The sequence below is a fragment of the Micromonospora echinospora genome (assembly GCF_014203425.1).
Taxonomy (GTDB): domain Bacteria; phylum Actinomycetota; class Actinomycetes; order Mycobacteriales; family Micromonosporaceae; genus Micromonospora; species Micromonospora echinospora_A.
Map to the genome: position 1 here is coordinate 6,614,218 of NZ_JACHJC010000001.1, position 57,146 is coordinate 6,671,363.

General features: G+C 73.2%; 50 protein-coding genes (2 of these 50 only partly in view). 18 read left to right on the forward strand and 32 right to left on the reverse strand.

Features of this window, described 5'->3' with window-relative positions; genetic code table 11:
* Together FHU28_RS29765 and FHU28_RS29770 are read right to left on the reverse strand one after the other, a co-directional pair.
* On the reverse strand, positions 1 to 1,458 hold the 5' portion of the coding sequence (locus tag FHU28_RS29765) for a UPF0182 family membrane protein (RefSeq protein WP_221453336.1). 1,539 nt of this gene lie to the left of the window's left edge; the window shows 1,458 of its 2,997 coding nt (coding positions 1-1,458); the start codon lies at positions 1,456 to 1,458; its stop codon lies beyond the left edge, outside the window.
* Between the two features lie 127 nt (positions 1,459 to 1,585).
* On the reverse strand, positions 1,586 to 2,599 hold the full coding sequence (locus FHU28_RS29770; RefSeq protein ID WP_184688281.1) for a YlbL family protein: 1,014 nt from the start codon (positions 2,597 to 2,599) through the stop codon (positions 1,586 to 1,588).
* A gap of 115 nt (positions 2,600 to 2,714) precedes the next feature.
* On the opposite strand from FHU28_RS29770, the gene FHU28_RS29775 reads away from it, so the two are divergent.
* A complete protein-coding gene (locus FHU28_RS29775; protein ID WP_184688283.1) occupies positions 2,715 to 3,986 on the forward strand; it encodes a zinc-dependent metalloprotease in 1,272 nt (423 codons plus the stop codon).
* 222 nt (positions 3,987 to 4,208) lie between these two features.
* Here the strand turns inward: FHU28_RS29775 and FHU28_RS29780 are convergent, their stop codons facing one another.
* Positions 4,209 to 4,829: a hypothetical protein gene (locus tag FHU28_RS29780; protein WP_184688285.1), complete on the reverse strand. Its 621-nt coding sequence runs from the start codon at positions 4,827 to 4,829 to the stop codon at positions 4,209 to 4,211.
* A 166-nt stretch (positions 4,830 to 4,995) separates the two neighbouring features.
* Positions 4,996 to 5,517, reverse strand: a complete 522-nt coding sequence (locus tag FHU28_RS29785) for a M48 metallopeptidase family protein (RefSeq protein ID WP_184688287.1) — start codon at positions 5,515 to 5,517, stop codon at positions 4,996 to 4,998.
* A gap of 471 nt (positions 5,518 to 5,988) precedes the next feature.
* Here FHU28_RS29785 and FHU28_RS29790 point away from each other — a divergent pair, with 471 nt between their 5' ends.
* From FHU28_RS29790 to FHU28_RS29800, 3 genes are all read left to right on the forward strand, one after another.
* On the forward strand, positions 5,989 to 6,156 hold the full coding sequence (locus FHU28_RS29790) for a DUF5679 domain-containing protein (protein ID WP_007464795.1): 168 nt from the start codon (positions 5,989 to 5,991) through the stop codon (positions 6,154 to 6,156).
* A gap of 176 nt (positions 6,157 to 6,332) precedes the next feature.
* Entirely contained in the window at positions 6,333 to 7,445 is a 1,113-nt protein-coding gene (locus FHU28_RS29795; RefSeq protein ID WP_184688289.1) for a TOMM precursor leader peptide-binding protein, read from the forward strand.
* A gap of 10 nt (positions 7,446 to 7,455) precedes the next feature.
* Entirely contained in the window at positions 7,456 to 8,802 is a 1,347-nt protein-coding gene (locus FHU28_RS29800) for an ABC1 kinase family protein (protein ID WP_184688291.1), read from the forward strand.
* 316 nt (positions 8,803 to 9,118) lie between these two features.
* Here FHU28_RS29800 and FHU28_RS29805 read toward each other — a convergent pair whose 3' ends face one another.
* From FHU28_RS29805 to FHU28_RS29815, 3 genes are all read right to left on the reverse strand, one after another.
* On the reverse strand, positions 9,119 to 9,484 hold the full coding sequence (locus FHU28_RS29805) for a WhiB family transcriptional regulator (RefSeq protein ID WP_148796457.1): 366 nt from the start codon (positions 9,482 to 9,484) through the stop codon (positions 9,119 to 9,121).
* 130 nt (positions 9,485 to 9,614) lie between these two features.
* Complete coding sequence (locus FHU28_RS29810) at positions 9,615 to 9,869, reverse strand: hypothetical protein (protein ID WP_184688293.1); 255 nt, start codon at positions 9,867 to 9,869, stop codon at positions 9,615 to 9,617.
* A gap of 129 nt (positions 9,870 to 9,998) precedes the next feature.
* Positions 9,999 to 12,122, reverse strand: a complete 2,124-nt coding sequence (locus FHU28_RS29815; protein ID WP_184688296.1) for an ATP-dependent DNA helicase UvrD2 — start codon at positions 12,120 to 12,122, stop codon at positions 9,999 to 10,001.
* Positions 12,123 to 12,213: 91 nt separating this feature from the next.
* On the opposite strand from FHU28_RS29815, the gene FHU28_RS29820 reads away from it, so the two are divergent.
* The gene (locus tag FHU28_RS29820) at positions 12,214 to 12,456 is read left to right on the forward strand and encodes a mycoredoxin (RefSeq protein WP_091422205.1); all 243 of its coding nucleotides are present in this window, start codon (positions 12,214 to 12,216) and stop codon (positions 12,454 to 12,456) included.
* A 57-nt stretch (positions 12,457 to 12,513) separates the two neighbouring features.
* Here FHU28_RS29820 and FHU28_RS29825 read toward each other — a convergent pair whose 3' ends face one another.
* Entirely contained in the window at positions 12,514 to 13,767 is a 1,254-nt protein-coding gene (locus FHU28_RS29825; protein WP_184688299.1) for an MFS transporter, read from the reverse strand.
* A 205-nt stretch (positions 13,768 to 13,972) separates the two neighbouring features.
* Between FHU28_RS29825 and FHU28_RS29830 the strand changes: the two genes are divergently transcribed.
* The 3 genes from FHU28_RS29830 (at position 13,973) to FHU28_RS29840 (ending at position 15,730) form a co-directional block, all read left to right on the forward strand.
* A complete protein-coding gene (locus FHU28_RS29830) occupies positions 13,973 to 14,953 on the forward strand; it encodes a helix-turn-helix domain-containing protein (protein WP_184688301.1) in 981 nt (326 codons plus the stop codon).
* Between the two features lie 70 nt (positions 14,954 to 15,023).
* Positions 15,024 to 15,263, forward strand: coding sequence for a DUF397 domain-containing protein (locus FHU28_RS29835; protein ID WP_184688303.1), 240 nt, complete (start codon positions 15,024 to 15,026; stop codon positions 15,261 to 15,263).
* 197 nt (positions 15,264 to 15,460) lie between these two features.
* Positions 15,461 to 15,730 carry a hypothetical protein gene (locus tag FHU28_RS29840; protein WP_184688306.1) on the forward strand — a complete coding sequence of 90 codons (270 nt, stop codon included), beginning with the start codon at positions 15,461 to 15,463 and terminating at the stop codon, positions 15,728 to 15,730.
* A gap of 316 nt (positions 15,731 to 16,046) precedes the next feature.
* Here the strand turns inward: FHU28_RS29840 and nudC are convergent, their stop codons facing one another.
* The 3 genes from nudC to FHU28_RS29855 are packed head-to-tail and all read right to left on the reverse strand — an operon-like array spanning position 16,047 to position 19,641.
* On the reverse strand, positions 16,047 to 16,994 hold the full coding sequence (nudC, locus tag FHU28_RS29845; protein WP_184688309.1) for an NAD(+) diphosphatase: 948 nt from the start codon (positions 16,992 to 16,994) through the stop codon (positions 16,047 to 16,049).
* The gene (locus FHU28_RS29850; RefSeq protein WP_184688311.1) at positions 16,991 to 18,334 is read right to left on the reverse strand and encodes a M16 family metallopeptidase; all 1,344 of its coding nucleotides are present in this window, start codon (positions 18,332 to 18,334) and stop codon (positions 16,991 to 16,993) included. The genes nudC and FHU28_RS29850 overlap by 4 nt, the downstream gene beginning before the upstream one ends.
* A complete protein-coding gene (locus FHU28_RS29855; RefSeq protein ID WP_184688313.1) occupies positions 18,331 to 19,641 on the reverse strand; it encodes a M16 family metallopeptidase in 1,311 nt (436 codons plus the stop codon). Before FHU28_RS29855 ends, FHU28_RS29850 begins: the two co-directional genes overlap by 4 nt.
* A 229-nt stretch (positions 19,642 to 19,870) precedes the next feature.
* On the opposite strand from FHU28_RS29855, the gene FHU28_RS29860 reads away from it, so the two are divergent.
* From FHU28_RS29860 to FHU28_RS29875, 4 genes are read left to right on the forward strand one after another with little or no spacing between them, the layout of a single operon-like run.
* Complete coding sequence (locus FHU28_RS29860; RefSeq protein WP_184688315.1) at positions 19,871 to 20,932, forward strand: ABC transporter substrate-binding protein; 1,062 nt, start codon at positions 19,871 to 19,873, stop codon at positions 20,930 to 20,932.
* The gene (locus FHU28_RS29865; protein ID WP_184688318.1) at positions 20,929 to 21,708 is read left to right on the forward strand and encodes an ABC transporter ATP-binding protein; all 780 of its coding nucleotides are present in this window, start codon (positions 20,929 to 20,931) and stop codon (positions 21,706 to 21,708) included. The genes FHU28_RS29860 and FHU28_RS29865 overlap by 4 nt, the downstream gene beginning before the upstream one ends.
* Entirely contained in the window at positions 21,698 to 22,582 is an 885-nt protein-coding gene (locus FHU28_RS29870; RefSeq protein WP_073828782.1) for an ABC transporter permease, read from the forward strand. Before FHU28_RS29865 ends, FHU28_RS29870 begins: the two co-directional genes overlap by 11 nt.
* A 4-nt stretch (positions 22,583 to 22,586) precedes the next feature.
* Positions 22,587 to 23,030 (forward strand): RrF2 family transcriptional regulator, encoded by a 444-nt coding sequence (locus tag FHU28_RS29875; RefSeq protein ID WP_184688320.1) that lies wholly within the window; start codon positions 22,587 to 22,589, stop codon positions 23,028 to 23,030.
* A gap of 157 nt (positions 23,031 to 23,187) precedes the next feature.
* Here FHU28_RS29875 and FHU28_RS29880 read toward each other — a convergent pair whose 3' ends face one another.
* From FHU28_RS29880 to FHU28_RS29910, 7 genes are all read right to left on the reverse strand, one after another.
* A complete protein-coding gene (locus tag FHU28_RS29880) occupies positions 23,188 to 23,373 on the reverse strand; it encodes a hypothetical protein (protein WP_184688322.1) in 186 nt (61 codons plus the stop codon).
* A 262-nt stretch (positions 23,374 to 23,635) separates the two neighbouring features.
* Positions 23,636 to 24,889, reverse strand: coding sequence for a DEAD/DEAH box helicase (locus tag FHU28_RS29885; protein WP_184688324.1), 1,254 nt, complete (start codon positions 24,887 to 24,889; stop codon positions 23,636 to 23,638).
* Between the two features lie 178 nt (positions 24,890 to 25,067).
* Positions 25,068 to 25,271 (reverse strand): transcription antiterminator/RNA stability regulator CspE, encoded by a 204-nt coding sequence (gene cspE, locus FHU28_RS29890; RefSeq protein ID WP_013288421.1) that lies wholly within the window; start codon positions 25,269 to 25,271, stop codon positions 25,068 to 25,070.
* A 204-nt stretch (positions 25,272 to 25,475) separates the two neighbouring features.
* Positions 25,476 to 28,880 carry an ATP-dependent helicase gene (locus tag FHU28_RS29895; RefSeq protein WP_184688326.1) on the reverse strand — a complete coding sequence of 1,135 codons (3,405 nt, stop codon included), beginning with the start codon at positions 28,878 to 28,880 and terminating at the stop codon, positions 25,476 to 25,478.
* Positions 28,881 to 28,935: 55 nt separating this feature from the next.
* Positions 28,936 to 32,214, reverse strand: coding sequence for an ATP-dependent helicase (locus tag FHU28_RS29900; protein WP_376700884.1), 3,279 nt, complete (start codon positions 32,212 to 32,214; stop codon positions 28,936 to 28,938).
* 647 nt (positions 32,215 to 32,861) lie between these two features.
* Positions 32,862 to 33,407, reverse strand: coding sequence for an LOG family protein (locus tag FHU28_RS29905; RefSeq protein WP_184688328.1), 546 nt, complete (start codon positions 33,405 to 33,407; stop codon positions 32,862 to 32,864).
* A 2-nt stretch (positions 33,408 to 33,409) separates the two neighbouring features.
* The gene (locus FHU28_RS29910; RefSeq protein WP_184688330.1) at positions 33,410 to 34,291 is read right to left on the reverse strand and encodes an LOG family protein; all 882 of its coding nucleotides are present in this window, start codon (positions 34,289 to 34,291) and stop codon (positions 33,410 to 33,412) included.
* Between the two features lie 154 nt (positions 34,292 to 34,445).
* On the opposite strand from FHU28_RS29910, the gene FHU28_RS29915 reads away from it, so the two are divergent.
* Positions 34,446 to 34,607, forward strand: coding sequence for a hypothetical protein (locus tag FHU28_RS29915; protein WP_166457212.1), 162 nt, complete (start codon positions 34,446 to 34,448; stop codon positions 34,605 to 34,607).
* A gap of 46 nt (positions 34,608 to 34,653) precedes the next feature.
* On the opposite strand, the gene dapE is transcribed toward FHU28_RS29915, so the two are convergent.
* Positions 34,654 to 35,727, reverse strand: coding sequence for a succinyl-diaminopimelate desuccinylase (gene dapE / locus FHU28_RS29920; RefSeq protein ID WP_184688332.1), 1,074 nt, complete (start codon positions 35,725 to 35,727; stop codon positions 34,654 to 34,656).
* Positions 35,728 to 35,831: 104 nt separating this feature from the next.
* Between dapE and dapD the strand changes: the two genes are divergently transcribed.
* On the forward strand, positions 35,832 to 36,791 hold the full coding sequence (gene dapD / locus FHU28_RS29925) for a 2,3,4,5-tetrahydropyridine-2,6-dicarboxylate N-succinyltransferase (RefSeq protein WP_184688334.1): 960 nt from the start codon (positions 35,832 to 35,834) through the stop codon (positions 36,789 to 36,791).
* 56 nt (positions 36,792 to 36,847) lie between these two features.
* Here dapD and FHU28_RS29930 read toward each other — a convergent pair whose 3' ends face one another.
* Positions 36,848 to 40,153, reverse strand: coding sequence for a S8 family serine peptidase (locus tag FHU28_RS29930; protein WP_376700885.1), 3,306 nt, complete (start codon positions 40,151 to 40,153; stop codon positions 36,848 to 36,850).
* Between the two features lie 176 nt (positions 40,154 to 40,329).
* Here FHU28_RS29930 and FHU28_RS29935 point away from each other — a divergent pair, with 176 nt between their 5' ends.
* On the forward strand, positions 40,330 to 40,896 hold the full coding sequence (locus tag FHU28_RS29935; RefSeq protein WP_184688337.1) for a sugar O-acetyltransferase: 567 nt from the start codon (positions 40,330 to 40,332) through the stop codon (positions 40,894 to 40,896).
* An 82-nt stretch (positions 40,897 to 40,978) separates the two neighbouring features.
* Complete coding sequence (locus FHU28_RS29940; protein WP_184688339.1) at positions 40,979 to 43,564, forward strand: hypothetical protein; 2,586 nt, start codon at positions 40,979 to 40,981, stop codon at positions 43,562 to 43,564.
* Positions 43,565 to 43,570: 6 nt separating this feature from the next.
* Here the strand turns inward: FHU28_RS29940 and FHU28_RS29945 are convergent, their stop codons facing one another.
* Genes FHU28_RS29945 through fdxA form a run of 5 tightly spaced genes read right to left on the reverse strand, consistent with a single transcriptional unit; the run spans position 43,571 to position 47,312 of the window.
* On the reverse strand, positions 43,571 to 44,218 hold the full coding sequence (locus FHU28_RS29945) for a nucleoside/nucleotide kinase family protein (protein ID WP_184688341.1): 648 nt from the start codon (positions 44,216 to 44,218) through the stop codon (positions 43,571 to 43,573).
* Positions 44,218 to 44,856 (reverse strand): SIMPL domain-containing protein, encoded by a 639-nt coding sequence (locus tag FHU28_RS29950; RefSeq protein WP_184688343.1) that lies wholly within the window; start codon positions 44,854 to 44,856, stop codon positions 44,218 to 44,220. The genes FHU28_RS29945 and FHU28_RS29950 overlap by 1 nt, the downstream gene beginning before the upstream one ends.
* Positions 44,857 to 44,861: 5 nt before the next feature.
* Entirely contained in the window at positions 44,862 to 45,878 is a 1,017-nt protein-coding gene (locus FHU28_RS29955; RefSeq protein ID WP_184688345.1) for a prephenate dehydrogenase, read from the reverse strand.
* Between the two features lies 1 nt (position 45,879).
* A complete protein-coding gene (dapC, locus tag FHU28_RS29960) occupies positions 45,880 to 46,989 on the reverse strand; it encodes a succinyldiaminopimelate transaminase (RefSeq protein ID WP_311773713.1) in 1,110 nt (369 codons plus the stop codon).
* A complete protein-coding gene (fdxA, locus tag FHU28_RS29965) occupies positions 46,986 to 47,312 on the reverse strand; it encodes a ferredoxin (RefSeq protein WP_007464872.1) in 327 nt (108 codons plus the stop codon). Before fdxA ends, dapC begins: the two co-directional genes overlap by 4 nt.
* 77 nt (positions 47,313 to 47,389) lie before the next feature.
* Here fdxA and FHU28_RS29970 point away from each other — a divergent pair, with 77 nt between their 5' ends.
* On the forward strand, positions 47,390 to 48,352 hold the full coding sequence (locus FHU28_RS29970) for a GNAT family N-acetyltransferase (protein WP_184688347.1): 963 nt from the start codon (positions 47,390 to 47,392) through the stop codon (positions 48,350 to 48,352).
* 15 nt (positions 48,353 to 48,367) lie between these two features.
* Here FHU28_RS29970 and FHU28_RS29975 read toward each other — a convergent pair whose 3' ends face one another.
* The 3 genes from FHU28_RS29975 to mshB all read right to left on the reverse strand — a co-directional run bounded on the left by FHU28_RS29975 (position 48,368) and on the right by mshB (position 50,332).
* Positions 48,368 to 48,832 (reverse strand): hypothetical protein, encoded by a 465-nt coding sequence (locus FHU28_RS29975; protein ID WP_073828799.1) that lies wholly within the window; start codon positions 48,830 to 48,832, stop codon positions 48,368 to 48,370.
* Between the two features lie 85 nt (positions 48,833 to 48,917).
* The gene (locus FHU28_RS29980) at positions 48,918 to 49,412 is read right to left on the reverse strand and encodes a hypothetical protein (RefSeq protein ID WP_184688349.1); all 495 of its coding nucleotides are present in this window, start codon (positions 49,410 to 49,412) and stop codon (positions 48,918 to 48,920) included.
* Positions 49,409 to 50,332 (reverse strand): N-acetyl-1-D-myo-inositol-2-amino-2-deoxy-alpha-D-glucopyranoside deacetylase, encoded by a 924-nt coding sequence (mshB, locus tag FHU28_RS29985; protein WP_184688351.1) that lies wholly within the window; start codon positions 50,330 to 50,332, stop codon positions 49,409 to 49,411. The genes FHU28_RS29980 and mshB overlap by 4 nt, the downstream gene beginning before the upstream one ends.
* An 85-nt stretch (positions 50,333 to 50,417) precedes the next feature.
* Here mshB and FHU28_RS29990 point away from each other — a divergent pair, with 85 nt between their 5' ends.
* On the forward strand, positions 50,418 to 52,562 hold the full coding sequence (locus FHU28_RS29990) for a S9 family peptidase (RefSeq protein WP_184688353.1): 2,145 nt from the start codon (positions 50,418 to 50,420) through the stop codon (positions 52,560 to 52,562).
* A 63-nt stretch (positions 52,563 to 52,625) separates the two neighbouring features.
* Here the strand turns inward: FHU28_RS29990 and FHU28_RS29995 are convergent, their stop codons facing one another.
* From FHU28_RS29995 to FHU28_RS30010, 4 genes are all read right to left on the reverse strand, one after another.
* Positions 52,626 to 54,371 (reverse strand): ABC transporter substrate-binding protein, encoded by a 1,746-nt coding sequence (locus FHU28_RS29995; protein ID WP_184688356.1) that lies wholly within the window; start codon positions 54,369 to 54,371, stop codon positions 52,626 to 52,628.
* Positions 54,372 to 54,478: 107 nt separating this feature from the next.
* On the reverse strand, positions 54,479 to 55,465 hold the full coding sequence (locus FHU28_RS30000) for an ABC transporter permease (RefSeq protein WP_073828804.1): 987 nt from the start codon (positions 55,463 to 55,465) through the stop codon (positions 54,479 to 54,481).
* A gap of 13 nt (positions 55,466 to 55,478) precedes the next feature.
* On the reverse strand, positions 55,479 to 56,483 hold the full coding sequence (locus FHU28_RS30005) for an ABC transporter permease (RefSeq protein WP_073828805.1): 1,005 nt from the start codon (positions 56,481 to 56,483) through the stop codon (positions 55,479 to 55,481).
* Positions 56,480 to 57,146 carry the 3' portion of an ABC transporter ATP-binding protein gene (locus tag FHU28_RS30010; RefSeq protein ID WP_184688358.1) on the reverse strand. Its footprint extends 356 nt past the window's final position, so the window shows 667 of its 1,023 coding nt (coding positions 357-1,023); its start codon lies off the right edge, out of view; the stop codon is at positions 56,480 to 56,482. Before FHU28_RS30010 ends, FHU28_RS30005 begins: the two co-directional genes overlap by 4 nt.

Consider the following 57,146-nt stretch of genomic DNA (forward strand, 5'->3'; position numbering starts at 1 on the left):
GCCGTAGTAGATCCGCGGCTGCTGGGCCGGGATCTCCTCGGCCGGCGAGGAACACGCCTCCTGCGCCTTCTCGCCCAGGAAGCCGGAGACGAAGTACGGCTGCCCGCCGCAGACCACCTGGTTCGCCGGGGCGGCCACCAGGCCGTACCCGTGGGTGTAGACGGTGTGGCGGTTGATCCAGTTGCTCTGCTGGTCGGTCAGCTCGCCGTAGTTGATCTCACGGACGCCGACCACGTAGTCGGAGGTCTTGTCCTTGACCGAGTACCTGTCGATGTCCAGCTTCGAGCCGAAGTCGTAGAAGCCGCGGACCTGCTGGAGCTGGGTGTACGTCTCGGAGACCAGCTGCGGGTCGAGCAGCCGGATGTTCTGCACGACCGAGGTGTCGGTGGCCAGGCTGGCGGGTGGAACGAGGTTGCTCGCCGCGTACGGTGTGGTCTTCGTTCCTTCGAGGCTGAACGCGGTGCGGGTGGCCTTGATGCTGCGTTCGATGTACGGCGCTTCCTTGTCCCGGGCGCTCGGCTTGACCTCGAACGTCTGCACGGCCCACGGGTAGATGCCGCCGATCGCGACAGCGGAGACGCCGAGCAGGGCGAGCGAGATGCCCGGCCAGACCAGGTTCCGCATCACCGCGTTGGAGAACACGATGATTGCCAGCGCCACCAGGACGGAGATCCAGGCGAGGATCTCCTTCGCCGGCAGCAGCGCGTTCACGTCGGCGTAGCCGGCGCCGTAGAGCTTGGCGCCCTCGTTGTACTCCAGCAGCATGGCCCGCCGGTCCAGCACGTACGCGACGGCCTTGAGCAGCACGAAGACCGCGACCAGCGAGCTGAGGTGGGCGCGGGCGGCGTTCGTCATCCGGTCGCCGACGCCCTGGAGCCGCACCCCGCCGAAGACGTAGTGCACGGCGAGCGCGCCGAGCAGGGCCAGCACGACAGCGGTGAAGCCGACGCCGAGCAGGTAGCGCCAGAACGGGAGCTGGAAGACGTAGAAGCCGACGTCGATGCCGAACTCGGGGTCCTTCACGCCGAAGTCGCCGCCGTTGCGGAACAGCAGCCACTGGCTCCACCGGCTCTGCGCGGACAGGCCGGCGAACAGCCCGACGACGGCGGCGGCGAGCGCGATCCAGCTGCCGAGCCGAGGGCTCAGGAGCATCCGGTAGCGCTCCAGGGTGGCCTGCTCTGCCGAGTGCGGGCGCATCCGGGGCCGGAGCCGGTAGGCCAGCCAGAGGTTGCCGGCGACGATCAGCGCCATGCCGACACCGATCACCAGGAACAGCAGCAGCCGGGTGGCGAGGACACCGGTGAAGACCTGGGTGTAGCGGACCTCGTCGAACCAGAGCCAGTCCGTCCACGCGTTGACGCCCCAGCCGAGCAGGGTGAACAAGACGAACACCCCGATCAGGACACCGATGGTGACGCGTCCGCGTCGGCTCATCCTCGGCAAGGGACTGCTACGCATGACCACTTTTGGCTCCGCACGCTCGATGTGATCGGCTCCGACCAGGCACCAAGAGTACGGGGTCTTCCTGAGCACGTCGGGTCAAGGTCACGTCACGATCGGCACGGTGGAGCTGGCCCGGGCCGGTTCAGCAGCGCGTCGGCTGCCCCCCGGCCCGCAGCGCCTCGAGCGCCGTCAATGCGTCGTCCAGCGTGGCGACCCTCAGCATGGGCAGGCCCGGCTGCGGGTTGCGAACGGCCTCGGCGCAGTTGTCGGCGGGCACCAGGAAGGCGCTCGCGCCGGCCTCCTTGGCGCCGACGAGCTTCTGCGCGATGCCGCCGATCGGGCCGACGCGACCCTCGTCGTCGATGGTGCCGGTACCGGCGATGACCTTGCCGCCGGTCAGGTCGGCCGGCTCCAGCTTGTCGATGATGCCGAGCGAGAACATCAGCCCGGCGCTCGGCCCGCCGATGTCCCCCAGGTCGATCTTGAGGGTGAAGGGGTGCGGCTGCTGCTGGTCGATCTCCACGCCGATCCGCGGCCGGCCGTCCTGCTCCTGACTGGTCACGGTGGCCGTGCCGGGAGTGTCGCCGCGGGTGTAGCCGATCTTCAGCGCGGTGCCGGCCGGCTTCGCCCGGATCAGCTCGGTGAGCTTGGCCGCGCTCGTCACCGGCACGCCGTCGACAGAGGTCAGCACGTCGTCGGGCCGGAGCACGTCGACCGACGGACCGCCCGGCGTGACCGCCTTGACCAGCACCTTGATCGGGTAGCCCAGCTCACGCAGGGCGGCCGTCTCGGCGCTGGTCTGCGAGTTCTGGAAGTCCTCGGCGTTGCGCTTCTCGACCTCCTCCTGCGACTGCCCCGGCGGGTAGACCAGCTCGCGTGGCACCACCGCCTCGTCCGAGGAGAACCATCCGGCCAGCGCCGACCGGAGCCGCACTGTCGGCTGCACACCGACCGTGGTGAGACGGAGCTGACCGGCGGACGTCGACGTCGCGCGGCCGGTCACCTGGATGACCTCCTTGCCGTCCTCGGTGCCCAGCGTGTTCACCGTCGGACCGGGGCCGAGCACCACGTACGGCAGCGGCACGCTCAGCACGCCGACGCTGAGCAGTGCGGTGAGCAGGGCACCGAGAAGGACGGTCACGCCGCGACGTCTCATGCGCCAGAGCGTACCGATCCGTACCCCGCCGCCCGGCGCGGTGACCCGAGGACTTCGCCCTCAGCGCAACGCCGAGTGGCACGACCTGCGGCGGCGCGCGCGTACCGTAGAGGTCGTGCCTGATATTCCGTTCGGTTTCGCGCTCCCGGGTGGTCAACCACCGGACCCCAACGATCCCGCGGCGATGCAGCAGTTCATGTCGCAGTTGCAGCACCTGCTCTCGGCGCCGGGCAGCGGGCCGGTCAACTGGGACCTCGCCCGGCAGGTAGCCGCCAGCCAGCTCGCCGCCGCCGGCGACCCGGCGGTATCGCCGTTCGAACGCAACGCGGTCGAGGAGGCGCTGCGTATCGCCGACCTCTGGCTGGAGCCGGCGACCTCGTGGCCCTCCGGCATCCGCACCTCGGTCGCCTGGAACCGCAACGAGTGGATCTTCAAGACGCTCGACGTGTGGCGCAAGCTCTGCGACCCGGTCGCCAGCCGGATGGTCGGCGCGATGGGCGACCTGGTGCCGCCGGAGGCCCGCGCCCAGCTCGGCCCGATGCAGTCGATGGTCGCCACGCTGGGCGGCGCGCTCTTCGGCGGCCAGCTCGGCCAGGCGCTCGGCTCGCTCGCCGCCGAGGTGCTCTCCGCCGGTGACATCGGCCTGCCGCTCGGCCCCGCCGGCACCGCCGCGCTCGTCCCCGCGAACATCAAGGCGTACGGCGAGGGCCTGGAGCTGCCCGAGGACGAGGTACGCCTCTACGTGGCCCTGCGCGAGGCCGCCCACCAGCGGCTGTTCCAGCACGTGCCGTGGCTGCGCGGGCACGTGCTGACGGCTGTGGAGAACTACGCCGCGGGCATCCGGGTCAACCGGGAGGCGATCGAGGAGGCGATGGGCCGGGTCGACCCGACCGACCCGGAGTCCATGCAGGCGATCGCGCTGGAGGGCATCTTCACGCCCGAGGACACTCCCGCGCAGAAGGCGTCGCTGGCCCGGCTGGAGACCGTCCTCGCCCTGGTTGAGGGCTGGGTCTGCCACGTCGTCGACAGCGCCGCCGGTGACCGCCTTCCCAACGTCGTACGCCTCGGCGAGGCGTTCCGCCGCCGCCGCGCCGCCGGCGGCCCCGCCGAGCAGACGTTCGCCGCGCTCGTCGGTCTCGAACTGCGGCCCCGCCGGCTGCGCGAGGCCACGGTGCTGTGGGCGGCGCTGACCGAGCACCGCGGCATCGCCGGCCGGGACGCGATCTGGGGCCACCCGGACCTGCTGCCCTCCGACGCCGACTTCGCCGCGCCGGAGGCGTTCGCCGCGACCAGCCCCGATCTCGACGACGAGCTGGCGAACTTCGACTTCTCCGCGCCGGGCGCCCCCGAGGAGAAGTCCCCCGGCGAGGACGACGACAAGCGCTGACGCAGTACGCCCCCGGGCCCGCACGGTTCCACCGTGCGGGCCCGTCCACGTCCCGCCCCGCTCTGCCCTCGCCCGTCGATCTTGGAGTTGTGGCGCCCAGGATGCCCGAGTGGCGACCTTTGCGAGGTGCCACCACTCCAAGATCGGCGGAGTGGCGGGGTGCACGGCGGGCGGAGTGGCGGTTGCGCGGCAGCGGGTGTGGGCGGGTGGGGACGGTAGGGGTCAGGCGGGGCGGCCGGACAGCAGGGCCCGGGTGGCCTCCCAGCCCTCGACGGCCTGGTCGAGCGCGGCCAGGTCGGCGGGGCCGCGCATCCGGCGCCAGCCGGCGGTGACCGCCACGTCTCCCGGACTCGGCGCGGCCCGGCGCACCTCGGCCGGCCCGGTCGTGTCCAGATCCAGCGCCGGCAACCACGCCGGTACGGGCAGCCGTGCCGCCACTCCCAGCAGCCCGGTTCCGCTGCCCTCGGCCGGGGCCACCGCCACCGGCCGGGTGGTCAGCGGCCGCAGCAGCTTCCCGAGCGTCAGCCCTGGCACGTCCGGCGCGTCGGCCGCCACCACTGCGACCTGGTCATAGACCGCCGCCGAGCCAGCATCGGCGAGCGCCGCGAACACCGCGTTCGGCGTCGGTTCCGGCACCTCGTATACCGGGGTGCCGGGCCAGACCACGGCGTCGGCCAGCCATCGGTCCGGCGCGGTGACCGCGACGGCGATCTCCACCTCGTTCAGCGTGGCCAGCAGGTCCACCACGTCCTCGGCGAGGGCGGTACGCCATCGCGCCGGCTCGATTCCGGGCGGCGCCCAGGTCACCGGGCCGAGCAACGCCACCACCACACGTCGGGACACCCGCCGACCCTAACCCCGGCACCCCGCCGCCGCCCCGCCCGCGCGGCGCGCAGATCCCGCCCGTTCTCGACGATCATGAGGTTGGCGGTGACGAAACGGACGGATCAACAGGTCAACCTCATGATCGACCGCGCGGAGGGCGCCGAGGCCGGGGGCGAGGGAGCGGTCAGGGGATGGCGGCGGTGGCGGCCACGCCCTCCAGGTAGCCGCGGGCCCGTTCCGAGCGCGGGTACCGGGCGACCAGCGCCCAGAACTCGGCGTTGTGGCTGGGCACGATGAGATGCGTCAGCTCGTGCAGGAGGACGTAGTCGATCACCCAGTCGGGCATGTCCTGGATCCGGTGCGAGATCCGGATGGTGCGGTCGGCGGGGGTGCAGGAGCCCCAGCGGCCGTTCTGATTGGTCACCCAGCGCACGCTCGCGGGCACCGCGGCCGAGCCGTACTCGGGAAGGTAGTTGTCGATCAGGCGGCTGGCGCGGACGAGCAGTTCGGCGTCCGAGCGGGCGAGCCGGCCCTCGCGGGCGGCGAGCCGGGCCAGCATCCGGTCGACCCACTCGCTCTCCTCGGCCCGGGAGAACTGGTCGGGGATCAGCACGACGACGCGCTCCCCGTCCCGGTACGCGGACACCGTGCGCCGCCGGCGCTGGCTGCGCCGTACCTCGACGACGGGCTTCCGCGTCACGGCCATTACCGGCCCGCGCAGCCTCGGTTGACTGTCACGATGGAAAGCTAATGCGTACTGACCAGGACTCCGCAAGAGTCAACACGACGACACGCGCCCGGAAAATGGCGGTTGATTGTCAGGAGTCCAGAAAAAATTCTTTGCGATGGTAGATGACCATCACCTAGCACCCCTCCGCAACGTTAAGTGATCTACGGTGAGTGACCGGCGTCAGGGGCGCACGAAGGGGAGCTGGGCTCTTTTACCCGGCGTGTCCGCGCGAAACTGACTTATCCGACCTAACTCGGCATGCACACTCTCGACGTCGACTTGCTCACAGAGTCGGCGTACAGCTGACATGGAACCGCCCAGACCTGGGTAGGGTCCGCCAACCACGGTCAGGTGACTGATCGTGGAGAACCTCCCGGCGCCGACGTCCTGTTCGGCCGCGGGGAGACCCGCCGGGACACCTCCGGCGGACGAGACGAGGAGGCTACCGTGGCCGACCAGGCCCAGACCTACAACGGTTACTGCGTGAAGTGCAAGGAGAAGCGGGACTTCGAGGGGCACGTGGAGGTCTCGAAGACCGGCATGAACATGGCCAAGGGCAAGTGTCCGGTGTGCGGCACAACAGTGAACCGCATCCTGGGCAAGGCCAAGGTCTGACCCGTACCGCACACACGGGGAGGGTGGCCGAGAGCCACCCTCCCCGTCGTGTAGCCGACACAGTTACCGGCTAGTTGTGGAAAACCGGCGAGATCCTGTGGACAACGCTGGCCACGGCTCGCCGCACCTGTGGACAACGAACGACGGAGCGCGTGGAGACGGTCACGATCAGTGGCGTGACCGACCCGACACCGCTCGTCCGCCCGACCCTGCTGCCCGGCCTGACCCGGCTCTGGCGCGACCGCCGCACGCTCCAGCTCGGTGAGCCGCCTGGCCGGGCGGTGCTGCTGGAGATGTCCTCGCCGGGGACGGCCCGCCTGCTCGACCTGCTTGACGGCACTCGCAGCGAACGCGCCGTACTGGCCGAGGCGGGCGCCGCCAAAGTCCCGCCCGACGAGGCACGCGCCCTGCTCGACACGCTCCGGGACGCCGGGCTGGTGGTGGCCGCGCAGGCCCTGCTCCCCCGTGACCTCGCCGGAGCGGTCCGGGCCCGGCTGGCCGCCGAGGCCGCCGCGCTGGCGCTCGCGTCGCCCGATCTGCCGGGCACACCGGCCCGGCTGCTGCGCCGCCGCGGTGCCGCCCGGGTGCTGGTCACCGGCACGGGACGACTCGGCGCGGCGGTCGCCGTCGCGCTGGCCCAGGCCGGCGTCGGGCACGTCGTACCCGATCTGGCCGGCCCGGTCGGCCCCGGCGACCTGGTCGGGACCGGCCTGACCGCCGCTGAGCTGGGCCGGCCGCTGGCCCCGGCGGTGCGCGCGGCGCTGGACCGGTGCGCGCCCGGAACGGTGACCGGCCCGTGTCGGGCGACCCGGCCGGATCTGGTGGTGCAGCTCGGCGTCGACCGTCCGGCCGAGCTGCTGGCCAGCGGGTACGCCCGCCGGCGCCAGCCCCACCTGCTGCTCGACCTGCGCGGCGGCGTACCCGTGATCGGTCCGCTGGTCCGCCCGCCGGCCGGTCCCTGCCTGCGCTGCCTCGACCTGCACCGCAGCGACCGGGATCCGGACTGGCCCGCGCTCGCCGCCCAGCTCGCCGCCGACCGGGGCGAGCGGGCGTGTGCCGCCACCACCCGGCTGGCCGCCGCCGCATTCGCCACGGCCGAGGTGCTGGCGCAGCTCGACGGCAGCCATCCGGAGACGCTCGGCGGCGCCGTGGAGATCGCGGGACCGGGCCGCTTCCGTCACCGACGGTGGCCGCCGCACCCCTCCTGTGGCTGCTGCCGGCGTCGCCCGATCCGGTCGGCCCCGGCCGCTCCCGGCCGCACGGCAGCAGCGGAGGCCCTGAGTCGGTAACAATGGCCGGGTGACCGACATCCCGCGCCGGGCCGTGTCCCGCACCGCCAAACTCGCCGCCTTGCCGCTCGGATTCGCCGGTCGAACCGTCCTCGGCATGGGCAAGCGGGTGACCGGGCTCGCGTCCGACGTCATCTCCGCCGAGATCCAGCAGCGCACCGCCGAGCAGCTGTTCAGCGTGCTCGGGCAGCTCAAGGGCGGGGCCATGAAGTTCGGCCAGGCCCTGTCGGTGTTCGAGGCCGCGCTGCCCGAGGAGGTCGCCGCGCCGTACCGGCAGGCGCTCACCAAGCTCCAGGAGGCCGCGCCGCCGCTTCCGGCGGCCACCGTGCACAAGGTGCTCGCCGAGCAGCTCGGCCCGGACTGGCGAGACCGGTTCGTCGAGTTCAACGACACCCCGGCCGCCGCGGCCAGCATCGGCCAGGTGCACCGCGCGGTCTGGCGCGCCCCCGGGTACGGGCCGAACGGCGGCCCGCTGCACCGGGACGTGGCCGTGAAGATCCAGTACCCGGGGGCCGGTGACGCCCTGCTCGCCGACCTCAAACAGCTCTCCCGGCTCGGCGGCATGTTCCGGGCCATCCAGCCAGGGCTGGACGTGAAGCCGCTCCTGGCCGAGCTGCGCGAGCGCATCACCGAGGAACTGGACTACGAGCTGGAGGCGGAGTCGCAGCGGGCGTTCGCCGCCGCGTACGCCGACGACCCGGACATCTTCATCCCGGAGGTGCTCGACGCCGCGCCCCGGGTGCTGATCACCGAGTGGGTCGAGGGCATCCCGCTGTCCCAGATCATCCGGGAGGGCACCGAGGAGCAGCGCGACGAGGCCGGCCGGCTGATGGCGGAGCTGCACCTCTCCGCGCCGGAGCGGGCCGGGTTGCTGCACGCCGACCCGCACCCGGGCAACTTCCGGCTGCTGCCGGACGGGCGGCTCGGTGTGATCGACTTCGGTGCGGTGGCCCGGATGCCGCAGGGCACGCCGGAGCCGATCGGCCGGATCGCCGCGCTCGCGCTGCGCGGGGACGCCGACGCCGTGGTGGAAGGGCTGCGCGACGAGGGCTTCGTCAGCCGTACCGAGTCGATCGACGCGCCGGCGGTGCTCGACTTCCTCCGCCCGATGCTGGAGCCGATCGCGGCCGACGAGTTCCGCTTCACCCGGGCCTGGCTGCGCGCCGAGGCGACCCGGCTGGCCAGTCCCCGCTCCCCCGCCTACCAGCTCAGCCGGCAGCTCAACCTGCCTCCGTCGTACCTGATGATCCACCGGGTCACGCTGGGTTCGATCGGGGTGCTCTGCCAGCTGGAGGCGAAGGCGCCCTACCGGTCCATCCTGGAACGGTGGCTGCCCGGCTTCGCGCCGGTGCCCTGAGCACCGGCTGAGCACGCAACGGCGAAGGGGCGGTGACCAGCAGGTCACCGCCCCTTCTTCACTCGATCGTTCTACAGGACGCCCAGGTCGCGGGCCGACTGGCTGCGACTCCGCATGGCGACGTTACGGGCGGAACGGGTTGCCTCAGTGCTCGTGGTGGTGCGACCGGCCTGAGGCCGGCGCATTCGGGCCCTGGACAACGCTTCGTGGAGTAGTTGCATCTCAAATCCGTTCGGCAGGTTCAGCATCAGGGTTTCTCTCTCAGGTCGGCCGGTGGAGGGACACCGGCATCGGTCGGTTTCGGAACGTAGGTGTGTCAGGCTGCCAGCCGGACGGCGTTACGCGACTCGGACAGCCCGCTGGCCGCCAGTCGCGCCTCCGCCTCGACCCGGAGCTGGGCGTCACGGGCGAGGTCCTCCTTGCGCGGACGGCCACGGGGCCGCTTGCGCGGGACGACCGCGCCACGCTCGAAGATCTCGCCGCCCCAGACGCCCCAGGGCTCGGCTCGCTCGACGGCACCGGCCAGGCACTCGACGCGCAGCGGGCAGTCCCCGCAGAGCGACTTGGCCAGCTCCAGCTCGGCGGGCGAGTCGGAGAACCACAGGTCGGGGTCGAACTTCCGGCAGGGCAGGTTCGCCTCCACCTCGACGCTCACGTCGAGTGGGGCCAACGCCAGACTCATCCTCCGGTCACCTCTCTCTCACTTCGATCTCGTGGATCGCATTCCGACGTACTTCGGCGGGGCAAAAAACTGAGGCCGCGGATCCCAGTAGCGGGTTCCGCGGCCTCGAGGTGAGCCGGTGTCTGATGGATCAGACCGGTCTACCTCGAGGTGGAACGCCGCGGACATCCGTGCGCTTCTTGGCGCCATCGATGCCCATGCCCGCGAAGCCACTGGTCCCCTCGACTCCGGCGATCGGCGCAACGGTCAGGTTCAGCTCGGCCTGAACCTGGACCTGGTGCACCTGCGGAACCGACGGTCGAGCAGCGAGGGCCACCCGGACAGCCGACAGCGGAGCGACGGCAGACGGCATCGCCGCGAGACGCTCATAGTTGAAGATCTTCACTGGTGCCACCTCCCTACTCTCCTCGTGCCGACCACGGACTCATCCCCCTTGAGCAGCCAGAACGGCGCCGCTCGCGAGGTGTGTCCTGAGGCTATTCCTCGTCCTCGGGCGAGGGCAAACGATTTAAGGCTAGATTTCGAAAGTTTTCTGCGGGCAGACCTCGTCCACGGTGGCGCCGGCCACCAGGGCCAGCACCGTATCCCCGTAAAGCCCCACTTTTCGGGGCCCGATCCCGGCGATCGCCACCAATTCCTCGGTCCGACCGGGCTTCCGCTCGGCCAGCGCCGTGAGCGTGGCGTCGGTGAAGACCACGTACGCCGGCACCTTCTGCGCGCCGGCCACCCGCTGCCGCCACTCGCGCAGCCGCTCGTACAGCTCCTCGTCGATGTCCGACGGGCAGGTCGGGCAGCGGCCCAGTTTGCGGTCCGCGCCGGCGAGCAGCGTCGCGCCGCAGATGCGGCAGGAGACCACCTGCGGCCGGCGCCGCTCGGCCCGCCGTGCCGGACCGGCGCCACCGGCCCGCTCACCGCCGCCGGACCGGTCGAGCTGGGGCAGGAAGCGGGAGGGACGCCGGGCCCGTCCGCCGGGCGAGCGGGCCGTGGCATACGACAGCCAGAGCCACTCGCGGGCCCGGGTAATCCCGACGTAGAGCAGCCGCCGTTCCTCCTCGACCTGCTCCATGGTCTTCGCGTACGTGGTGGGCAGCGTGCCCTCGGCGAGCCCGACCAGGAACACCGCGTCCCACTCCAGCCCCTTGGCCGAGTGCAGCGAGGCGAGCGTGACGCCCTCGACTGTGGGCACGTGCTGCTGGGCGGCCCGCCGGGCGAGTTCCTCGGTGAACCCGGTCAGGCCGGGCTCCTCCTCGGCCTGCGCCGCGTACTCCTCGGCGAGCTGAACCAGCGCGGCGAGCGCCTCCCACCGCTCGCGCGCGGCACCGCCGGGCGGGGGCGCGTCGGGTGCCCAGCCGACAGCGGTGAGCCCGTCGACCACGGCCGCTCGCAGCGGCGCGTCAGCGGGCGCCGACCGGGTGGCGGCGCGCAGCGCGATCATCGCCTGGCGCACCTCGGGCCGTTCGAAGAACCGCTCCGCGCCCTGGAGCACGTACGGCACACCGGCCTCGGAGAGCGCCTTCTCGTACGCCTCGGACTGCGCGTTGGTGCGGAACAGCACGGCGATCTCACGCGCCGGTGTGCCGCCCGCGACCAGCGCCCGGCAGCGGGCGGCGACCGCGTTCGCCTCGGCCGGCTCGTCGGTGAAGATCCGCAGTTCCGGCTCCGGACCGGGCCGGCGCTGGCCGTGCAGCTCCAGCCGCAGCCGCGCCTCGGTGCCACGCGCCTGGGAGATCACCGCGTTGGCGAGCCCGACCACCTGCGGCGTGGAGCGGTAGTCACGGACCAGCCGGACCACAGTCGCGCCCCGGTGCAGCCTGGGGAAGTCGACCAGGTACGACGAGGTGGCCCCGGTGAACGAGTAGATCGTCTGGCTGGCGTCGCCGACCACAGTGAGGTCGTCCCGGCCGCCCAGCCACGCCTCCAGCAGCCGCTGCTGGAGCGGGTTGACGTCCTGGTACTCGTCGACCACGAAGTGCCGGTACTGGTTGCGCACCTGCTCGGCGACGTCCGGGTGCTCCTCGATGCCCCAGACCGCGGCGCGCAGCATGTCCTCGAAGTCGATCACCCCGTTGCCGCGTTTGAGCCGCTCGTACGCGTCGAACACGTCTGCGACCCGGGCCGGCTCGTACGGCGTCTCGCGCAGCGCCTTGGCCGCGGCGACCACGTACTCCCCCGGCTCGACCAGCGACGACTTGGCCCATTCGATCTCGGCGGAGAGGTCACGCGCGGCGGCCCGGTCGGCGCGCAGCCCGACCTTGGCGGCGGCGAGCGTGACCACCCGCACCTTGCTGTCCAGCAGCTCCGGCATGGCCCGACCGGCCAGCAGCCGGGGCGCGAAGTAGCGGACCTGCCGCAGCGCCGCGGCGTGGAACGTGCGCGCCTGCACACCCTGCACCCCGAGCACGGTGAGGCGGCTGCGCATCTCGGCCGCGGCGCGGGCGGTGAACGTGACCGCCAGCACGTGCCGGCCGGCGATGTCGCCGGTCAGCGCCCGGTACGCGATCCGCGACGTCACCGCCCGGGTCTTGCCGGTGCCGGCGCCGGCCAGGATGCAGACCGGCCCGGCCGGGGCGGTCACCGCGGACCGCTGCTCCGGATCCAGCCCGGCCAGCACCCGTTCCGCACCTGAGTGAACGCCCACAGCAGGGAATCATCCCAGCATCGTGTGACGTTGCAGCGGTTAGCCTGGCCTGATCGGACCGGGCGCGAGCCACCCCTTGGAGGACCAGACCATGTTGACGATGTATTCCACCCCGTGGTGCGGCTACTGCCACCGGCTGAAGTCGCAGCTCGACCGGGAGGGCATCGCGTACGAGGTGGTCGACATCGAGCAGGACCCCGCGGCCGCGGACTTCGTGATGAGCGTCAACGGCGGCAACCAGACCGTCCCGACGCTGCGCTTCGCCGACGGCAGCGCCCTGACCAACCCCTCGATCACCCAGGTCAAGCAGCACCTGGCCGCGCTCCCCGGCTGATCTCCCGCGACGCCACGAGCGGCCGTGCCCGATCCGGGCGCGGCCGCTCGTCGTCGTTCAGGAGCCGCCGCGACTGAGCACGCCGTCGTCGGCCGGCTTCCGGGGCCCCGGGATCCGCACCGGTCCGGCTACCGGCGCGCTCAGCCCGCGGCCCCGCCACAGGTAGAGGCCGGCCGCCGTGGTGACCGCCCCGACCAGGGCGAACAGCAGCCGGTAGTCGAACACGCCGACGAGCAGCGCGCCGGTGCCGATGGAGAGCGCCTGCGGCCCGCTGACCAGGGCCTCCGACGCCGCGGTGACCCGGCCCAGCAGCCTCGGCGGGGTCCGCCGCTGGATCAGCGTGTTCAACCCCACCATGGTCAGCGGCAGCGAGAGGCCGGCCAGCAGCAGCGCCACCACCCCGAGCCAGAGCCGGGGGTACGCCAGCGCCAGCGCGGCCGGTCCGAAGAACGTCACGCCGACGGCCAGCGCGCCCACTTCGCCGTACCGGCGGACCACTGCGGCCGAGAACAGGCCGCCGACCAGGCCACCGACGCCCTGCACCATGACCAGCACGCCGACGAACGCGGCCTCGCGGCGCAGGCCCAGATCGACGTACGCGAAGATCAGCGACTCGGTGAAGCCCATCACCAGCGAGCCGAGCCCGTACCCGAGCAGCGCCCGGCGCAGCGCCGGCTCGCCGGTCAGGTGGCGCAACCCGGCGCCCAGTTCGGACGGCCCGCGGCGGCCGGACCGCGACGGTTTCCGCTCCTGCACCCGCAGCCGGCCGACCACCACCGCGGCCACCACGAATCCGGTCATGGCCAGGACGGCGAGCAGCCAGCCGCCGACGGCGGCGTAGACGCCCGCCCCGGCGAGCGGCCCGATCAGCCGCAGGCCCTGCCGGACCGTCTGCAGCAGACCGTTCGCGTCGGCCAGCGAGTCGGCCCGAACCAGATGCCGGATCAGGCCGTTGAGCACGGCGGCGAGCGTGATGTACGACAGTCCGTAGAACGCCGCGACCACGTAGATCACCCAGACGTCGGACCGGTCCCGGACCGTGAGCAGCGGGCTGAGCAGCGCCGCCGCGACCAGGTTGGCGGCGATGAAGAAGGGTTTCCGGCGGTAGCGGTCGACCACCCAGCCGACGATCGGGGCGAGCGCCATCGGGGCGATGACCGCGAAGATGGTCGCCCCCGCCATGCTGTCCGACCCGGTCAGATCCTTGACCCAGACGGCCAGGGCGAGCAGCAGCACCGACTCCGCCGCCATGCTCGCCACCAGGGCGGCGAAGAGGAGACGGAAGTCGGGGCGGCGCAGGACGGTGCGCATCGGGTTGCCTCCGGCAGGGGTGCGCCACCAGGGGCGCGTCGGGGGTGGGCGCTGGTGAAGACACCCTCCACAGTCCTCTTTTTGACTCGTGACACGCCCGTGCCGGAACCTCCGACGCCGGTCGCGCCGTCCATACTGACCGTGGGGGGCGAATTTCATACAGTTACCGTCGTGTCCTGCGACGGTCGACGGGAAAGAGGACACCGTGCCTCCTGCCGTACCAGGCCCGATTCTGCGCCGCCGTCGACTCGGCATCGAGCTGCGTCGGCTCCGCGAACAGGCCGGTCTGACCGGTGACCAGGTCATCGAGCGGATCGGCTGGGCCTCCGCATCCAAGTTGTCCCGCCTGGAGAACGGCCGCAGCCGGCCCGACCCGGACGACGTGGACGTGTTGTTGACGCTCTACGGCGCCGACGAGGAGCAGCGCGCGGACCTGACCGGGATCACCCACGAGGCCGGCGACATGCGCGGCTGGCTGCGCAACTTCCCGGTGATGACGCAGCAGCAGCGCGCCTTCGCCGAGCTGGAGGCCGGCTGCGCGGAGATCTCCGAGTACAACCCGGTGCTGGTCCCGGGGCTGTTGCAGACGCCCGGGTACGCCCGGCACCGGATCATGTCGGCCGCGCAGGTCGCTGGCGAGGCCGGCGACCAGGAGCACGAGGACCCGGAGACCGAGGTACGCGCGCGGCAGGCCCGCCAGTCGCTGCTGACCCGCTCCCCCGACGTGCCCCGGTACACGGCCGTGCTGGAGGAGGCCGCCCTCGGCCGGCGGGCCGGCCCGCCGGAGGTGCTGCACGACCAGCTCGTCCACCTGTGCGAGATGGCCCTGCTCCCGAACGTGACGTTGCTGCTGCTGTTGCGGGACACCCGGGTCGGCGACTGGTACCTTCCGCCGACCGCGTTCTCGGTCTACCGGTTCGCCGATCCGCTCGATCCGGAGACATTGGCCATCGAAGGTGGGTTCACCGACGTCATGTCGACCGAGGTGAACACCCTAAATCGCTATAAAGTGGTGTTCGAGTGGCTATGCTCGTCGGCACTCTCCGCATCGGACACCCTCTCCTGGTTGATCGAGGCGACAGGACGGCTGACCGGCACGGCAGTCGAGTCCACGGCGGTGTACGGGCCGGCAACGGCGCCGACCCAGCGCCGCCGGGACTCGGGGCGCCTCACCACGGAGCGGTGATCCGGCAGGACACCGTCCGCGCTCCGGCGTCGCTCGGTCCCATCGGAGCACCTCACCAGGAGCAAGCACCATGAACGAGATCCGTACCAGCACGACCGCCCTCTCGGGAGAGCTCGCCGGCGCCGCCTGGCGCAAGAGCACCCGTAGCCAGACCTCCAACTGCGTGGAGGTCGCGCCGCTCGGCAACGGGCCGGCGACCGTGGCGCTGCGGGACAGCAAGGATCCGAGCGGACCGGTCCTGCTGTTCAACCGGGCCGGTTGGCTCGGCTTCCTCGCCGGAGCGAAGAACGGTCAGTTCGATCTGGACTGATCCGGCGAACGTTCGGGGCCGTCGGCGTCACGCCGGCGGCCCCCTCGCATGTCCGGCCCCGACAACGGTGCTGACCTGGCATCCCCCGATCGGTCGAGCTGGCGCGTTCCACTTGTCGGGAGGACACATCGGCGTAACATGACGCGGGAGTGACGTGGAAGTTCCAGCGGGTAACCGTCCACTCTCCGGGGGACACCATGCGGTTCCTGATCGTCCGCACCGAGATCCGTACCGCCGCCGACGCCGACATCGCCGCCGCCTGGGCCGGCGGGGGCCGCCTGCGGGACGAGACGAGCACGCCGGAACCCCGCCGCCAGGTCGTCCACGCCGAGGACCGGGACGCCGCGCTCCTGCTCGCCCGCGCGCTGTCCGCCGTCGGGGCGGTACGCACCGGCCGGCACCGGGTCAAGGTGCTGCCCATCGAGGAGTCCGCACCCTGGCACCCGTACCGCTGGGACGGTGGATGACCGGACGCTGACGTCCGTCGTGGCCGGACCGGCTTCCCCCGCCGATTTTCGCCTCACCCGGCCACGACGGCCCGTGTTCCCGGCCCGCGACCGTCGCGGCAACGACGGTCCGGGCCGGGACCGTCTCCCACCCGGCCCTGTGTCCGCCCGGCCCAGGTCCGGCCCGCCCAGGTCCGGCCCGCCCAGGTCCGGCCCGCCTCGCCAGTTCGGGGAGGTGGCTGCATCCCACCGCCCTCGACCACACCACTTCCCCGAACTGGCACCGCGGCACCAGCCGAAACCCGCCAACCCGAGTGGCGGGCAGACATCGGGCGGGTCAGCAGTGGCCGTCGAGCCAGCGGTGCACCAGGAACAACGCGATCGACGACGGCGGCGGCAGGACCAGCCGGTCTCCCCCGCCCACCGGTACCGGCTCGCCGGCCAGCGCCGCCCCGATCTCCCGGCGGGTGAACCAGCGCGCGTGCGCGATCTCGGCCAGGTCGACCCGGATCGGCGCCTCCGCGTCGGCGCGGGCGAGGAAGCCGAGCATCAGCGAGCCGGGGAACGGCCAGGACTGGCTGCCGACGTACATGATCTCCTCGACCGGGACGCCGACCTCCTCGCGGACCTCGCGGAGCACGGCGGCCTCGGCCGACTCGCCGGGCTCGACGTATCCGGCCAGGCAGGAGTAGCGGCGCTGCCCGGGGGTGCGCGGCCAGGCCGCGTTGTTGCCGAGCAGGCAGCGGCCGTCCGCGCCGTCCGCGCCGTCGTGCACCAGCACGATCATGGCCGGGTCGGTACGCGGCCAGACCCGGTCGCCGCCCGGGTCGATCCTCGACCAGCCCGCCTCGTCGGCCCGCGTCGCCTTCCCCGTCGTGGACGAGTAGCCGTGCCGCAGGTGCCAGTTGAGCAGCGCCAGCGCGGTGGTGAACAGGCCCGCGTCCCGGTCGGTCATCAGGTGGCCCACCTCGCGCAGGTGCGCCGGGCGGGTCTCCGGCAGCGCCGGCAGCGGCAGGTCAACGGCGAAGACCGGCACGCCGTCCGGCTCGACGCCGAGGAACATCGGCACCGACCGCGGCACCTCCGGCAGGTCGCCGGGGCCGACCAGGACCAGTTCCGGCGGGGACGCCACGCCCCGGACCAGGGCACGCCCCTCGGCCGCCGAGTCGAGCACCAGCACCCGCGCCCGCTCCCACGCCTCGGCCAGCCAGGCCGGGTCGGTACGCCGGTGGGCGGCCCGGTCGAGCGTGGACCGGGCCAGCGGCGGCGCGGGCTCGCCGCTCATGCGGATTCCGTACGCACCGGTGTGAGCGTGGCGAGCGAGTCGGCCACCCGCTCGGCGTCGCCGAGCACGACGGTGATCGCGCGGGCCGGCGCCAGGTAGCGGGCGGCCACTTCGGCCACGTCGTCCACTGTCGCGGCGGCGAGCCGGGCGGCGTGCTCGGCGAGGAAGTCCAGCCGCAGCCCGCTGCCGGCGTACGCGCTGGTCAGGGACGCGAGCCCGGCCTGGGTCGACATGCCGAGCTGAAGCGTGCCGAGCGCGTACTGACGGGCCTGCTCCAGCTCGTCGGCCTTCGGCGGCACCGTGGCCAGCCGACCCAGCTCGTAGCTCGTCTCCACGAGCGCCGCCGCGGTCACCTCGGTGGCCACCTCGGCGCCGGCGATGAGCACCGAACCGGCCACCGAGTGCTCGACGAGCGAGTGCGGCCCGTACGTGTAGCCCTTGTCCTCGCGGATGTTCTCCACCCAGCGGGAGGAGAAGTAGCCGCCGAAGATGAGGTTCGCCAGTTGCAGCGCGGCGTGGTCCGGGTGGGTGCGCGGCACCGCGGGCAGGGCGAGGCGCAGCGAGGACTGCACCGAGCCGGGCCGGTCGACCAGCAGCAGCGGCCCGGGTTCCAGCGGCGGCGCGGGCGGCAGTTCGGCGACGTGCCCGTCGCCGCGCCAGCCGGCGAGCGCCTGCTCGGCCGCGTCCAGCGCCCGCTCCGGCTGTACGTCGCCGACGACCACGAGCACCGCCCCGGCCGGGTGCACCCGCTCGGCGTGCAGCCGCCGCAGCGCGGCCGGCCGGACCGCCCGGACCTGGTCCGGGTCGGGGGTCTGCACGGCGTACGGGTGGCGGCCGTACATCCGCTTGAGCAGCGCGGTGCGGGCCAGGTGCGACGGCTGGCTCTGGGCGACCTGGATGCGGTCGACCAGCCGGTCCCGTTCGGTCTCCACCCAGTCGGCCGGGTAGTTGGCGCCGGTGAGCACCTCGGCGAGCAGTTCCAGCATCCGGTCCAGCCCGGTGACCAGGCCGGCGCCGGAGAGCATCAGCCGGTCCGGGTCGAGACCGGCGGTCAGCCCTCCGCCGACCTTTTGCAGCTCGGCGGCGATCTCGGTGGCGCTGTGCGCCTGCGTGCCGGCGAGCATGGTCTGCGCCAGCATCGCGCCGCGCGCGAGGTGGGCACGGCCGAACGGCATCCAGAGCCGCAGTTCCACCAGCGGCACGGCGGACCGGCGTACCGCGATCACGGTGAGGCCGTTGCGCAACGTGCGCTCGGCCTGCTTGGGCACCTTGAGGCGGCGGTTCGGGCGCAGCGCCGGAAGCGGCCGGACGGTGGTGGCGGCGGTCGTACTCGTGCTCATCGGGCTCCTCCGGCGACGACCTCGACGGACGCGCGGCGCTCGGGCCGCAGGGTGGCGGCGGCGGCACGGACCTGGTCCTCGGTCACCGCGCCGACCAGCCGGGGCAGCTCGTTGAGCAGGCCCGGCTCGCCGCGCTGCTGTTCCAGCACCGCCATTCGCAACGCCCGGCCGAGCACCGCGTCGGTGTCGCGCAGCAGGTGGGTGGCCATCCGGGCCTGGGTACGCGCCAGCTCCCCCTCGGTCAGCCCGTCGGTCGCCAGCCGGTCCAGCTCCTCGTCGATCGTGCGCAGCACCTTGTCGACGTCGCCGCCGGGCGGCAGGTGCGCCTGGAGCAGCAGCGCGGTGGGGTCGCGCACGTCGAACGGGTCGCCCATGAAACCGACGTACCCGCCGAGGCTGGTGACCGACCGGTCGCGCTGCACCAGCCGCTCGACCAGCCGGGAGGCGTCGCCGTCGGTGAGCACCTCGGCCAGCACCACATAGGGCAGGTAGCCGGCGAAGTCGCTGATCGGGTCGGGCACCCGCCACGCGCCGGCCACCGCCGGGAGCGGGGCCAGCGCGTCGGTGTACGTGCTGCGCCGCTCGGTGGTCAGGTCGGGCTCGGCGAAGTCGGGCCGCTCCGGCGCGGGACGGGCCGGCACGTCTCCGAAGTGCCGCTCGATGAGCGTGGTCGCCTCGGCCACGTCGATGTCGCCGCTGACCGCGAGTACGGCGTTGCCGCTGGCGTAGTAGCGGCGGAAGAAGTCGGCGGCGTCGGCCACTGTCGCCGACTCCAGGTCGACGAAGGAGCCGTAGCCGTCGTGCGCGTTGGGGAAGGTGTCGAACATCACCGGGGGCAGCGTCAGCCAGGGGAACCCGCCGTACGGCCGGTTCAGCACGTTGACCCGGATCTCCTCCTTGACCACGTCGACCTGGTTGCGCAGGTTCTCCTCGGTCAGCCGGGGGCCGCGCATCCGGTCGGCCTCCAGGAACAGCGCGCGTTCCAGGGCGTTCGCGGGCAGAGTCTCGAAGTAGTCGGTGTAGTCCAGGTGGGTGGAGCCGTTGAACGTTCCGCCCGCGCCCTGGACGTGCCGGAAGTGGGCCAGCTTCTCCAGGTTCTCCGAGCCCTGGAACATCAGGTGCTCGAAGAGGTGGGCGAACCCGGTGCGTCCCTCCGGCTCGGAGCGGATGCCGACGTCGTAGACCACCGCCACCCCGATGACCGGGGCGCTGCGGTCCGGCGTGAGCACCACACGCAGGCCGTTGTCGAGGGTGAGTCGTTCGACCGGGTACTTCGTCGCTGGGATCTTCGCTCTCCGCGTGGGCACGAGATCGACATTAGCGCTTCCGTACCGGCTCTACCGCCGGTGTGCGGCGGCCCGCCGGACGGCGGGGCCGGGGGCCGACCGACCGGCCACGCCTTCTCCACCGAACAGGTGGGAATTATCGGGAAAGCCGAGGTCGCGGTCCCGACGCCCGGATCGGGTCTTGACGCCGCTCGACCTCTGCCCCAGTCTTCCTACCAACTAAATAGGAATACTGCGGATTGGACATTCGATGAGAGGGCTTCCCCTGCGCCGCCTGGTCACCCTGGCGACCCTGGCCGCGGTCGGCGCGGCCACGCTCGGCACCACCGCCGCCTGCGGCGAGGACAGCGACGCCGCCGGCGGGTCCGGCCCGGTGACGCTGCGCCTGGGCTACTTCCCCAACATCACGCACGCCCCGGCCGTGGTCGGCGTGGAAAAGGGGATCTTCAAGGAGAAGCTCGGCAGCGACGTCGAGCTGGACACGAAGACCTTCAACGCCGGCCCGGCCGCCATCGAGGCCGTCTTCTCCGGCGCGCTCGACGCCACGTACATCGGCCCGAACCCGACGGTGAACGCCTTCTCCAAGTCCAAGGGCGAGGCCGTCCGGGTCATCTCCGGCGCGGCGTCCGGCGGCGTCGCGCTCGTGGTCAAGCCCGGCATCACCTCGGTGGAGCAGCTGCGCGGCAAGAAGATCGCCACCCCGCAGCTCGGCAACACCCAGGACGTGGCGCTGCGCTTCTGGCTCAAGGAGAAGGGCCTGGAGACCACCAAGGAGGGCGGCGGCGACGTCAAGATCGTCCCGCAGGAGAACGCGCAGACGATCGAGACCTTCGGCAGCGGCGCCATCGACGGCGCGTGGGTGCCCGAGCCGTTCGTCTCCCGGCTGGTGAACGCCGGTGGCAAGGTGCTCGTCGACGAGCGTGACCTCTGGCCGGACAAGAAGTTCGTCATCACCAACCTGCTGGTCAGCACCAAGTTCCTCAAGGCGCACCCGGACGTGGTGAAGAAGCTGGTCGAGGGCCAGGTGGCGGCGAACGAGTTCGTCAACACCAAGCCGGACGAGGCGCAGCAGGCCATCTCCGCCCACATCGGCAAGATCACCGGCAAGCCGCTGGACCTCAAGCTGATCAAGCAGGCCTGGCCGACGCTGGAGTTCACGAACGACCCCATCCCGTCCTCGCTGAAGACCGGCCTGGACCACGCCGTCGCGGTCGGGCTGACCCAGCCGGTCGACCTGAACGGCCTCTACGACCTGAAGTACCTGAACGAGGTGCTGAAGACGCAGGGCAAGGCCGAGGTCAGCCAGCCGTGACGTCGACGAGCACGACCCCGCGCAGCGCGACCGGCTCGGTCGCGCTGCGCGGCGTGACCAAGGTGTACGGCCAGGGCGATCAGGCCGTCCTGGCGCTGGACGGATTGTCGTTGGACGTCGCGCCCGGCGAATTCGTCTGCATGGTCGGCGCGTCCGGCTGCGGCAAGAGCACGCTGCTCAACCTGGTCGCCGGCCTGGACCGGGCCAGCGGCGGCACGATCGAGCTCGGCGAGGGCATCAACCCGGGACTGATGTTCCAGGAGCCGGCGCTGTTCCCGTGGCTCACAGTCGAGGGCAACGTCGAGGTGCCGCTGAAGCTGCGTGGCCTGCCCCGCGACCAGCGCAAGGAGCGGGTGGCCGAGCTGCTGCGCACGGTCCACCTGTCCGAGTTCGGCCGCAAGCGTCCGCACCAGCTCTCCGGCGGCATGCGGCAGCGCGTCGCGCTGGCCCGCACGCTCGCGCTGGAGACGCCGGTGCTGCTGATGGACGAGCCGTTCGGCGCGCTGGACGCGATGACCCGCGACATCCTGCACGACGAGCTGGAGCGGATCTGGACCGAGCGCAAGCTCACCGTCCTGTTCGTCACGCACAACGTTCGCGAGGCGGCCCGGCTCGCCGATCGCATCGTGCTGCTCTCCAGCCGGCCCGGCCGGATCATCTACTCCACCGAGGTCGCCGTGCCGCGCCCCCGGCGGATCGACTCGCCGGAGGTCTCGGCCATCGCCGCCGAGGTCACCGACCGGCTGCGCAAGGAGGTGGGCCGGCATGGCCAGTGACACCCTGTCCGCGGCGGCGCGGGCCGACGCGGAGATCTCCGGGCTCGACGCGCTGGAGATCGCCGGCCGGGAGAAGGGCCCGTCCCGGGTACGCCGCCTGTGGTCGGCCACCTGGCCCAAGCTCGCCGCGCTCGCGCTCGCGGTGGCGATCTGGCAGGCGGTGGTCTGGTCCGGGTGGAAGGAGCCGTGGGCGCTGCCCGGCCCGGCCGTGGTCTTCGGCGACCTCGGGGAGTACCTGCTCAGCTCGGCGCTCTGGGAGGGCCTGGCCACCACGGCCCGGCGGGCGGCGGTCGGCTTCGCCGCCGCGGTGGCGGTCGGTCTGCTGCTCGGCCTGGGCGTGGCCCGGGTCAAGGTGCTCCGGGCCGCACTCGGCTCGATGATCACCGCGTTGCAGACCATGCCGTCGATCGCCTGGTTCCCGCTGGCCATCCTGCTGTTCCAGCTCAGTGAGCAGGCGATCTTCTTCGTGGTGGTGCTCGGCGCCGCGCCGTCGGTCGCCAACGGCGTCATCCACGGCGTGGACTACGTGCCGCCGCTGCTGGTCCGCGCCGGCCGCAACCTCGGCGCGCGAGGGCTGAACCTCTACCGGTACGTGATCGCGCCGGCCGCGCTACCAGCCATCGTGGCCGGGCTCAAGCAGGGCTGGGCGTTCGCCTGGCGCAGCCTGATGGCCGGTGAGCTGCTGGTGGTCATCGCCACCCGCACCTCGATCGGCGCTCAGCTCACCTACGCGCGCGAGCTGAGCGAGGCGCCGCGGCTGATGGCCATCATGATCGTCATCCTGGTGGTGGGTCTGCTGGTGGACACCGCGTTCGGGGCCGCCGACAAGGCGATCCGCCGCCGCTGGGGCGTGCTGGACCAGGCCGGCAACTGACGCCGTGTACATCTCCGCGCGCGCCGACTACGCGCTCCGGGCCATGCTCGCCGTCGCCGACGTCGCCGACACCACGGGTGACTCGGGGGCCGGTGGCGGCGAGCTGGTCAAGGCGGCGAGCCTGGCCGAGAGCCAGGACATCCCGCTCAGCTTCCTCCAGGGGATCCTGCTCGACCTGCGGCGGGCCGGACTGCTGCACAGCCACCGCGGCACCGAGGGCGGGTACGCGCTCACCCGTCCGCCGGACGAGATCAGCGTCGGCGACGTGCTGCGCGCGGTGGGTGGCGCGATCACCAGTGTCCGGGGCATTCCCGCCGACCGGGCCGGCTACCACGGCGTGGCCACCGGCCTGCGGGACGTGTGGCTGGCGGTGGACGGCGCGATCGCCCTGGTCGTGGACCGGACCACGCTCGCCGACCTGCTGAGCGACCGGGCCACGGCGCCCTGACGCGCGGGTTCGAGGCCGCCCGGGCTCTGGTTCACCGGATTTCCGCCCGGCCGCCCGCTGCCTGGCCGGAGAAGGTATGACTCTCGACCGATATGACTCTGAGGCATGAATATGCCTCAGAGTCATATCGGTTTTCGGGCATCGTCCTCCGCGACCGCTACGGGGCGTGAGAGGCGCTCATTCCGGGGGTGAAGCTGCGGGCGGCACCACGGTCCCGCGGGCCGTCGTCGGACGGCTGCCACGGCCCGAACGCGGCCACCGCGGCGAGCGCCAGGCCGGCGCCCGCCACCGCGAGCACCAGCAGCACTTCCCGTGCTCCGCCTGAGCCTACGTCCCCCGCCATGACCGCTCCCTCCACGTCCGGCCGACCCCCCGACCGGTTCTCCGCGCGACAGCATCACCGTCACGCGGCGGACGCACAATCGGGCAGCCGACCGAACATCGACTGATTCCCGACTCAGGAACGAACGCTCGGCCCGATCGGAGGCGAGCCGGTCAGGCGGGGCCCGGACAACGCAGGCCGACCGGACGCGAGGCCGCTCGGGCGCGGCCCGCACATACGCGAGGCCGACCAGACGGGAGGCCGGTCGGACGACGGGCCGCAGTCAGCGGCGGCGCGGGCGCCGACGGGGCCGGGTCGCCGGGGCGGGGTGCGCGGCGGCGGGCGCGATGATGGTCACCGGCACACCGGACGGCTCGCGGGCGCCGGTGAGCCGGCTCAGCTCGCTGTCGCCGGCGCGTACCCGGGTGTTCTTGGGGTTGATGCCCGCGGTGCTCATCAGCCGGGCGACGTCCCGGCGCTGCTCCGGCAGCACCAGTGTGACCACGGTGCCCGACTCGCCGGCCCGCGCGGTCCGGCCACCCCGGTGCAGGTAGTCCTTGGCCTCGGCGGGCGGGTCGGCGTTGACCACCAGGTCCAGCCCGTCGACGTGGATGCCCCGGGCCGCCACGTCGGTGGCCACCAGCGCGGTGACCTGGCCGGTGCGGAACTGCTCCAGGATGCGGGTGCGCTGCGGCTGCGACTTGCCGCCGTGCAGCGCCGCGGCGCGTACGCCCTTGGCGAGCAACTGCCGGGCCACCCGGTCGGCGCGGTGCTTGGTGGCGATGAAGACGATGGTGCGGCCCTCGCGGGCGGCGATGTGGGCCAGCGCGGCCTGCTTGTCGTCCGCCTCAAGGTGCAGCACGTGGTGGGTCATCGCGGTGACGGTGGCGGTGCCCGGGTCGACGGAGTGCGTCACCGGGTTGGCCAGGAAGCGGCGGACCAGCCGGTCCACGCCCCCGTCCAGGGTGGCCGAGAAGAGCATCCGCTGCCCACCCGGCGCGACCTGCTCCAGCAGCTTCGTCACCTGCGGCAGGAAGCCCATGTCGGCCATCTGGTCGGCCTCGTCCAGCACGGTGATGGTCACCTGGTCCAGCCGGGCGTCCCCGCGGTCGATCAGGTCGTGCAGCCGACCCGGGGTGGCCACCAGTACCTCGGCGCCGGCCCGCAGCGCGGCCGCCTGCCGGGTCAGGGAGAGCCCGCCGACCACTGTCGCGCAGCGCAGCCCGAGCGTGGCCGCGTACGGGGTGAGCGCGGCGGTGACCTGCGCGGCCAGTTCCCGGGTGGGTACGAGCACCAGCGCGAGCGGGCGGCCCGGGCGCGCCCGGCGACCGGCCGTACGGTGCAGCATCGGCAGCCCGAACGCGAGAGTCTTGCCGGAACCGGTACGGCCCCGGCCGAGCACGTCCCGGCCGGCCAGGGAGTCCGGCAGCGTGGCCGTCTGGATCGGGAACGGCGCGGAGATGCCCTGCGCGGCCAGCTCGGAGATGAGCGCCGGAGCCAGGCCGGTGGCGGCGAACGTGGGCAGGGTCGTGGTCATGCGGAAAGCCTTCCTCGAGGCGGCACGTGTCGAGGAAGGGCGCCGGGCTGCGGCGCGTCACCGGCGTCACCGGTGGTCACAAGCACGAACCGAAAGGGACGGGCCGGCCCAGCAGAGGCGGGCCGGCCCGTGCACCGCGCCCGAGAGGGCGCGGTGGTGGTACCGGTTGATCCGAAGATCAGAGCGGGCGGATGTTCTCCGCCTGCGGGCCCTTCTGGCCCTGGGTCACCTCGAACTCGACCCGCTGGTTCTCGTCCAGGCTCCGGTAGCCGGAGGTCTGGATCGCCGAGAAGTGGGCGAAGACGTCGGCGCCGCCGTCGTCCGGGGTGATGAAGCCAAAGCCCTTGTCAGCGTTGAACCACTTGACGGTGCCAATTGCCATGTGTTTCGTCTCCTTGACGGAACGGTCGGCCCGCACGTGTTGCGGGCCGGAGAGGAGCACCCCGCGCGTGGAATACGCGGCGTGCTTGTCGCTGCTGGTCGCCCCGCCCGGAGAACTCCGGACACAACAAAGAGCGCCTGGGGCCACAATCCGCCAGGCGCACACAGAGTCTCTGGAAACCAAAACTGCAACCCGGACAACGTATCACGGATTCGTGCGCTGCGGGAGACCTCCCGGGATTTCCGGCACGGCGGCCACCAGATCGGCCAGCCCTTCCGCGTCGAGCAGGTCGGCTGGGCGGACGGTGGCGGAGTCCCGGACGTAGTGGAACGCGGCGCCGACCCGCTCCACCGGCACCCCGGCCAGTTCCGCCCAGGCCAGCCGGTAGACCGCCAACTGCACCGCCGCCGCGTCGGCCTCCCGGCCGGTGGGCTGCCGCCCGGTCTTCCAGTCGACCACGTCGTACCGCCCGCCGGGGCGGGCGAACACGGCGTCCATCCGGCCCCTGATCACCACCCCGGCGACGACGGTGGCGAACGGCACCTCCACCTCCACCGGCACCCGGTCGGCCCACTCGCTGGCCAGGAAGCGCTCCTGCAACTCGGCCAGCGCCTCGTCCGGGGCCGCGTCCTCGTCCGCCGCGCCGGGCAGCTCATCCACGTCGAGCAGCCGGTCGGCGCCGAAGCGTTGCTCCAGCCAGGCGTGGAACGCGGTGCCGCGCCGGGCGTACGGTGTCGGTTCGGTGGGCATCGGGCGGCGCAGCGTCCGGGCCAGCGCCTCCGGGTCGCGGCGCAACGCCACGAGCTGGGTCACCGAGAGCTGGCCGGGCAGCTCCACCTCGACAGCCTCGGCCTGCCGGGCCAGCTCCGCCCGCTCGGCGAGCAGCAGCTCGGCCTCGCGCCGCCAGCGCGCCACCTCGGCGTCCTCCGCCGCGCCCGTGGTGGCGAGCAGCGCCGCCTCGCGCCGGGCCACCTCCGGGTCGGCGAGGTACCGGCGGACCAGCGCCGCCGCCTCGGTGAGCGCGGGACGGCGGGCCCCGAGCGGGTCGGCCGGCCACTCGGCCCGCAGCACAGTCTCGGTGGTCGGGTTCACCGCGTCACCGGCCGGCTCGGGCGTCCAGGCGTCGACCACGTGGCCGTCCGGGTCGGCCAGGCAGGCGTCGTGCACCTCGCGCAGGAAGACCGACGGGCCCCGGAACCGCTTGGTCCCCTCCCCCCACCAGTAGCCCGAGCAGAGCAGCAGGCGGCGAGGTCGGGTCACCGCCACGTACGCCAGCCGGCGCTCCTCCCGCTCGTCGTGCGCCCGCCAGGCATCGGTGAACTCGGTCAGCGCCCGGGCCACCCCGCGCTGGTCCTCGGCCTCCGGCAGGGCCAGCTCGGGCAGCCCGTCCGCGTCGCCGCGCAACGGGAACGGCAGCACGCCGAGCCCGCCCAGCCAGTGGTCGGAGTTGCGGACCGGCCCCGGCCAGACGCCCCGGGTCATCCCGGCGACCGCCACCACGTCCCACTCCAGGCCCTTCGCGGCGTGCGCGGTGAGCACCTGCACCGCGCCGGACACCACCTCGACCTCACCGGGCGCCAGCCCGCGCTCCTCGTCCTCGGCCGCGGCCAGGTAGGCGAGGAAACCGGCGAGCGTCGCGCCGGGCGTCTCACCGCTGAACCGGGCCGCGACGTCACCGAGCGCGTCCAGGTGCGCGCGGGCCAGCCCGGCGTCGCCCGCGCCGTCCCGGCCGGCCCGGACCGCCACCTCGACGTCGAGGCCGATGGTCCGCTCGATGTCCGCGATCAGTTCCGGCAGCGACTGGTCCAGGCGGTAGCGCAGCAGCGCCAGCTCCATCCCGTACGAGCGCAGCCGCGCAAAGCCCTCAGCCGAGTACGCCTGCGCCGGCCCCAGGTCGGCGAGCGCCTCCACGAGCGTCGCCTCGTCCAGCGCGTCCACGGTGATCTCCGGGCCCTCGTCCCCGGTCAGCTCCCGGCGGCCGCGGGCGATCGCGCGGGCCCGGCGGTGCAGGGTGACCAGGTCACGCGGGCCGATCCGCCAACGCGCGCCGGTGAGCAGCCGCAGCAGCGCCGCGCCGTCGGTCGGGTCGGCGAGCACGCGCAGCGTGCACACCACGTCCCGTACCTCCGGGGTGTCCAGCAGCCCGCCCAGGCCGACCACGTCGACAGGCAGCCCGCGGGCACGCAACGCCGCCTCGATCGCCGGGATCTGGCTGCGCACCCGCACCAGCACCGCCGTGGTGGGGCGGCGGTCGGCCGGGATGTGCTCGGGCAGCGCGCCCGGCATCCCGGCCGCGCCCCGCCACGCCGCCAGCACGCTGTCCGCGATCCAGTCGGCCTCGTCGGCGTACGTCTCCAGCAGCGCGCAGTGCACGGTGCCGGCGGCCTGCCCGCCCGGAGTGCGATGCGGGATCGGGTCGCGGACGCTGAGCGCGGCGTGCAGTTCCGGCACCCGGGCACCGGCCGCCCGCAGCGGCACCGACAGCGCGTTTGCGACGCCGAGGATCTCCGGCCGGTTGCGCCAGCTCGTGGTCAGGCTGAGCACGTCGGCAGGCCTGCCGTCGGCGCGGGCGAACTCGGCGGGGAACCGGTCGAGCGTGCCGGCGCTGGCGCCGCGCCAGCCGTAGATGGACTGGCACGGGTCGCCGACCGCGGTGACCGGGTGGCCGCCGCCGAAGAGCGCGTTGAGCAGCACCACCTGGGCGTGGCTGGTGTCCTGGTACTCGTCGAGCAGCACCACCCGGAACCGGTCCCGCTCGATCACGCCGACGCCGGGGTGGTCGCGGGCCACCCGGGCGGCGCGGGCCAGCTGGTCGGCGAAGTCCATCGCCTCGAAGTCGTCCTTGCGCCGGGCGTACGCGCGCACCAGCGGCAGCAGCTTCAGCCGGGTCCGCTGGAGCTGGAGCGCCTTGCGCACGTCGGCGTAGACCCGGCCCGGCCGGGACTGCACCTCGGCGAAGAAACGGCCGGTCCAGGCGGCCAGCGCGTCCGGGTCGACCAGGTGCTCGTCCAGCTCACCGGCGAGCGCCAGCACGGCGTCGGTGATCGTGGACGGCATCCGGTCCACCTCGGACATGTCGCCGTCGTAGTTGCGTACCAGCAGGTCGACAAGCTGCCAGCGGGACGCCTCGGTGAGCAGCCGGGTGGTCGGCTCGTACCCGGCGCGCAACCCGTGCTCGGTGACGATCCGCCCCGCGTACGAGTGGTACGTGGACACCGTCGGCTCGCCCGCCAGCGGGTCGTCGTGCGGGTCCCGCCCCTGCCGGCCGAGCCGCCGGATGAGCTGGTCGAGGCGGGTCCGGACCCGGTTGGCCAGCTCACCGGCCGCCTTGCGGGTGAAGGTCAGGCCGAGGATGTGCTCGGGGCGTACGTAGGAGTTGGCGACCAGCCACATCACCCGCGCCGCCATCGTCTCGGTCTTGCCCGAGCCGGCGCCCGCGACGACCAGCAGCGGCTCCACCGGCGCGGCGATGATCGCGGCCTGCTCCCGGGTGGGCGCGGGCAGCCGCAGCAGCCGGGCCAGCTCGACAGGCGTGTAGCGGGGCCCGGCGTCGGCGGTACGCGGCGCGGGCGTGGCGGAGGCGCCGAACAGCGCCGGTTGAACAGTCATGGTCCGGTCCTTGTTCGCGACTGCGCGGCTCGCAGAACCGGCTCACTCCTCGCGCTCACGGCTGACCCTCCGGGGGTGGCTCGACCACCTGGCGGCCCTGACCGGAGACCGGGCAGCTGGTGCGGACCGGGCAGACCCGGCACTTGGAGTTGGCCACGGCGGCGAACGTCGAGGCGGCCATCGTCTCGGCGGTACGGCGAACCAGCGCGGTGGCCCACCCGGCCTCCGGCCCCTCCCCGGCCGCTGCCTGGGTCTGCTCCTTCGCGTCCCGCGCTCCGGTGCCGAGCTGCACAAGCGCGGCCCCGCCCGGCTCCTCGCCGAACTCGGCGAACCCGCCCGCCTCCACCGCCGCCTGGTACGCGCCGAGCTGCGGATGCTCGGCCACCTCCCGCTCGGTGACCGCCGTCGACTTGCCGGTCTTCAGGTCGATCACCACGAGCCGCCCCTCGGCGTCGACCTCCAGCCGGTCGACCCGGCCGGTCAGCTGGATCGGGCGGGCCGGGTCGTCGAGGCGGACCGCGAACTCGTGCTCGATCGCGAGCAGCCGGCGCGGGTTGCCGGCCAGCCAGCGCAGCAGCTTGTCCACCATCGCCTCGGCGCGCTGCCGCTCCGGGCCGGCCATCCACCGGGCGGCCAGCTCGATCGCGTCGAACCGGGCGGCCACGTACTCCAGCAGCGCCTCCCGGTCGACGCTGGCGTCCTCGGCCAGCATCGCGGCGGCGTGCACCAGGTTGCCGACGCCCTGCGCGGCGCTTGCCGGCGGGCTACCGCCGTGCCGTTCCAGCAGCCAGCGCAGGCTGCACCGCAGCGCGCTCTCCATCGCCGACGGCGTGACCCGCACCGGCTCGCCCTCGTCGACCAGCGGCCGGTCGTCGGAGAGGCCACGCAGCCCCCACCAGTCGTCCGGGTGCGCGCCGGGCACCCCGGCGGCGGCCAGCCGCGCCAGCTCACCCGCCGCCGCGTGCCGCCGGGTGACCGGCGCCGCCGGGTCGGTGACCGCGGTACGCAACTCCGCCACCAGCGCGGACAGGGTGAGCCCGCGCGGCGGCAGGGTGACCGGGAGGGCGGTCGGCGGCCCGTCCTGCGGATGCTCGTCCCCGTGCGGCACCGGCCCGTCCGCGGCTTGCCCTCGGGTGGCCGGGCCGGCCGGGCCGGTCGGGTTCGGGCCGGTTCCGCCGGTGGCGGGCGGGTCGGCGGCGGCGAGTTCGTGCAGGAAGCGGCTCGGCTGCTCCTCGTGGTCGTCCCCGCCGACCGCCGCGGACGCGACAGCGGTGACCAGCAGCCGCCGCCGCGCCCGGCTGATCGCCACGTGGAACAGCCGCCGTTCCTCGTCCAGCAGCGCGGACGTCTGCCCGACCAGGCTGGCGCGCAGACCGGCGCCGTCGGCCCGGCCGGCCAGCACGTCGACCAGGCGCTCCGAGCCGAGCAGGCTGCCGCGCAGGCGCAGGTCCGGCCAGACGCCCTCCTGCACCCCGGCCACCGCGACCAGGTCCCATTCCAGGCCCTTCGCGGCGTGCGCGGTGAGCAGGCGTACCGCGTCGCCCCGGTCGGCGGCGGCGGCGAGCGTGTCGGCGGGCAGCTCCTGCCCGAGGACGTGGTCGAGGAACACCTCGGTACGCGCGCCGGGCAACCGGTCGGTGAACCGGGCCGCCGCGTCGAAGAGCACGAGTACGGCGTCCAGGTCACGGTCGGCGGCCTCGGCCCGCCACCGCTGGGCGGTCTCGTGCTCGCCGGTGGCCGCCCGCCCTCGGGTGATCGCCCCGGCCCAACGCTCGGCCAGCCCGCTCTCCCGCCACACCGCCCAGAGCACGTCCTCGACTGTCGCGCCCGGGGCGGCGGCGGCCTGCCGGGCGGTCTCCAGCAGGTGCGCCACGGCCTGCGCGGGGGCCGCCCAACGGCGCTCGATGGTGGACAGCTCGGCCGGATCGCGCAGCGCCTCCACCAGCAAGTCGCCGGAGGGACGGCGGTCGCCGCCGGCCAGCGCCAGCGCCCGCAGGCCCTGACGCAGCCGCCGCTCGGCCAGCGGGTCGGCCCCGCCCAGCGGCGAGTGCAGCAGCGCTACCGCCGCCTCCTCGTCCAGCCGGTCCGGTTCGAGCGCGCAGCGCAGCAGGAGCAGCAGCGGGGCCACCGCCGGCTGGAGGTGCAGCGGAAGGTCCTCGCCGTGCACGACGGTCGGCACGCCGGCCGTGTGCAGCGCGCGCCGCAGCGAGGGCAGTTGCCGGCCGGTGGAGCGGACCAGCACCGCCATCCGGGACCACGGCATGCCGTCGAGCAGGTGCGCCTCGCGCAGCGCGTGCGCCAGCCACGCCGACTCGCTCGTGGCCGAGCGGAACGTCCGCACCTCCACGGCGCCGGCCGGCGCGCCGGGAAGCGGGCGCAGCCGCCGGTGCGCCGCCGGGCCGCGCAGCCGACGGGCCAGCCGGGCGGTGGCCGCCAGCAGCTCCGGCCCGGCCCGGTACGAGGTGGTCAGCGTGATCTGGGCCGCGGGCGCGCCGGAGGCGGTCCGGAAGCGGTGCGGGAACGTGGCGACCCCGGCCGGATCGGCGCCCCGGAAGGCGTACGTGGACGAGTCCGGATCGGCGAACGCCACCAGGGACCGGCCGCCCCCGGCCACCACGGCGAGCAGGTCGAGCTGCGCCGGGTCGGTGTCGGCCAGCTCGTCGACGTAGACGTGGGTCAGGCGGCGGCGCTCGGCGGCGAGCAGCTCGGGATCGTCGAGCAGCATGCCGGTGGCGGCACGCACCAGCTCCGCCGGGTCGTACGCCACCGAACCCCTGTTGCTCACGTCACGCAGCGCGAGCACGGCGACGTACTCGCGGAGGAAGCGGGCGGCGGCCGGCCAGTCGGCGCGGCCCAGCTTCTCGCCCAGCCGGGCCAGCTCCACCGGCCCGACACCGCGCTCCGCGGCCCGCATCAGCAGGTCGCGGAGCTGCTGGGCAAAAGCCCGGGTACGCAGCGCGGGGCGCAGGTCCTCCGGCCAGCCGACCGGGTCGTCGCCGGGCTCCTCCCCCACCACGTCGAGCAGCTCACGGATGATCAGATCCTGCTCCGGGCCGGTGAGCAGCCGGGGCGAGGGCTCGCCCCGTTCGGCCGCGGCGCGGCGGAGCAACCCGAAGGCGTACGCCGGGAACGTGCGCACCAGCGGCTCGCGGATCACCCGGTGTCCGTCCCCGGCGATACGCGCCTCGATCCGGTGGCGCAGCTCGGTGGCGCCCCGCCGGCCGAAGGTGAGCACCAGGATGCGCTCCGGGTCGACGCCCTCGGCCACCCGTGCGGCGACCGCCTCGACGAGCGTGGACGTCTTGCCGGTGCCGGGACCACCCACGACGAGCATCGGCCCGTCGGTGTGCGCGACCACCTCGGCCTGCACCGGATCGACCCGGCGCGAAATGTTCGTGCCTTCCCCGGCCCCGATCCGCGGCGTGCCGCTCCCGCTCGACGGCGGGGATGCTGCGACCCCGGTCTGCGGCGTGCCGCTCCCGGGCGACGGGGGCGATGCTCCGGTCTCGTTCTGCGGCGAGGCGCTTCCGGGCGGCGTGGCGGTCTGCGGGTGCGCGGCATCGCCCGCCGACCCCCCGGATCGCGGCTCCGCATCGGCCGGCCCACCGGGCCGACCCACCCCCTGCCCCGCCCCGGCGTCGTGGGTGACCCCCGCCCCCGCGCCGCCGGGCCGGCGCACCAACCGGTACGCCTGCATCACCGACATCCCACCACGCCGGTACGACACCCGGAAACCGCCTGCCGTCCCGCCCGCCACCAGCTCACCTGTCCGCAGCGTGCACCACTGCCGGGCTCCGCCCCACGCCGGGCTCCCCGGGCGTCCACGCCACCTCGGCGAAGTGGCCGCAACCCACCCCTAGATCAACACCACCACGGGGAAGTGGCCACATCACACCCACCTGGACACCACCACCTCCCCGAGATGGTGACGATCAAGCACCCGAGGTGGCGGTGATCAGGCGCGGGCCGACCGGGTGCGCGTCAGGTCAGGCGGGCGTCGATCAGGTCCAGCGCGGCGGGCACGCTGTCGGCGACCATCAGCAGGTCCAGCGCGGCCGGCTTGAGGAAACGCTGCTCGCCGAGCCCACGGATCCAGTCGAGCAGCGGCCGGTAGAAGCCGTCGACGTCCACGATCACCATCGGTTTGGCGTGCAGGGCCAGGGTGGCGGTGGTCCACACCTCGAACAGTTCGTCAAGCGTGCCCAGGCCGCCGGGCAGTGCCACGAACGCGTCGGACTTCTCGTCCATCAGCGTCTTGCGGTCGGCCAGGCTGTCGGTGACGAGCAGTTCGTCGGAGGCCAGGTCGGCGACCTCCAGGTCGACCAGGGACTGCGGGATGACGCCGATCGTGCGGCCGCCGGCCGCCCGCGCGCCCTCCACCACGGCGCCCATCATCCCGACGCAGCCGCCGCCGCTGACCAGCGTGTGACCGCGCCGGGCCAGTTCCTCGCCGGTCTCGGTGGCCAACGTGAGCCAGCGGGTGTCGAGGGTGCGGGAGGACGCGCAGAAGACACAGACGTTCGCCACGCTCAGCTCCGTCCGGCCGGGCCCTCGGGGGCGGCCTCGGCGGCGGCGCGCTGGTCGGCGGCGGCCCGGGCGACCGCCTCCTCGCGGACCGCCTCCTGTTCGGCGGAGAGCACTGCCTCGGCCTCCACGATGTGCCGGACCGCCTCGTTGACGTCGTCGGTCAGCCGGATCAGGTCGAGGTCGGCCGGGCCGATCTTGCCCTCGGCGGCCATCGTCGCGCGGAGCCAGTCGAGCAGTCCGCGCCAGTAGTCGGTGCCCATCAGCACGACCGGGAACCGGGTCACCTTGCCGGTCTGCACCAGGGTGAGTGCCTCGAACAGCTCGTCCAGGGTGCCGAAGCCACCGGGCAGCACCACGAACGCCTGGGCGTACTTGACGAACATGGTCTTGCGGACGAAGAAGTAGCGGAAGTCGATGGCCAGGTCGACCCAGTCGTTGAGGCCCTGCTCGAACGGCAGCTCGATACCGAGCCCGACGGAGAGACCGCCGGCCTCGCCGGCGCCGCGGTTGGCCGCCTCCATCACGCCGGGGCCGCCGCCGGTGATCACCGCGTAGCCGGCCCGGGCCAGTGCCGCGCCCAGTTCCTCGGCCAGCCGGCACTCCGGGCTGTCCGGCTTGCTGCGGGCGGAACCGAAGACGCTCACCGCCGGGGGCAGGTCGGCGAGGGTGTCGAAGCCCTCGACGAACTCGGACAGGATCCGCAGGGCCCGCCAGGCGTCCTTGGTCTTCCAGTCACTGCGTCCCCGGGAGTCGAGCAGTCGCTGATCGGCAGTACTCGTCGTAATCGCCCGGTTTCGCAGCGTCACCGCACCGCGGTGCCGTTCCCCCCGGTGCCGATCCTCCCGCTGCCCCTGCCCGGCCGACTTCCCGCTGCTCTCGCCCATGTGGTCACCGTAATGGAGCGGATCCGGCGCGACGCGCTGGCCCGGGAGCCCGAGAAAATCTGGGATACGGGCAACTAAATCGCTGGCTCGCACGTCTTACTATTCACATACCCGGTATACCCCGGGCGACGCGCCTTCGGGGGAGGAGCCAGCGTTGATCAGTAACAGCGAGATGATCCGGATCCGCCGTCAGATGCAGCGGCGGATCCGCGACGTGGTGGCCGAGCGCCGCCGCGCCCGGATGATGGAGACCCACCGCACCGACCTCACCGGCGAGACCGGCGAGGCGGATGCGCCCCTGACGACGAGCGTCTGACGATCCGGGGCCCGCCAGGCGGGTGCGGGCCCCGGATCGCGGCGCGTCAGGCCGGGGCGAGCCAGCGGTGCAGGGTGGCCGCACCGTCCCGGATCTTGGTCAGTTCGACGTGCTCGTCCTTGTGGTGCGCCAGGTTCGGGTCGCCGGGGCCGAAGTTCAGCGCCGGGATGCCCATGGCCGCGAACCGCGCCACGTCCGTCCAGCCCAGCTTGCCGATCGGAGCGGCGCCGACCGCCGCCAGGAACTCCTGCGCCGCCGGGTTGTCCAGCCCGGGTGGCGCGCCGGCCGCCGCGTCGGTGACCGCCAGGTCGAAGCCGGCGAAGACCTCGCGCAGGTGCGCCTCGGCGCCCGCCGGGTCGCGGTCCGGGGCGTACCGGTAGTTGATCTCGATCTCGCACCGGTCGGGGATGACGTTGCCGGCCACCCCACCGGTGATCCGTACCGCGTTGAGGCCCTCGCGGTAGTCGCAGCCCTCGATCGTCACCCGGCGCGCCTCGTACGTGGTCAGCCGCCGCAGCACCTCGCTCGCGCCGTGGATGGCGTTCACCCCGTGCCAGGAGCGCGCCGCGTGGGCCCGCTCCCCGTGCGTCGTGATCACCGCCCGCATGGTGCCCTGGCAGCCCGCCTCGACGATCCCGTACGTCGGCTCCAGCAGCACCGCGAAGTCGGCCTCCAGCCACTCCGGGTGGCTCTGCGCGACCAGGGTGAGGCCGTTGTACTTCGACTCGATCTCCTCGGCCTCGTAGAAGAAGTACGTGACGTCGTAGCGCGGGTCGGGCAGCGTGACCGCCAGGTGCAGCGCGAACGCCACGCCGGACTTCATGTCGGAGGTGCCGCAGCCGTACATCAGGTCGCCGCGCATGGTCGAGGGGAAGTTGCCGTTGAGCGGGACGGTGTCCAGATGGCCGGCGAGCACCACACGCTGTGCCCGGCCCAGGTCGGTACGGGCCATGACGGTGTTCTGGTGCCGATAGGTGGCCAGGTGCGGCACACGGAGCAGCACCTCCTCGACGCAGTCGGCGATCGCCTTCTCGTTGAGGGAGACCGACTCGATGTCGACCAGGGCGCGGGTCAGCGCCACCGGATCGGCCAGGACCTCGGGGGTCAACGGGTTCTGCATGTCTCGCACGGTACCGTCAACCTCGGCGGGCCAGGGAACACGTTCGGCGAGGCCCGCGGCCGCGAGCAGCGGCGGACGCCGTTGCCGGAACGAAAGGTGACATCGTGACGTCCGCACCATCCGCCTGGGGCATCGGCCTGGCCACCGTCACCGCCGAGGACCAGGTGCTCGACACCTGGTACCCGACCGGCAAGCTGGGCCTGGGCGAGCTGCCGCTGGTGCCCGGCGAGGACCAGGCCGACGTGCTCGACCTGCCGCCGGGCGCGATCGGCGCGCGTGCGCTGCCCGGCCTGCGCACCGTCGAGGTGACCACGGTGATCGGTTCGCTGGACGACCCGATCAAGGACGCCGCCGACGCGTACCTGCGGTTGCACCTGCTCTCCCACCGCCTGGTGCGGCCCAACGAGCTGAACCTCGACGGCATCTTCGGCAAGCTGGCGAACGTGGCCTGGACCTCGGCCGGGCCGTGCCCGCCGGAGCGGGTGGACGAGCTGCGCGTCATCGAGCGGGCCGCCGGCCGCCACCTGTCCGTGTACGGGGTGGACAAGTTCCCCCGGATGACCGACTACGTGGTGCCGTCGGGGGTGCGGATCGCCGACGCGGACCGGGTCCGGCTCGGCGCGTACCTGTCCTCCGGCACCACCGTGATGCACGAGGGCTTCTGCAACTTCAACGCCGGCACGCTGGGCACCTCGATGGTCGAGGGCCGCATCGTGCAGGGCGTGGTGGTCGGCGACGGCTCCGACGTCGGGGCGGGGGCCTCGATCATGGGCACGCTCTCGGGGGGCGGCACCGAGAAGGTGCGCATCGGTGAGCGGAGCCTGATCGGCGCGAACGCCGGCATCGGCATCTCGCTCGGTGACGACTGCGTGGTGGAGGCGGGCTGCTACGTCACCGCCGGCTCCAAGGTCACGCTGCCGGACGGCCGGGTGGTCAAGGCCCGCGAGCTGTCCGGCGTCGACGGGCTGCTGTTCTGGCGCAACTCGGTGACCGGCGCGCTGGAGGCGAAGCCCCGCACCGGCCAGGGCATCACGCTCAACGCCGCGCTGCACGCCAACGACTGAGCCGCACCCCCGTCCGGGTCCGCGACGGCGTCGCCGCGCGGACCCGGACGGCCGGCTCACCGCAGGCGGTACGCCTGGATGATCCGCTGGGTCACGGTGTTGCCGGCGTCGTCACGGGCGGTGGCCCGCAGCGACGCGTACCCCGGGCCGGCCGGGTGCCGGACGGTGGCCGTCCACGCCCCGCCCTGCTTCTTGAGGGTCGCCTTGCGCCAGGTCTTCCCGCCGTCGTAGGAGACGTCGACGGTCAGCGCGACGACCCGGCCGGACGGCGCGCCGGGCTGGCGCTGCACCGCCACCGGCACGGTGAACGTCCGGCCCGCCGGGGCCGAGCTGTCCACCGCGAGCGGCGGGGTGAACCGGACCGCCATGGCCGGCAGCCGGGCCGGCACGTCGCCCGGCACCCGCTTGGAGCGGAACGTCCAGCTCGCCGAGACCTCGGTGCTCAGGTCGGTGAAGCCGCGCGTCGCGGTGGTCTCCAGCCGGTAGTTGGCCGCGCCCGGCGGCACTGTGAACTCGCCGTAGCCCGGGTAGGGCGACTCGGCGAGCAGCTTGCCGTTGCGGTAGAGCCGGGTCTGCTCGGTGTCGTTGAGCGAGCCGCCCGGGTGGCCGGCCGCGTCGCTGTGCACCGGCAGCGAGACCACGAGGTTGTCGCCGGTACGGGTGATGCTCTGCTCCGGCCAGCGCGGCTGCGGGAACGACGGGCCGAAGGGGCCCTTGTTCCACTCCTCGGTGTAGGTGTGCCCGGCCCGGTAGCGGGTGGGCCCGGACCGCAGCACCGCCCGCGGCTCCAACCAGCCGTCCTCGTCCCGCTCACCGAAGTCCAGCTCGGCGCTCCAGCGGGTCTTGGCGGTGGAGAGGTGCTCGATCCGCTTACCGGGCACCTGGACCGGCAGGACGATCGCCGAGCCGCCGATGTCGTAGTCGGACTCCGGGTACACGGCCCGTTCGTTCTCCATCCCGGTGTAGCCGGCGGCGAACCGGCTCGTGACGGTGGCCAGATCGGCGGGCCGGTAGTGCCGGACGAAACCGGTCGGGAACCGGCCCGGGAACAGCTCGTTCAGGCCGTAGAAGTACGGGCTGCGCTCGGGCGCCCTCGCCTCGGTCCACTGGCTCGCGACCGCGCCGACGAAGAGGTTGCCGGAGACGTTGCGGCCGACCTGGGCCGAGTAGAGGCCGTCGAACGTGTCGGCCCAGAGCCCGAAGCTGGCTTGGAAGTCGTCGAGCTTCCAGGCCGCGGTGAGGTCGATCAGCAGCGGCACCGCGCCGCGCTGCGGCACCGTGGTACGGATCGGCTTCCCCGCCCGCGCGTCCAGCGTGAGCCGCTGGTTCCCGGTCACCACCAGCTCCGGCTGGGCGAGGAAGGTGACTTCCGACCAGCCCTGCTCGCCGGCCTGGAAGATCAGGCTCTGCACGCCGTACCGGCCCTTGGGCACCCGCAGCCGGGCCTCGCCGTCGGCGTCGTACACGTCGCGGTAGCTGGCGTCGTCGAGCCCGAGCAGGCTCGTGAAGTAGTCACCGGTCAGGGCGCCGGAGCGGTTGCGGTGCGTCACCGTCAGGTCGTAGCTCTCCACCTCGCGGTCGACAGCGAGCGGGGTCACCGTCACCGCGTCGCCGGCGCGGGCGACCAGGCGGCCGGTCCAGTAGCCGTCGGCGCCACCGAGCCGGGTGTCCACGACCACTGTCACCTGGGCGCTGCCGCCCGCCGGGACGGTGAGCCGGGAGGCACTGAGGGTGAGCATGCCGGCCGGCGCGGACCGCCCGCCCGGACCGGTGAACTCGGTGCTCAGGTCCACCGTGAGCGGGGCGTTTCCGCCGTTGCGGTAGGTGACCGTCCGGCTGATCGGCTGGTCGTCGGTGTGCGGCCAGGTCGCCAGGCCGAACGAGACGGAAGGCGGGTCGCTGGTCACCTGCTGGGTGATCGCGCGAGCGAGGTCGACCCGGCCGGCGCCCTGCTGGAACGCGGTCTGCTCCGGGTGCGGCTTCGCCGAGGCCATCAGCGTCGCCTTGTAGCGGGCAGGCGTCCAGCCGGGGTGCTGCTGGGCGAGGAGCGCGACCGCGCCGGCCACGTGCGGCGTGGCCATCGACGTGCCGGACAGCGAGGCGTACTTGTCGCCCACCGGGTCGCCGATCTCGCCGTGCGCCGCCCGGGCGGCCACGATCTCCACGCCGGGCGCGGTGATGTCCGGCTTGATCGCTCCGTCGCCGACCCGGGGGCCGCGGCTGGAGAAGTCGGCGAGCGCGTCGTCGCGGTCCACCGCGCCGACCGCGAGCGCGGCGTCGGCGGTGCCCGGCGAGCCGACCGAGCCGTCGGCGCCGTCGTTGCCGGCGGCGACCACGAAGAGCGTCCCGTGCTGCTCGGTGAGCGTCCCGATCGCCTCCTCCAGCGGGTCCACCTCCGGGGAGTCGCCGCCGCTGAGGCTCATGTTGACCACCGCGGCGTGCTGCTCGGCGGCGGCCCACTGCATGCCGGCCAGGATGGCCGAGTCGGTGCAGCCGTAGATCTCGCACACCTTTCCGGACAGCAGCGTGGCGTCCGGCGCGACGCCCCGGTACTTCCCGCCGGAGGCGGCCCCGCTGCCGGCGATGGTCGAGGCCACGTGGGTGCCGTGCCCGACGATGTCGTCCGGGTTCGTCTCCTCGGTGAAGTTGCGCGACTCGGCGACCTTGCCCGCCAGGTCCGGGTGGGTGAGGTCGACGCCGGTGTCGAGCACCGCGACCCGGACGCCCTTGCCGGTCCAGCCGGCGGCCCAGGCGGTCGGCGCGCCGATCTGCGGCACGCTGTGGTCGAGCGTCACCCGCCGCCGGCCGTCGAGCCAGATCCGCTCGACACCCCCCGCCGCGTCGAGCCGGGCGCCGGAACGGTCGGCGCTGACCGCGTTCCAGAGCGCGCCGGTGTCGCTCTTGGACGCGACGACCGCCGCGCCGGTGATCGCCGGCAGGTCGCGGGTCACCCGGACGCCGGCGAGCGGGGCCGCCGTCCGCCGGTTCGCCCCCGGCCGGTACGACACGAGCAGCGGTACGGTGTCGCGCCGCGCGTCGTCGTAGCCGGCCTCGATCAGCCCGGTGACGTCGAACAGCCGCCGGTCGAGCTTGCCGGAGCGGACCAGCGGGAGCGCGTCCTGCGGCAGTACGGTGAGGCGGCCGCGCTCGCGGCGGACCATGAACTCGATGCCGGTACGGCCGGCGCCGGGGCGTACCGCGGCGCGGCCTCCGGCGGCGACGGTGACCCGGTCCCCGGTGATCAGGGTGACGGTGGTCGCGCGGCTGCCGGCCCGGTCGGACGGACCGGTGAGCGCGGACGGGCCGGTGGGCGCGGCGGCCTGCGCGGGCACGGGCAGACCGAGCGCCAGCGCCAGGGCCATGCCCAGCGCGGCCAGTTTTCTGCGATTCCGGAGCAACCTTCCTCCTTCGTCGAACGTTTCATCGATGAAGGACACATCGATGCGGGTATCAGCATTACATACCGCGTATGCATCGGGAAGTCGCTGATCCGACGGAACCGCCACCACGCTCCCGACCGGGCCGGGACGATCGAGCGATGACCTCCATGAAGGACCGGATGCTGGCGGGCGAGCAGTACATCGCCGACGATCCCGCGATCATCGCCGACCTGGAGCGCGCGGCCCGGCTCAGCGAACGCTTCAACCGCAGCTCCGCCGACGACCCGGTGGGCCGCCTCGCCGCGCTGCGCGAACTGCTCGGCTCGCTCGGCGAGGACGCCTGGGTCCGGCCGCCGCTGCACTGCGACTACGGATACCAGACGCACATCGGCCCGCGTACGTTCGTCAACTTCAACGCGGTCCTCCTCGACGTCGCCCGCATCACCATCGGCGCCGACGTCCAGATCGGACCGAACGTGCAGCTGCTCACCGCCACCCACCCGGTCGAACCGGAGGCACGCCGAGCCAAGTGGGAATCCGCACAGCCGATCACCATCGGTGACAACGCCTGGCTCGGCGGAGGAGTGATCGTCCTGGCCGGGGTGGCCATCGGCGAGAACACGGTGGTGGGCGCCGGCGCGGTGGTAACCCGCGACCTGCCGGCCAATGTCGTGGCGGTGGGTAACCCCGCTCGTCCGATCAGGAGCCTGACCAAACCATCCTGAGCTGCATAAACACCGTTCCAGCGGATGCGTATCCCGAAACCGGCATGCACTCTGAGTAGTAGAGCGTTTACCGGGAGGCGCTATGGAACGGGTCCTCGAACTGCGGGTGCACGGAGTCTCCAACACACCGCCGGATCAGCTGCTCGGCCTGAGGGCCGGCGCGAACGGTGACGGTGGGCAACCAGCACTTGTCGCCGGCGGTCAGGTGACCGGCTTCTACCGGTCCACCACGGCCGGCCGGGACGACCCGATCATCGTCGAGGCGTACAGCTGGGGGCAGCTGACCTCCGGCGCGCGGACCCGGCGGGACGTGGAACGGGCGCTCTGGACGCTGATGCTCCCTTTCGCGCTGGCGAACGTCGCGCTGCACGCCCGCGCGAGCATCCCGCCGGACCCGGACCAGGAACGCTGGGCCAGCCGGTCCGGCATCACCGCCTGGCTCATCCGCCTGTTCTGCCTGAGCCTGACCTGCACGCTCGCCATGACCGTCACCGGTGTCGGCGTGGACCTGATCGGCTGGCAGTGCGTCGAGGCGGACTGCCTCGGCCGACTTCCCGGTCCGTGGGAGTTCCTCGGCGACCCCTGGTGGCGGCAGGGCACCCGGACGCTCGCGCTCGGGCTGCTGCTGCCGCTGCTCGTGCTGGCCGCGATCGGACTCGTCGCCTTCCGCACCTACCAGTACGAGGCACAGATGCCCGCCGACCCGCACCACCACGCGCCCGTCCCGGAGAACGGCGAGCCGGCCGAACGACCCGAGCCGCGCGAACCGCCGGAGAACCCGCTCCAGGACCCGACGTTCTGGAACGGGGAAGGGCAACTACGCCGAGCCGCGGTGCTGCACCTGTGCACCGGGGCGGTCACCGCCGCCGCCGTACCCGTCGCCGCGGTCCTGATCATGGATCCGCCGCGCGGCCTGCGGGCCGCTGTCGCCTGGCCGACCGTCGCGCTGCTCGCCGCCGTGGTGGCGATCGCCGTGGTCGCAGTGGCCCGGCCCTGGTTGAGCCGGCGCCAGGGCGCGACCCCGCTCGGCCGGTGGAGCGCTGCGGTCGCGGCGCTCACCACGCTCGGCCTGGTCGGCACGTTCGTCCTGCTGCTGGTGCCCGAAGGCCCGGCCGGCGAACCGCTGTCGACGTACCGGCCACCGGTCGGGTGCGCGGAGCAGCCGGAGGCCGCCGGCTGCCGTGCCGACCGGTCACTGCCCGGGTACGACACCGCCACCGCCTGGCTCGTCGCCTACCAGGTGCTGCTGCTGGCGGCCATCGCGGCGGCGAACCGCTCCGGCCGGCGGGCACTGGCCGGTCCCGCCGGCGGGGCGCTGCTGCTGCCGCTGGGCGCGACCTGGATCGAACGAGGAATGCCCGGCCTGCCCGACGCGCCGGACGCGCTGCACACCTGGATGCTCGTCGGCCCGGTCGCCGCGCTGGCCGGCGCCGGACTGCTCCTGCCCCGCCTGCGCCCGGCGGTGCCGACCCAGCCGCTCGGCGCGTACACCGATCTCGCCTGGCGGGGGTGCGCCCCGGCGGTCATCGCCGGTTTCGGCTGGATGATAGCGGTGGCCTACTGCGCCGGACTGCTCTACTGGGTCAGCGACCGGCTGGACGCGTCGGCCGAGCCGAGCGGCCCGAGCCGGGTGGTTCCGCCGCTCGCCGTCTTCTGGGCCGGGCTGGCCTGCGCGGTCGGCCTGCTCGCGCTGATCGGGCTGCTGATCCGGGTCGCGGTCCTGCTGCACCGCCTGCGCCTGGTGGAGTACGCCCGGCTCACCGCCAACCCCCGCCTGTCCGCGCACGACCGGCGACGCTGCCGCGACGTCAGCACGTACCGGGCGCTGCACCGGCTGGTCGGCGAGCACGCGGTCCGGCTGATGGGCTGCTACGCCGCGTTCTGCGCGATCCTGGTCACGCTCTGCTGCGCCGCCGCGCTCTCCGGCGAACGGCCGAGCCCGCTGTCCCCGTCCGGCTGGCAGACCGCGATCCACTGGACCGCCGAACGGGGGGACGCCATCCTCGGCTGGCTGCCGGTGGTGATGGCGGCGCTCGGGCTGCTGGTCTACCGCACCGACTCGGTACGCCGCTCGGTCGGCGTGATCTGGGACGTTTGCACGTTCTGGCCCCGGGCCGCGCACCCGCTCGCCCCGCCCAGCTATGCCGAGCGCGCCGTACCGGAACTCCAGACCCGGGTCGCGGGCCTGCTGGCGCTGCCGCCGCACCACAGCGACCGGATGGACGGCGTCATCCTCTCCGGGCACAGCCAGGGCACAGTCATCTGCGCCGCAGTGCTGCTGCAACTGCCCCGCCGGTGGCGGATGCGCACCTGGTTCTTCTCCTACGGCTGCCAGCTCACCCGGCTCTACGGGCGGGTCTTCCCGTCCTACTTCGGACCGGAGCGGCTACGTACGCTGGCCGGCGCGCTCACCTGGCCCGGCGGCCACGTGGCCTGGACGAACTTCTGGCGGGACACGGACCCGCTCGGCTGGCAGGTCAGTGCCGGGCAGCGGGACGTACCGGTGGTGGACCCGGAGGCGCTGCACCCGACCGGCGGCGAGGTGGCCGACCCGCCCATCCGCAGCCACAGCGGCTACCCGGAGGCGGCGGAGTTCACCCGCGAGCGCGCCGTGGTGGCCCGGCTGCTGCGCCGCACCGTGCCCTCGCCCCGGCAGCGGGCCGGCTGACGCGCGTCACTCCGGTGCCGGGTCGGCCAGGCGTACCACCAGGTCGGCGTGCACCGCCGTGGCCGCGACCAGCCGGGCGTTCTCCTCGTCGCTGCCCAGCGCCCAGGCGCGGGCCTGCTCCGGCGACTTCCCGTACGCCTCGTGCCGCGCGGTGAGCCGGCGCACCCGCACCTCCGCGTCCAGGTCGAGGAACCACACCTCGTGCAGGAGCGTCCGCACCTCCTCCCACGGGTCGTCCCGCAGCAGCAGGTAGTTGCCCTCGGTGACCACCAGGCGCGCCTCGGGCGGGACCTCGATCGCCCCGGCGACCGGCTCCTCCAGGTCACGGCGGAACTCCGGCGTCCACACCGACGTCGGTTCGAGCCGGCGCAACCGGCGCAGCATCGAGGCGAAGCCGTTGACGTCGAACGTGTCCGGCGCGCCCTTGCGCCCCGCCCGGCCGAGCCGCTCCAACGCCGTCCCGGCCAGGTGGAAGCCGTCCATCGGGACCAGCCGGGCGACCGGGCCGAGCGCGGCCACCACCCGCTGGGCGAGCGTCGACTTGCCCGCCCCCGGCGCGCCCGCGATGCCGAGCAACTGCCGCGGGCCCGCCCCGGCCAGCGTCCGCGCCCGGGCGACCAGCTCGTCGAACGGGAGCACCTGTGCCGGCGGCATCAGTCCAGCACCGGCTCGCTGATGGTGAACCGCGCCTCGACCGCCGCCTGCACCGGCTGCGGCGCCGGGTCCAGCTCCAGCTCCGGCTGCTCGCCGGAGCGCGCGTACGCCGCCTTGACCATCATCGGCGGGGACGCGCTCAGCCCGGTGTCGGCCAGCTCCCGCAGCGCTGTCACCCGGGCGCCGAGCGCCTCGGCGTACTCCCGGGCCCGGATCAGCGCGTCCGCGATCGCGGCCTGCCGCGCCTCCCGGTAGGCCGGGCTGTCCGGCCGCAGCGACCACACCGGGCCGGCCACCTCGACCTGCTCCTGATCGGCCAGGCGGAGCATCAGCTCGCCGAGCGCGGTGAAGTCGCTCGTCGTGACTGTGGTGCTCACGCTGCCCTGGTAGGCCACCACCCGGTCGCCGGAGCGCTTAGTCACCGGCCAGACGTGGACCTGGCCGGTCTCCCGCCGCTCCACGGCCGGCTCCGCCGCATCGAGCAGCGCCCGCACCGCGGCGGCCCGTTCGGCCAGCCGGGTCAGCGTGGTCTCACGATCCCGGTCCCGGGCCGTCGCCGTCACAGTGAACCGCGCCAGCTCGGGCGCCACCTCCCGGTACGCCTCACCGCGTACCGCCACGACCGGTGCGTCCGCCATGCCGATCAGCCTAACGGCGGGGTGGCCGGCAGGTGCCCCGTGTAGGTGACCGCGCCGCGCGCCTCGCGTACCTCGGTCAGGTGGCCGCCCGCGGCGCCCAGCTCCCGCAGGTACGCCAGCTCGCCGACATGGTCGGCGGCGCGCAGGAACTCCCGCCGGTGCGCGGTGAACTCGCGCGCCCGCAGCGTGGACCGGGTCTGCCGCCCCTCGGCGAGCCGGTCGGCCAGCGTGGCGGCGTCGCCGGCGCGCAGCGCCTCGGTCAGCTCGCCCAGGAAGACGCCGAGCGCGTCCAGCTCGGCGAGTACGCGGTCCCGGTTCCCGAGCAGCATGTTCGCGGTCCGTTCGGGCGGCCCGCCGGCGACCCGGGTGCCGTCGGAGAAGCTTCCGGCGGCGAGCGTCAGCACCGCGTCCCGCAGCGCCGACCGGTGCACGGTGCCGGCCAGCGCCCCGGCGAGCACGTGCGGCACATGCGAGGCGAGCGCCGCCGCTCCGTCGTGCTCCGGGGCGGACATCGGCACCACCCGGGCGTGGAAGACGTCCACGAGCAGCGCGGCCAGCCGTCGGAAGGCGTCCAGCCCGGTCGGCCCCGGGCAGAGCACCCAGGCGGCGCCGGCGAGCAGATCCGGGTCGGCCGCGTCCGGTCCGGCCCGGTCGGCCCCGGCCATCGGGTGGCCCGGCACGAACCGGTGACCGAGCCCCTGCACGGTGGCGGCGGTGCTCACCTCGGCCTTGACGCTGCCCACGTCGGTGAGCACGCACGTGTCGTCGGTGACGGCGGCGACCCGGGTCAGCGTCGCCGGCAACGTGGGCAGCGGGCCGCAGAGGAACACCACGTCCCGCCCGGCCGCCGCGTCCTCGACCGTGTCGGCCACCACGACGCCCCGTTCGCGTACCCGACCGCGGATCGCCGGGTCCGGGTCCCAGCCGGTGACGTCGAGCCCGGCGTCGCGCAGCCGGAGCAGCACCGAACCGCCGATCAGCCCGGTGCCGAGCACCGCCGCCCGTGCCAGCTCGCCCGCCATGTCAGAACTCGGCGAGCCGCCCGGCCACCGCGTCGACACGCTCGTCGGACTCGGTGAGCGCCACCCGGACGTGCCGGGCGCCGGCCGGGCCGTAGAAGACCCCGGCCGCGACCAGGATGCCCCGGCGGGCCAGCCAGTCCACGGTGTCCCAGCAGTCCTCGTCCCGGGTCAGCCAGAGGTAGAGGCCGGCCTCCGAGTGCTCGACCGTGAAGCCGGCTCCGGTGAACGCGGCCCACAGCTTCTCCCGCCGGACCCGGTAGCGCTCCCGCTGGGCGTCGGCGTGCTCCTGATCGCCGAGCGCGGCCACCATCGCGGCCTGCACCGGGGCCGGCACGATCAGGCCCGCGTGCTTGCGGATCTTGAGCAGCTCGGCCACCAGCGCCGGGTCACCGGCGACGAAACCGGCCCGGTACCCGGCCAGGTTCGAGCGCTTGGACAGCGAGTGCACCGCCAGCACGCCGTCGTACGAGCCGCCGCACACCTCGGGCGAGAGCACCGAGACGGGTTCGGCGTCCCAGCCCAGCGGCAGGTAGCACTCGTCGCTGGCGACCACGGCCCCGCGCTCACGCGCCCACTCGACCACCTTGCGCAGGTGGGCGGTGGGCAGCACCCGGCCGGTCGGATTACCCGGCGAGTTGACCCAGACCAGCCGCACCCGGGGATCCGGGCCCAGCGCGGTCAGCGAGTCGGTGCGTACGGTGGTCGCGCCGACCAGCCGAGCCCCGTCCTCGTACGTCGGGTAGGCCACCGACGGCACCACGACCACGTCGCCGGGGCCGAGCCCGAGCAGCGTGGGCAGCCAGGCCACCAGCTCCTTGGAGCCGATCGTGGGCAGCACGCCGAGCCCGTCGACGCCCGCGCCACAGGCCCGCGCGACCCAGGCCCTGATCGCGTCCCGCAGGACGGCGGTGCCGGCGGTCAGCGGGTAACCCGGCGCGTTCGACGCGTCGGCCAGCGCCTGCCGGATCAGCTGTGGCACCGGGTCGACCGGCGTGCCCATCGACAGGTTGATGAGACCGCCCGGGTGCGCCGCGGCCGTGGTGGCCGCGGCGTCCAGGGTGTCCCAGGTGAAGTCGGGCAGCCGCGCCGAGACCGGCGTGGGCCGGTTCAGTGGCCCTCGCCGCGCGGCGGCTGCGCGGCGACGAAGGTGGCGTCCTTCTCCACCTTGCCGATCTTCGAGGCGCCACCGGGCGAGCCCAGGTCCTCGAAGAACTCGTAGTTGGCCCCGGTGTAGTCCTTCCACTGCTCCGGGACGTCGTCCTCGTAGAAGATCGCTTCGACCGGGCAGACCGGCTCGCAGGCACCACAGTCGACGCACTCGTCGGGGTGGATGTAGAGCATCCGGTTGCCCTCGTAGATGCAGTCGACCGGGCACTCCTCGATGCATGCCTTGTCGAGCACATCCACGCACGGCTCGGCGATGATGTAGGTCACCGGTCTTCTCCTCCGCAGACTCGTCGCGATCACCGCAACGGTAAGAGCCTAGTATCTCGCCGGGGAGGGGGTCGATCGTGCTCCGACAGCAGGACGTGGGACACCGGATCGTGGTCCGCCGGATTGTGGGGATTCGTGAGGGCCGCACGCTGTTCTCCGACGCGCTCGGCGAGCTCGTCGAGCTGAGCGAGACCCACATCACCCTCTCCACCGACGCCGGTCCGCTGCGCGTACCGGTCGCCGAGGTGCACCGGGCCAAGCGGGTGCCGCCGGCCCGCCGGCCCACCGCCGCCGCCGTGGTCGCGCTGGAGCTGGCCGCCGACGAGGCGTGGCCCGCACCGGTACGCGGACGGCTCGGCGACTGGCGGCTGCGCTGGGCCGACGGCTGGACCGGCCGGGCGAACAGCGCACTGCCGGTCGGCGACCCGGACCGTCCCCTGCCCGCCGCGCTGGACGCCGTGCAGCGCTGGTACGCCGAGCGCGGCGGCACCGCCCTGGTGAACACCCCGCTGCCGCTGGCCGCCCCGGTCGGCGCCGAGCTGGACGCGCGCGGCTGGACGGCCCGGCCACCGGTGCTGGTGCAGACCGTCCCGCTGCGCGCCCTGGCCGCGCCGGACCCCGCCCCCACCAAGCCGCCGCCGGTCACGCTCGCCGACGCGCCCGCCGACGACTGGCTGGCGATCGCCGCCGGCCGCAAGGGTGGCCTGCCGGACGCCGCGCGACACGTGCTCACGGCCGTCGACCGGGTCCGCTTCGCGGAGCTGCGGATCGACGGCCGGCTGCTCGCGGTCGGCCGGGGCACGGTGACCGGCGAGGGTCGCTGGCTCGGCGTCAGCCTGCTCGAAGTGCTGCCCGAGGCGCGTCGGCGGGGATTCGCCGTCGCGGTCGTCCGCGCCCTGGCCGGCTGGGGCGCGGCCGAGGGCGCAACGCGCGCGTTCCTGCAGGTGGAGCAGAGCAACACCGGCGCGGTCGAGCTCTATCGCAGGCTCGGGTTCACCACCCACCACACCTACCTGACCCGGGTCGCCCCGGCCCCCTGAGCGGCGGGCCGGCGGTCAGCGGCGGACGATCCGGCGCGGCCGGGAACGCCGCATCTCGGCGTACCGCTTGAGCTGGCGGGACCGGTAGTCCCGGCCGAGCGCGGTGAGGATCAGGTAGCCGACGAGCACACCGGCCGCGGTGGCGGCGAGATAGAGCCAGATCTGCGCGAAGAAGAGACCGGCGCCCCCGCCGAACGGGTTCTCCCCGACCACCAGCGGACCGACGAACACGGTGAGCGCCAGCGCCACCCCCACCGCGGCGGCCAGGTCACCGGCCAGGCGGCCGAGCGGCCGGTCGGCCCCCCACCGGAACGCGGCGCCCGCCAGGATCAGCCCGATCACCAGGAACATCACCAGCGAGACCCGGTCGGACGCGGCGTCGTCGTCCGGGAACGCGAATCTGGTCACCAGCCGGGCCACCACGTTCACCACGAACAACGCGGCCGCCAGCACGCCGACCGCACGCCACCGCTGACCCATCGCACGCCTCCCGCCGTACCGCCCGCTTCCTCCGCGGGCCTCTGGCAGGAATGTCTACCACCGTCGCCTGTGTGGCGTCAGCACCTCATCGGCCAGGCGGCGGCGTCACCAGGTGCCGGAAGCCGACCACGGCGAACGTGACCGCGCCGGCCACGATCAGCGCCAGGCCGAGCACGTTGTCGCCGACCAGCGCGAGATCACCCTCGACGGTCCGGACGCCGCCCGCCACGATCACCAGGAACCACGGCAGCGCGGCAAGCACCACCGCCCAGCGGCCGCCGGTCGAGCGGTGCGCGAACGAGCCCAGCAGCACCGTCGCCGCCACCACCACCGGTACGCCGACGACCACCGCGCCCACCCCGACCAGCGCCTGCGCCGCGCCGGAGCGGCCCTGCACCAGCTCCCAGGCCCAGGTCGCGAAGATGAGTTCGAGCAGTGCGAGCAACACGCCGGCCCAGACCGTCAGCACGCCGCCGGTCACCCGCAGCGCGCGGTCGAGCGTCCGCTCCGCCCGGCTCGGCGGCGCGGCCTCCGGCGGCTGCTCGGCAACTGTCGACACGGGTACGGCCGGCAGCGTCACCGGACACCGGCCGCCGCGACCGGGGACCGGTCCGGGGCGTCCAGGGCGATTCCGGCGAAGAGGTCGTCCTCCCAGCCGTACGGGCCGCGGCCCGGCCCCTTCTCGCCCACCGCGAGCGTGAAGTACTCGACGCCCATGAACTCGCCGCCGAAGTTCCCGGCGATCGAGTAGAGCCAGGAGTTCGCCGGGATCTGCGTGGCGTGGGCCCGCATCGCCGCCTCCTTGGCGGCGTGCTGCTCGGTGCCGTCGATCCGGGCCGCGATTTCCGCGTCCGGCGTGCCGAACGGCAGCTCGTCGGCGCTCTCGATGCCGGCGAACGGGTTGTCCGAGGACTCGGTGAACGTCTCCAGCCCTACGTCGAGCACGCTGCGCGGCATGGCCGTCCAGTAGACCTTCGCCGGGGCGATCCCCTCGGCCGCGGCCAGCTCGACCGCCCGCATCGCCACCCGGTGGGCCTGGATGTGGTCCGGGTGGCCGTAGAAGCCGTGCGGGTCGTACGTGACGAGCACCTGGGGGCGGACCTCGCGGATGACCTCCAGCAGATGGCCGGCGGCGACGTCCAGGTCGGCCTGCCAGAACGCCCGCGGATGCTCGTTGGTGGCCATGCCCATCATGCCCGAGTCGCGGTAGCGGCCCGCGCCGCCGAGGAACCGGTGGTCGGTGACGCCGAGCGCGGCGCAGGCGTCGGCCAGCTCGCCGATCCGGTAGCCGCCGAGCTGGTCCGCCTCGGACGCGCAGAGCTGAGCCAGCTCCGGGACGTGGATCTCGCCCTCCTCGCCCAGCGTGCAGGTGACGAGCGTGACGTGGGCGCCGGTGGCGGCGTAGTGCGCCATCGTCGCGCCGGTGCCGATCGACTCGTCGTCGGGATGCGCGTGGACCAGCAGAAGGCGTCGGTCGGGCAGCGTCGTCACGCCCGTCACTCTAACCGGCGGTCCTGCCCGCTCGACGGTGATGCGTCCGCGCAGGTCGGCCACATCACCTCCGGCGCCCGCCTACGCTGCAGGCGTGGACTTTCCCGAGCTGGCCGCCCGTACTCGTCGGTTCAGCCACGGGGCGCCGCGCGCCGTCGCCGTCTCCGGCGACGGCTCCCGGGTCGTCTTCCTGCGCTCCGCGGGACCGGAGGACCCGGCCGACGCGCTCTGGCTGCTCGACATCGACAGCGGCGAGGAACGCTTAGTAGCCGATCCGGCGGTGCTGCTTGGCACGGACGCCGATCCGGCCCCTCTGGCCCCCGGTGAGCGGGCGCTGCGCGAGCGGCTGCGGCTCAGCTCCGGCGGCATCGGCTCGTACGCCCTGGACGCGGCCGGCCGGGTGGCCGCGTTCGCGCTGGCCGGACGACTGTTCCGGGCCGACCTGGTGCACGGCGACGTGGTCGAGGTGGCCGCCGGCGGGCCGGTGATCGACCCCCGGCCCGACCCGACCGGCGAGCGGCTGGCCTACGTCACCGACGCCGCCGAGGGCGTACGCCGGGGCCAGCTGCGGGTGGTGGAGCCGGACGGTACGGACAACCTGCTCGCCGGTGAGGACAGCGGCGTGACCTGGGGGCTGGCCGAGCACATCGCCGCCGAGGAGTTCCACCGCTACCGCGGCTACTGGTGGGCGCCGGACGGGCGCAGCGTGCTGGCCGCCCGGGTCGACGACTCCCGGCTGGAACGCTGGTACCTGCACGACCCGGCCGACCCGGCGAGCCCGCCGACGTCGCTGGCGTACCCCGTGGCGGGTGGCCCGAACGCGGAGGTCAGCCTGCACCTGCTCGACCTCGACGGCGGCTGGGTCGACGTGCACTGGGACCGGGAGACCTACCCCTACCTGAGCTCGGCGGACTGGGCCGACGGTGGGCCGCTGATCACCGTGCTGCGCCGCTCACAGCAGCACGGCCTGGTGCTGGCGGTGGACCCGCGCACCGGGGAGACGCAGGTGCACGCGGAGCTGGCCGACCCGCGCTGGGTGGAACCGATCCCCGGCACCCCGGCCCACCTGCCCGACGGGCGGGTGCTGGTCGGCGGCGAACTGGCTCACGACGGGTACGACGCACGCTGCCTGTTCGCCGACGGCACACTGCTCACCCCGCCCTCGCTGTACGTGCGGCGGGTGGTCGGGCGGCTGCCGAACGGCCCGAGCGCGACCGCCGACCTGCTGGTGGAGGCGAGCGAGGGCGAGCCGAGCCAGCGCCACCTCTACCGGGTGCGGACCACGATCGGCGGCGGCATGGACGCCCGCCGGATGGGCAGCGACCCCGGCTGGCACACGGCCGCGATCGGCGGCTCCACGCTGGCGGTGGGCGTCGCGTCGCTGGAGCACCCCGGGGTCCGCTGGCGGGTGTGGCACGGCGACCACGAGGTGGGTGAGCTGCGCTCGCTGGCCGCCACCTGCTCGTACGCGCCGCGGCCGACGATGGTCCGGGTCACCGACCGGCGGCTGCCCAGCGCGGTGCTCTACCCGGCCGAGCACGTCAAGGGCACCCGGCTTCCGGTGCTGCTGGACGTCTACGGCGGCCCCGGCCACCAGGAGGTCGTCGCGGCCCGCAGCGTCTGGCTGGAACGGCAGTGGTGGGCCGAGCAGGGCTTCGCGGTGGTCACCATCGACAACCGGGGCACCCCCGGCATCGCGCCCTCGTTCGAGAAGGCGATCCACCGCCGGGTCGCCGACGTGATCCTCACCGACCAGGTGGACGCGCTCACCGCGCTCGCCGACAAGCACCCCGACCTGGACCTGGAACGGGTGGCGGTGCGCGGCTGGTCGTTCGGCGGCTGGCTGGCCGGGCTGGCGGTGCTGCGCCATCCGGAGTTGTTCAAGTGCGCGATCGTCGGCGCGCCGGTCACCGACTGGGCGCTGTACGACACCGCGTACAGCGAGCGCTACCTGGGCATGCCCGACGACGGCATGGACGTCTACGCCCACCACTCGCTGGTCGAGCTGGCCGCCGAGCCGCTCGGCGACCCGGCGCAGGCCCGGCCGATGCTGCTGGTGCACGGCCTGGCCGACGACAACGTGCTGGCCGCGCACACGCTGCGGCTGTCGGCGGCGCTGCTGTCCACCGGCCGCCCGCACGCGGTGCTGCCGCTGACCGGGGCGAGCCACCTGGCCGCGGGCGGGGTGTCCGAGCGCCTGCTCCGGCTGGAGCTGGACTTCCTACGCCGCTACTTGTAAGGAAGGGCCCCTTCTTAACGCCTGGCGTTAAGAAGGGGCCCTTCCTTACAGCTCAGCTGCGGGCTACTGCTTGACGTACGCGTTCACGAAGCTGGGCCAGCCGAAGATGCTGCCGATGAAGATGCCACCGGCCTTCTCGCCGTGCGCCACGGAGACCACCTCGTTGTAGAGCGGCACCGCCGGCGCGGACTCCTTCATCAGCTTCTCGTCCAGCTTGCTCCACTCCTCGGCCTGCTTGGCCGGGTCCAGCGCCAGCACCCGGTCGAACTCGGCGTTGATCGCCTCGTTGTTGAGCTGGGACGTGTTGCTGTTGCCCTCGGCCTTGAGGCTGCGGCCGTCGAAGAGCACCGGCAGGATCGAGGCGCCGCTGGGCCAGTCGGCCGCCCACGAGTCGACCCACAGGTCCCACGGGTTGCTCTTCTTCTTCACGAAGTCGAGGTAGCCGTCCTCGGGGATCGGCTTGACGGTCACCGTGAAGCCGGCCTTCTCCAGCGCGTTCTTGACCTGGGTGGCGGTCTCCTGCGAGGCGGTGTCGTCCGAGGTGCCCAGCACCAGGTTCACCGACTTGCCGCCCAGCGTCTCCTTCGCCTTCGCCGGGTCGCCGCTCTCACCGGCCGGGTACGCGTCGAAGTTCTTGTACCCGAGCGTGGTCGGGGGAAGCAGCGTGGTCAGCGGCACCGCGCCGTACGGTCCGCCGAGGTTCTTGGTGATGCTGCTGCGGTCGATCGCGTAGTTGATCGCCTGCCGCACGGTCAGGTCGGTGACCCGGGTGGTGTTGATGCTCAGCCGGTACGCGTTGGGCGTCGCCGCGACGATCATCCGCGCCTTGAGCGCCGGGTCGCCGGTCACCTTCGCGATCAGCTCGGGCGGTACGCCGCCGGTGGCGACCGCCGCCGCGTCGTTGCCGGTGCCGGCGAGGACCCGGTTGGTCTGGGTGGTGTTGTCCGAGCCGAGCGCCCAGACGAACTTGTCCGGGTACGCGTGCCGCACCGGGTCGGTGGCCGGGTCCCAGTTCGTGTTGCGCTCCAGCACCATCTCCACGCCGGGCTGGATCTTGGTGAACCGGTACGGCCCGGACGAGAACGGCATGTTGTCCAGGTTGACGCCGGTGTCCTTGTCCGGCGGCAGCGGCGCGGTGGCCGGCAGCGACACCGCGAACGGCAGGTCGCAGCGGGGCTTGTTGAACTCGAAGCGCAGCGTGCGCGGGTCCGGCGTGGTCAGGCCGGGCGGCAGCGAGGTCTTGTTCTTCTTGAAGTCCCACTTGGTGTCGTACTGCGGGCTGTCGGCCAGCCACTCCTGCAGGTAGGTGGGGCCGCCGGTCAGGTCCGGGTCGAACGAGCGGGCGATGCCGTACGCGATCTCCTTGGAGGTGATCGGACGGCCGTCCTCGAACTTGACGCCCTCCTTGATCGTGAACTCCCAGACCTTGCAGTCGTTGTTCACGTTCTTGCCGGGCGTCTCGGCCAGGTCGCCGACCAGCGTGACGTTGCCCTTGCCGTCGTCCTTGAAGGTGGTGAGGAACCGGGCGTAGAGCTGGCTGCCCATCAGGCCGGCGAACGAGTAGACCCGCTGCGGGTCCAGGTGGGAGATCTTGCTCTCGCGCAGGATGTAGAAGGTTCCGCCCTTGGCCGCGCCGGGCACGTCGGCCGCGGGGCCGAGCGAGTCCTTCGGGTCGGTCGCGATGGCGCCGCTGCGGGGCTTGTTCGTGTCCGCGGTGTCGCCGTTGTCGCCGGTGTTCTTGCTGCACGCACTGAGGGCGACCACCAGTGCCATCGCGCCGCCCACGGCGGTGGCGAGTCTTGCTCGCATACTCAACTCCTCGGGTCCGATGAAGGAAAGCTTCGCTTAGCTTTCACTCGCGGTAAATTTCGAGCAGGTAACGGGGCCACAACGATCGACCACCGGCGACGCCCGGATCAGCCCAGACGCACCCGCGGGTCGATGAACGCGTAGAGCAGATCGACAACGATGTTCGCCACCACCACGAACAGCGCCGACACCAGGACGGTGGCCATGATGGTCGGCAGGTCGCCCTGGCGCACCGCCTCCACCGCCGTACGCCCGAGCCCCTGGATGCCGAACGTCGTCTCGGTGATGACAGTGCCGCCCAGCGCCGCGCCGACGTCGATTCCGGCGATCGTCACGATCGGCGTGATCGCCGCGCGCAGCGCGTGCCGTCCGTACACATTGCGTTTCGCCACGCCCTTGGCCCGCGCGGTCCGCACGAAATCCTCGGAGAGCGTCTCCAGCATCTGCGCCCGCGACAGCCGGGCGTAGATCGCGGAGAAGAGCAGCGCGAGCGTCACCCACGCCAGCACCAGGCCGCGCGCCCATTCGATCGGATTCTCCAGGAACGGCACGTAGCGGGGTGTCGGCAGGATCTTCAGCGAGTACACGAAGACCAGCAGCAGCACGGCGCCGACGAAGTAGAGCTGCAGCGAGGCGAACGTCAGCGTCAACCCGATCGAGATGCGGTCGAGCAGCGAGCCCCGCCGTAGTGCCGAGATCATCCCGAGTCCCACCCCGAGCGCCAGCCAGAGCACCGCCGCCGGGAGCACGATGTTCAGCGTCACCGGCAGCACCCGGGCGAACGTGTCGGTCACCGACTCGCTGTTGACGTAGGAGTAGCCGAGGCAGGGCGCCTCGCACTTGCCGCCCTGCGCGCTGCCCAGGTCACGGCCGACGAAGATGCCCTTCATGTAGTTGACGTACTGCGTCGGCTTCGGGTCGTTGAGCCCCAGTTCCGTACGCACCCGTTCCAGCCGCTCGGCGTTGCAGTTCTTCGGGCACATGCCGGTCACCGGGTCGCGGGGCAGCGCGAAGAACATGAGGAAGCTGACGATGCTCACCGCCAGCAGCACCGAGACGGCGAGCAGCAGCCGCTTCAGCAGAAACCGCACCATGGCGTCGAACCCCCTACCGTGACGACTTCGGGTCGAGCGCGTCGCGCAGCGCGTCGCCGAAGAGGTTGAACGCCAGCACGAGCGCGAAGATGGTGATGCCGGGGAAGAAGACGTACGCCGGGTCGGTCTGCAGGTAGTCGATGCTCCGGTAGATCATCCGGCCGAAGCTCGGCACCGACTCGGGCAGGCCGACACCGAGGAAGGACAGCGCCGCCTCGCCCGTGACGTACGACGGCACGGCGAGCGAGAACGCCACCAGGATCGGGGCCCAGATGTTCGGCAGCAACTGCCGGAACAGCATGTGCCCGAGCCCGGCGCCGCTGGCCCGCGCCGCCTCCACGAACTCCCGCTCGCGCAGCGAGACCACCTGGCCCCGGACGAGGCGGGCCGTTCCGGTCCAGCCGAACGCGGCGAAGACCACGATCAGCGTGGTCACCGCGAACCACGTCGGCACCGCGTCCCGGGGGCCGTAGAAGCGCAGCGAGAACGTCGGCACCACTGCCAGCGCGAAGATGAGGAACGGCAACGCCAGTGCGACGTCGGTGATCCAGCTGATCACCGAGTCGACCACGCCGCCCAGGAAGCCGGCGACGATCCCGAGCACCACGCCGATCGTCGTGGTGACGAGCGCGGCGCCGAGCGCGATCAGCAGCGACGTCCGGATGCCGTAGATCATCCGGATGAAGATGTCCCGGCCCAGGCCCGGTTCCAGCCCGAACCAGTGGTCGCCGCTGACGCCGCCCACGTAGCCCAGCGGCATGCCGGTGGCGTCCAGCAGCTCACCGAACTGCTGGTTCGGCGACACGCCGTAGAGCCGCTGGATCAGCGGCGCGGCAACCGCCACCAGGATGAACAGGGCCAGCACGATGCCGCTGACCATGGCGGTGCGGTCGCGCCGCAGGCGGGCCCAGACGAGCTGGCCGGGTGAGCGGCCGACCAGCCGCTTCTTCTCGTCCGGCTCCTGCCCGGGGGACTCGATCTCGGCGAGCGCCACGCCCTCGACCGGCGACAGGCTCATTTCGACACCTCCACGGGTTCGCCGGTCGGCACGCCGACCGGTCCGCTCTCCGGGTAGTGGCAGGCGGTGAGCTGCCCGCCGCCGTCCCGGGTGACCAGCGCCGGCTCCTCGGCGGCGCAGTGGTCGGTGGCCTTCCAGCAGCGGGTACGGAAGCGGCAGCCCGACGGCGGGTTCAGCGGGGTGGGGACGTCACCGGTCAGACGGATGCGGCCGGCGGGGCCGAGCGCTGTGACGTCGGGGATCGCGGAGAGCAGCGCCCGGGTGTACGGGTGCTGCGGCCGGGTGTAGATATCGTTCCGGTCGCCGATCTCGACGATCTTGCCGAGGTACATGACGGCGACGCGGTGGCAGAAGTGGCGGATGACGGCCAGGTCGTGGGCGATGAACACGAACGCCAGGTCGAGGTCGCGTTGCAGGTCGCGCAGCAGGTTGATGACCTGCGCCTGGATCGACACGTCCAGCGCCGAGACCGGCTCGTCGGCCACGATGAGCTTGGGTTTGAGCGCGAGCGCGCGGGCGATGCCGATGCGTTGGCGCTGCCCGCCGGAGAACTCGTGCGGGTACCTGTTGTAGTGCTCCGGATTCAGGCCGACGAGTTCGAGCAGTTCCTGGACCCGCTTCTTGACCCCGCCGGGCGGGGTGATCCCGTTGACCTGCAACGGC

Bases quoted from the DNA above. Each gene is read 5' to 3' on its own strand.
- FHU28_RS29770 (WP_184688281.1), bottom strand. From the start codon at position 2,599: ATGAGACGTCGCGGCGTGACCGTCCTTCTCGGTGCCCTGCTCACCGCA.
- FHU28_RS29785 (WP_184688287.1), bottom strand. From the start codon at position 5,517: ATGGCCGTGACGCGGAAGCCCGTCGTCGAGGTACGGCGCAGCCAGCGC.
- FHU28_RS29805 (WP_148796457.1), bottom strand. From the start codon at position 9,484: ATGAGTCTGGCGTTGGCCCCACTCGACGTGAGCGTCGAGGTGGAGGCG.
- FHU28_RS29820 (WP_091422205.1), top strand. From the start codon at position 12,214: ATGTTGACGATGTATTCCACCCCGTGGTGCGGCTACTGCCACCGGCTG.
- FHU28_RS29825 (WP_184688299.1), bottom strand. From the start codon at position 13,767: ATGCGCACCGTCCTGCGCCGCCCCGACTTCCGTCTCCTCTTCGCCGCC.
- FHU28_RS29835 (WP_184688303.1), top strand. From the start codon at position 15,024: ATGAACGAGATCCGTACCAGCACGACCGCCCTCTCGGGAGAGCTCGCC.
- FHU28_RS29840 (WP_184688306.1), top strand. From the start codon at position 15,461: ATGCGGTTCCTGATCGTCCGCACCGAGATCCGTACCGCCGCCGACGCC.
- nudC (WP_184688309.1), bottom strand. From the start codon at position 16,994: ATGAGCGGCGAGCCCGCGCCGCCGCTGGCCCGGTCCACGCTCGACCGG.
- FHU28_RS29850 (WP_184688311.1), bottom strand. From the start codon at position 18,334: ATGAGCACGAGTACGACCGCCGCCACCACCGTCCGGCCGCTTCCGGCG.
- FHU28_RS29860 (WP_184688315.1), top strand. From the start codon at position 19,871: ATGAGAGGGCTTCCCCTGCGCCGCCTGGTCACCCTGGCGACCCTGGCC.
- FHU28_RS29870 (WP_073828782.1), top strand. From the start codon at position 21,698: ATGGCCAGTGACACCCTGTCCGCGGCGGCGCGGGCCGACGCGGAGATC.
- FHU28_RS29880 (WP_184688322.1), bottom strand. From the start codon at position 23,373: ATGGCGGGGGACGTAGGCTCAGGCGGAGCACGGGAAGTGCTGCTGGTG.
- FHU28_RS29885 (WP_184688324.1), bottom strand. From the start codon at position 24,889: ATGACCACGACCCTGCCCACGTTCGCCGCCACCGGCCTGGCTCCGGCG.
- cspE (WP_013288421.1), bottom strand. From the start codon at position 25,271: ATGGCAATTGGCACCGTCAAGTGGTTCAACGCTGACAAGGGCTTTGGC.
- FHU28_RS29895 (WP_184688326.1), bottom strand. From the start codon at position 28,880: ATGACTGTTCAACCGGCGCTGTTCGGCGCCTCCGCCACGCCCGCGCCG.
- FHU28_RS29900 (WP_376700884.1), bottom strand. From the start codon at position 32,214: ATGCTCGTCGTGGGTGGTCCCGGCACCGGCAAGACGTCCACGCTCGTC.
- FHU28_RS29910 (WP_184688330.1), bottom strand. From the start codon at position 34,291: ATGGGCGAGAGCAGCGGGAAGTCGGCCGGGCAGGGGCAGCGGGAGGAT.
- dapE (WP_184688332.1), bottom strand. From the start codon at position 35,727: ATGCAGAACCCGTTGACCCCCGAGGTCCTGGCCGATCCGGTGGCGCTG.
- FHU28_RS29930 (WP_376700885.1), bottom strand. From the start codon at position 40,153: ATGGCCCTGGCGCTGGCGCTCGGTCTGCCCGTGCCCGCGCAGGCCGCC.
- FHU28_RS29935 (WP_184688337.1), top strand. From the start codon at position 40,330: ATGACCTCCATGAAGGACCGGATGCTGGCGGGCGAGCAGTACATCGCC.
- FHU28_RS29940 (WP_184688339.1), top strand. From the start codon at position 40,979: ATGGAACGGGTCCTCGAACTGCGGGTGCACGGAGTCTCCAACACACCG.
- FHU28_RS29945 (WP_184688341.1), bottom strand. From the start codon at position 44,218: ATGCCGCCGGCACAGGTGCTCCCGTTCGACGAGCTGGTCGCCCGGGCG.
- FHU28_RS29950 (WP_184688343.1), bottom strand. From the start codon at position 44,856: ATGGCGGACGCACCGGTCGTGGCGGTACGCGGTGAGGCGTACCGGGAG.
- FHU28_RS29955 (WP_184688345.1), bottom strand. From the start codon at position 45,878: ATGGCGGGCGAGCTGGCACGGGCGGCGGTGCTCGGCACCGGGCTGATC.
- FHU28_RS29975 (WP_073828799.1), bottom strand. From the start codon at position 48,832: ATGGGTCAGCGGTGGCGTGCGGTCGGCGTGCTGGCGGCCGCGTTGTTC.
- FHU28_RS29995 (WP_184688356.1), bottom strand. From the start codon at position 54,371: ATGCGAGCAAGACTCGCCACCGCCGTGGGCGGCGCGATGGCACTGGTG.
- FHU28_RS30000 (WP_073828804.1), bottom strand. From the start codon at position 55,465: ATGGTGCGGTTTCTGCTGAAGCGGCTGCTGCTCGCCGTCTCGGTGCTG.
- FHU28_RS30005 (WP_073828805.1), bottom strand. From the start codon at position 56,483: ATGAGCCTGTCGCCGGTCGAGGGCGTGGCGCTCGCCGAGATCGAGTCC.